Annotated in this window: 40 protein-coding genes (1 of these 40 cut by a window edge); 23 read left to right on the forward strand and 17 right to left on the reverse strand. The window is 44.6% G+C overall.

What is annotated here, in order from left to right:
* From Xsze_RS22745 to rtxA, 9 genes are all read left to right on the forward strand, one after another.
* Positions 1-569 (forward strand): transposase (locus Xsze_RS22745; protein WP_244590059.1); only part of this gene is annotated, 569 nt, incomplete at its 5' end.
* Positions 570-840: 271 nt separating this feature from the next.
* Positions 841-1,296, forward strand: a complete 456-nt coding sequence (gene tnpA, locus Xsze_RS11560; RefSeq protein WP_038237419.1) for an IS200/IS605 family transposase — start codon at positions 841-843, stop codon at positions 1,294-1,296.
* Between the two features lie 256 nt (positions 1,297-1,552).
* A complete protein-coding gene (locus tag Xsze_RS11565; RefSeq protein WP_038237417.1) occupies positions 1,553-2,068 on the forward strand; it encodes a DUF6622 family protein in 516 nt (171 codons plus the stop codon).
* Positions 2,069-3,307: 1,239 nt separating this feature from the next.
* Positions 3,308-4,477 carry an FMNH2-dependent alkanesulfonate monooxygenase gene (ssuD, locus tag Xsze_RS11575; protein ID WP_038237412.1) on the forward strand — a complete coding sequence of 390 codons (1,170 nt, stop codon included), beginning with the start codon at positions 3,308-3,310 and terminating at the stop codon, positions 4,475-4,477.
* 60 nt (positions 4,478-4,537) lie between these two features.
* Entirely contained in the window at positions 4,538-5,617 is a 1,080-nt protein-coding gene (sfnG, locus tag Xsze_RS11580) for a dimethylsulfone monooxygenase SfnG (protein WP_407078853.1), read from the forward strand.
* Positions 5,618-5,648: 31 nt separating this feature from the next.
* Positions 5,649-5,954 (forward strand): DUF3304 domain-containing protein, encoded by a 306-nt coding sequence (locus tag Xsze_RS11585; RefSeq protein ID WP_051462368.1) that lies wholly within the window; start codon positions 5,649-5,651, stop codon positions 5,952-5,954.
* Between the two features lie 252 nt (positions 5,955-6,206).
* Positions 6,207-6,674 carry a DUF2235 domain-containing protein gene (locus tag Xsze_RS22750; RefSeq protein ID WP_244590074.1) on the forward strand — a complete coding sequence of 156 codons (468 nt, stop codon included), beginning with the start codon at positions 6,207-6,209 and terminating at the stop codon, positions 6,672-6,674.
* Between the two features lie 86 nt (positions 6,675-6,760).
* Positions 6,761-8,419 (forward strand): T6SS phospholipase effector Tle1-like catalytic domain-containing protein, encoded by a 1,659-nt coding sequence (locus tag Xsze_RS11590; RefSeq protein WP_244431784.1) that lies wholly within the window; start codon positions 6,761-6,763, stop codon positions 8,417-8,419.
* 445 nt (positions 8,420-8,864) lie between these two features.
* Positions 8,865-22,328, forward strand: a complete 13,464-nt coding sequence (gene rtxA, locus Xsze_RS11595) for an MARTX multifunctional-autoprocessing repeats-in-toxin holotoxin RtxA (protein ID WP_038237407.1) — start codon at positions 8,865-8,867, stop codon at positions 22,326-22,328.
* Positions 22,329-22,532: 204 nt separating this feature from the next.
* Here the strand turns inward: rtxA and Xsze_RS11600 are convergent, their stop codons facing one another.
* Positions 22,533-22,865 carry a hypothetical protein gene (locus tag Xsze_RS11600; RefSeq protein WP_038237406.1) on the reverse strand — a complete coding sequence of 111 codons (333 nt, stop codon included), beginning with the start codon at positions 22,863-22,865 and terminating at the stop codon, positions 22,533-22,535.
* Positions 22,866-23,324: 459 nt separating this feature from the next.
* Here Xsze_RS11600 and Xsze_RS11605 point away from each other — a divergent pair, with 459 nt between their 5' ends.
* Positions 23,325-24,110 (forward strand): inositol monophosphatase family protein, encoded by a 786-nt coding sequence (locus tag Xsze_RS11605; RefSeq protein ID WP_244431783.1) that lies wholly within the window; start codon positions 23,325-23,327, stop codon positions 24,108-24,110.
* 489 nt (positions 24,111-24,599) lie between these two features.
* On the forward strand, positions 24,600-25,733 hold the full coding sequence (locus Xsze_RS11610) for an alpha/beta fold hydrolase (protein WP_038237404.1): 1,134 nt from the start codon (positions 24,600-24,602) through the stop codon (positions 25,731-25,733).
* Between the two features lie 278 nt (positions 25,734-26,011).
* On the opposite strand, the gene Xsze_RS11615 is transcribed toward Xsze_RS11610, so the two are convergent.
* The 4 genes from Xsze_RS11615 to ybfF all read right to left on the reverse strand — a co-directional run bounded on the left by Xsze_RS11615 (position 26,012) and on the right by ybfF (position 29,838).
* On the reverse strand, positions 26,012-26,452 hold the full coding sequence (locus tag Xsze_RS11615; protein WP_038237399.1) for a VapA/VapB family virulence-associated protein: 441 nt from the start codon (positions 26,450-26,452) through the stop codon (positions 26,012-26,014).
* 509 nt (positions 26,453-26,961) lie between these two features.
* Entirely contained in the window at positions 26,962-27,894 is a 933-nt protein-coding gene (locus tag Xsze_RS11620; RefSeq protein WP_038237397.1) for an AraC family transcriptional regulator, read from the reverse strand.
* 248 nt (positions 27,895-28,142) lie between these two features.
* On the reverse strand, positions 28,143-28,880 hold the full coding sequence (locus tag Xsze_RS11630) for a class I SAM-dependent DNA methyltransferase (protein ID WP_038237392.1): 738 nt from the start codon (positions 28,878-28,880) through the stop codon (positions 28,143-28,145).
* Between the two features lie 175 nt (positions 28,881-29,055).
* The gene (ybfF, locus tag Xsze_RS11635; protein WP_038237390.1) at positions 29,056-29,838 is read right to left on the reverse strand and encodes an esterase; all 783 of its coding nucleotides are present in this window, start codon (positions 29,836-29,838) and stop codon (positions 29,056-29,058) included.
* 259 nt (positions 29,839-30,097) lie between these two features.
* Between ybfF and seqA the strand changes: the two genes are divergently transcribed.
* Together seqA and pgm are read left to right on the forward strand one after the other, a co-directional pair.
* Positions 30,098-30,631: a replication initiation negative regulator SeqA gene (gene seqA, locus Xsze_RS11640; protein ID WP_038237387.1), complete on the forward strand. Its 534-nt coding sequence runs from the start codon at positions 30,098-30,100 to the stop codon at positions 30,629-30,631.
* A gap of 104 nt (positions 30,632-30,735) precedes the next feature.
* On the forward strand, positions 30,736-32,376 hold the full coding sequence (pgm, locus tag Xsze_RS11645; RefSeq protein WP_038237385.1) for a phosphoglucomutase (alpha-D-glucose-1,6-bisphosphate-dependent): 1,641 nt from the start codon (positions 30,736-30,738) through the stop codon (positions 32,374-32,376).
* Positions 32,377-32,440: 64 nt separating this feature from the next.
* Here pgm and Xsze_RS11650 read toward each other — a convergent pair whose 3' ends face one another.
* Both Xsze_RS11650 and Xsze_RS11655 read right to left on the reverse strand, forming a co-directional pair.
* Entirely contained in the window at positions 32,441-32,779 is a 339-nt protein-coding gene (locus Xsze_RS11650) for a hypothetical protein (RefSeq protein ID WP_038237383.1), read from the reverse strand.
* Positions 32,780-32,825: 46 nt separating this feature from the next.
* The gene (locus tag Xsze_RS11655; protein WP_038237381.1) at positions 32,826-33,176 is read right to left on the reverse strand and encodes a hypothetical protein; all 351 of its coding nucleotides are present in this window, start codon (positions 33,174-33,176) and stop codon (positions 32,826-32,828) included.
* Between the two features lie 464 nt (positions 33,177-33,640).
* Here Xsze_RS11655 and pulA point away from each other — a divergent pair, with 464 nt between their 5' ends.
* Entirely contained in the window at positions 33,641-36,481 is a 2,841-nt protein-coding gene (gene pulA, locus Xsze_RS11660) for a pullulanase-type alpha-1,6-glucosidase (RefSeq protein ID WP_038237379.1), read from the forward strand.
* 212 nt (positions 36,482-36,693) lie between these two features.
* Here the strand turns inward: pulA and kdpE are convergent, their stop codons facing one another.
* Genes kdpE through Xsze_RS11690 form a run of 6 tightly spaced genes read right to left on the reverse strand, consistent with a single transcriptional unit; the run spans position 36,694 to position 44,600 of the window.
* Positions 36,694-37,404, reverse strand: a complete 711-nt coding sequence (gene kdpE / locus Xsze_RS11665; RefSeq protein ID WP_051462367.1) for a two-component system response regulator KdpE — start codon at positions 37,402-37,404, stop codon at positions 36,694-36,696.
* On the reverse strand, positions 37,401-40,124 hold the full coding sequence (gene kdpD / locus Xsze_RS11670) for a two-component system sensor histidine kinase KdpD (protein WP_038237376.1): 2,724 nt from the start codon (positions 40,122-40,124) through the stop codon (positions 37,401-37,403). Before kdpD ends, kdpE begins: the two co-directional genes overlap by 4 nt.
* 6 nt (positions 40,125-40,130) lie before the next feature.
* The gene (kdpC, locus tag Xsze_RS11675; RefSeq protein WP_038237372.1) at positions 40,131-40,709 is read right to left on the reverse strand and encodes a potassium-transporting ATPase subunit KdpC; all 579 of its coding nucleotides are present in this window, start codon (positions 40,707-40,709) and stop codon (positions 40,131-40,133) included.
* Positions 40,710-40,729: 20 nt separating this feature from the next.
* A complete protein-coding gene (gene kdpB / locus Xsze_RS11680) occupies positions 40,730-42,796 on the reverse strand; it encodes a potassium-transporting ATPase subunit KdpB (protein ID WP_038237370.1) in 2,067 nt (688 codons plus the stop codon).
* Positions 42,797-42,812: 16 nt separating this feature from the next.
* The gene (kdpA, locus tag Xsze_RS11685) at positions 42,813-44,510 is read right to left on the reverse strand and encodes a potassium-transporting ATPase subunit KdpA (protein ID WP_038237368.1); all 1,698 of its coding nucleotides are present in this window, start codon (positions 44,508-44,510) and stop codon (positions 42,813-42,815) included.
* Positions 44,511-44,600, reverse strand: a complete 90-nt coding sequence (locus Xsze_RS11690; RefSeq protein ID WP_071991774.1) for a potassium-transporting ATPase subunit F — start codon at positions 44,598-44,600, stop codon at positions 44,511-44,513. It abuts the gene before it with no gap.
* Between the two features lie 353 nt (positions 44,601-44,953).
* Here Xsze_RS11690 and Xsze_RS11695 point away from each other — a divergent pair, with 353 nt between their 5' ends.
* Both Xsze_RS11695 and Xsze_RS11700 read left to right on the forward strand, forming a co-directional pair.
* Positions 44,954-45,163 (forward strand): YbfA family protein, encoded by a 210-nt coding sequence (locus tag Xsze_RS11695; protein WP_038237366.1) that lies wholly within the window; start codon positions 44,954-44,956, stop codon positions 45,161-45,163.
* Between the two features lie 103 nt (positions 45,164-45,266).
* A complete protein-coding gene (locus Xsze_RS11700) occupies positions 45,267-46,010 on the forward strand; it encodes a type 2 GTP cyclohydrolase I (RefSeq protein ID WP_038237363.1) in 744 nt (247 codons plus the stop codon).
* Positions 46,011-46,230: 220 nt separating this feature from the next.
* Here the strand turns inward: Xsze_RS11700 and Xsze_RS11705 are convergent, their stop codons facing one another.
* Positions 46,231-47,367 carry a Bcr/CflA family efflux MFS transporter gene (locus Xsze_RS11705; protein ID WP_038237361.1) on the reverse strand — a complete coding sequence of 379 codons (1,137 nt, stop codon included), beginning with the start codon at positions 47,365-47,367 and terminating at the stop codon, positions 46,231-46,233.
* A 117-nt stretch (positions 47,368-47,484) separates the two neighbouring features.
* Here Xsze_RS11705 and Xsze_RS11710 point away from each other — a divergent pair, with 117 nt between their 5' ends.
* Positions 47,485-48,249 carry an AraC family transcriptional regulator gene (locus Xsze_RS11710; protein ID WP_038237358.1) on the forward strand — a complete coding sequence of 255 codons (765 nt, stop codon included), beginning with the start codon at positions 47,485-47,487 and terminating at the stop codon, positions 48,247-48,249.
* A 190-nt stretch (positions 48,250-48,439) separates the two neighbouring features.
* Here Xsze_RS11710 and Xsze_RS11715 read toward each other — a convergent pair whose 3' ends face one another.
* The 3 genes from Xsze_RS11715 to Xsze_RS11720 form a co-directional block, all read right to left on the reverse strand.
* A complete protein-coding gene (locus Xsze_RS11715) occupies positions 48,440-48,784 on the reverse strand; it encodes a hypothetical protein (RefSeq protein ID WP_038237355.1) in 345 nt (114 codons plus the stop codon).
* Positions 48,769-49,011 (reverse strand): hypothetical protein, encoded by a 243-nt coding sequence (locus Xsze_RS23220; protein WP_038237353.1) that lies wholly within the window; start codon positions 49,009-49,011, stop codon positions 48,769-48,771. Before Xsze_RS23220 ends, Xsze_RS11715 begins: the two co-directional genes overlap by 16 nt.
* Positions 49,012-49,105: 94 nt before the next feature.
* Entirely contained in the window at positions 49,106-50,389 is a 1,284-nt protein-coding gene (locus Xsze_RS11720) for a citrate synthase (protein WP_038237351.1), read from the reverse strand.
* Between the two features lie 622 nt (positions 50,390-51,011).
* On the opposite strand from Xsze_RS11720, the gene sdhC reads away from it, so the two are divergent.
* The 6 genes from sdhC to odhB form a co-directional block, all read left to right on the forward strand.
* Positions 51,012-51,401 (forward strand): succinate dehydrogenase cytochrome b556 subunit, encoded by a 390-nt coding sequence (sdhC, locus tag Xsze_RS11725; RefSeq protein ID WP_038237426.1) that lies wholly within the window; start codon positions 51,012-51,014, stop codon positions 51,399-51,401.
* Positions 51,395-51,742, forward strand: coding sequence for a succinate dehydrogenase membrane anchor subunit (gene sdhD, locus Xsze_RS11730; RefSeq protein ID WP_038237349.1), 348 nt, complete (start codon positions 51,395-51,397; stop codon positions 51,740-51,742). Before sdhC ends, sdhD begins: the two co-directional genes overlap by 7 nt.
* The gene (sdhA, locus tag Xsze_RS11735; protein WP_038237347.1) at positions 51,743-53,509 is read left to right on the forward strand and encodes a succinate dehydrogenase flavoprotein subunit; all 1,767 of its coding nucleotides are present in this window, start codon (positions 51,743-51,745) and stop codon (positions 53,507-53,509) included. It begins immediately after the preceding gene.
* Between the two features lie 27 nt (positions 53,510-53,536).
* A complete protein-coding gene (locus tag Xsze_RS11740; RefSeq protein ID WP_038237345.1) occupies positions 53,537-54,253 on the forward strand; it encodes a succinate dehydrogenase iron-sulfur subunit in 717 nt (238 codons plus the stop codon).
* A 334-nt stretch (positions 54,254-54,587) separates the two neighbouring features.
* Complete coding sequence (gene sucA, locus Xsze_RS11745; RefSeq protein WP_038237343.1) at positions 54,588-57,395, forward strand: 2-oxoglutarate dehydrogenase E1 component; 2,808 nt, start codon at positions 54,588-54,590, stop codon at positions 57,393-57,395.
* A gap of 14 nt (positions 57,396-57,409) precedes the next feature.
* Positions 57,410-57,671 carry the 5' portion of a 2-oxoglutarate dehydrogenase complex dihydrolipoyllysine-residue succinyltransferase gene (odhB, locus tag Xsze_RS11750; protein WP_038237341.1) on the forward strand. Its footprint extends 956 nt past the window's final position, so the window shows 262 of its 1,218 coding nt (coding positions 1-262); the start codon lies at positions 57,410-57,412; its stop codon lies off the right edge, out of view.

Genomic DNA, 57,671 nt, shown 5'->3' on the forward strand with positions numbered 1-57,671 from the left:
TTTGCCACCTGACCCTGCAACTGGGGCTCACCCCGGTCATCAGCTATCGTCGCCCAAACAAAGGCCCTAATACGTTCCAAAAGAAACAGTTTATTTATGACTCGCAACACGATTGCTATACCTGCCCGCAGGGCGAAAAGCTGATTTATACCACCACCGACCGCCAGGGATACCGCCATTACCAAACAGCCGCCGGCATTTGCCAGAACTGTCCACAGCGGTCGGCTTGTACACGGGCTAAAAAGGGAAAAACCATCACGCGGCACCTCTGGGAAACGAGCAAAGAAAAGGCTCAATACATTCGGTTAACGCCGTGGGGCAAAAAAATGCATAAGCGACGAAAAGAAACGATAGAGCGCAGTTTTGCGGATGCCAAACAGCATCACGGGCATCGTTACGCCCATTTTCGCGGGTTGCTGAAAGTGCAGATACAGTGCCTATTGGCGGCCACCGCGCAAAATATCAAGAAGATAGCGTTACTGGTGGCCACGCTTTGTTGGTTTTATCTGGGGTTCAGCCGTGAATGTAGTCGATCAACCATCCCATCACGTTCTGGAAAAGGGGAATAACGGGCATGAATCAGAAAAAAAACGAAGAGGAGGGTTGATAATGGAGACGGCAATGGTATGGTTTCAACGCGGTTTGTCAGCAGTCTGAGTGGCCCGCAATAGCGGGCCATTTTTATTTATGGCTTTAGCCAGTTTAAGTAGCGTTAGCTTCTTAAACATAAAACCACCCGCTATGCGGGTGGAGACCAAGGGTTATACCAAGAAAAACACCTTTCCGTTACGATATAGATGTTCAAGCTAATATACGTAACTCAAATAAGGAAAGGTGTTTATGGGAATTAAAGCACAAAACTCAGCCCATACAAAGTGGCTATGCAAATACCATATTGTTTTTTCGCCGAAATACAGACGAAAAATCATTTTTGCCCGTTTACGTTCAAGTATCGGTGAGATATTACGAAACCTTTGTAAATACAAAGGAGTGGAAATAATCGAAGGGCATCTCATGCCGGAGCATGTGCACATGCTGGTGAGTATTCCCCCAAAAATCAGTGTTTCAAGCTTTATGGGATACTTAAAAGGTAAAAGCTCGTTAATGCTCTTCGATAAACATGCCAATTTAAAATACAAATTTGGCAACAGGAAGTTTTGGTCGGAAGGATATTATGTCAGTACAGTGGGGCTGAATGAAGCCACAATCCGTAAATATATCAGAGAGCAAGAAAAGTCAGACCTCATTCAGGATAAATTAAGTACACGAGAGTCAGACGACCCCTTCAAGGGGTAAGCCAAAGAAGCAAAGACACTTAGCTTGAACGAAGAGAAAGCCGCGTCATTTAGGCGCAGTCGGTAACATGCCCTTATAGGGCTAGAGCAAACCACCCGCTATGCGGGTGGTTCTGATTTATGGATGATTATCTGCCCAATCGCAAAAACAGACTATTATTTAAAGAGGCATTAAATCCAATGGATTTCAGAATACGGCTAATAAAGCGGTAAATTGAAAGACGACAGATACATGAAGATGATGTCTGGAGAGAAATATGTCACCGGCTTCAATGATAAAAGATACTCCTGTCTGGGTATGGATTCTGCTTGTATTTCTTATCAATAGAGGAATTAAGGCGTTATCCGATCGTGAAATGCGTGTAGAGCGTCTTTTTTTATTGCCTCTTTTGTTTTTAGTCTGGGGAGTGCACAATGTACTCTATGAAACTCATTTTTCCGATTTATCATTAATGATGATGGGATTAGGTCTTATTGTCGGTGTTGCATTTGGCTGGATACTTTGGAAATCCCAACCCAGATTAAAAGAAAAAGAAGGCAGTACCTTAATTATCTGGCCTGGTACACCATTGACTCTATTGCTGATTGTGGTTACTTTCGTGATCAAGTTTATTCTGGCTGCCACGTTGAGCATTCACCCGACACTGCGGGATTCATTAAATTACAACCTGTTGTTTGGCTCAGTCACTGGTATTCTGGATGGCATTTTCTGGGGTGGAACATTGAATGTTTTTATGTCGTGGTACACAAAAAGAAATAAAAAGGTGCCGTGAAAAATCAATGCATTGTATTTGGGGCCTGATCCGTCAATTAATTTATATTTTGAAATAAAAGTAGTTTATTATTGTGACTATTCCGATTTTGATTTTTATATGGAGTAAATATAGAATTTCCGAGCGTTTTATTCCTGTTATCCATGATGACGGTGATAACAATATCTTTAAACAGGAAACAGGAAACAGGAAACAGGAAACAGGAAACAGGAAATGAAAGGCAGCTATATATGAATATGCCGGAAGAAAGCCCTGAATATAAATCAGTAATATATAAAAAATAATAATAATGATCACCAATGGGTTTCAAGGAGCCGCCAGTAAAGCGGCAACTTGAAAGATAACAGTGATGCGCCATAAAAAATATATTTCACATAGACAGCTTCCCGCCAGAAAGCCATTTTATTAAAACTATAGGAATAATCGTTGTTTTATTTATAACAAATGGAGCTTAGTAATTACTTTTAATTCCTTGTTTAAAGTTTGTGCTTATTTATAGTGGCATGACTTTATTGAAATAATAAATTTCTCTTATGTTGGTGGTTATTTTTATACAGAGATTTTTTATAAGAATGGTACATTAACGGGCGACAGACAATCTGAGGCGTTATTAAAATATCGATATATACCCTATGTATTTCAAGATGCGTCGCGGTGGAAAAGGAATGACAAATTCGTCGGGAACGAATTTGAACGGCCAAAGGTCGAGAGGCAGGAGCCTCTCATCATCTCTGGGAGCATATATAACCGTGTGTTTATAAAAACGGTGACCGGAGTGAATGAACGCAGCCAACAAAGAGGCAACTTGAAAGACGACGGGGATAAAGATTTAAGGAAAAACATTGATGTAACATGTTCTTTTATAAAATACGCTTACCTCAAGGATTAATGTTTAATATGAAATAGTCATCAATGTAAACAATAAATAATGGTGGTATTGATTTTTGATAAATTCCTTATCATTACGCCTTTTATAATATACCTTATTCTGTCATTCTAAAAATAATTATTGATTTACTCTCCGTTATCTATTTTAAAAAAATAATGCCATTTCTTGTGGGGGAAATTACTGCCCGGATTCATTTATTCTTCAGATGAAAATGAAATGATAAAAAACAATATCAAATTTATTGTGTTCAATAATATTTTTCTTTCAATGAAGTTTATTTTTTATTTAGCTAAAAATAAATGTGATTTTTTGTTTAATTTACCGTAAATTTGATGAATGTGGTGAGGGCTATGGAAAAATATAACGATATTAAGTTCTTTTGGTTTATTCCTTCTCATGGCGACGGCCGCTATCTTGGGACTTCTTTCGGAGGAAGAGCCATTGATTTGCCTTATTTGCAGCAGATAGCCATGGCGACAGATAATTTGGGATATTATGGCGTTTTGTTGCCGACAGGCAAAAGTTGTGAAGATGCCTGGGTCGTTGCCTCTTCCTTGGTTTCTGTGACTAAAAACCTGCGTTTTCTGGTGGCACTGAGACCCGGATTACAACCTCCCACACTGGCTGCCCGCATGACGGCGACATTAGACAGGCTTTCCGGCGGGCGGTTATTGATTAATATCGTGACAGGCGGTGATCCTGTAGAAAACAAAGGAGATGGTATTTTCCTGAGCCACAATGATCGCTACAAGGTCACCGAGGAGTTTTTGCAGGTTTATTTGCCGTTGATAAAGGGTGAAAAAGTCACTTACAAAGGGGAGTTTATTCAGGTAGAAGATGCCGAAATTCTCTTTCCTTTGACTGAACCCAATCACCTTAAATTGTTTTTTGGGGGTTCTTCTGAGGCCGCCCATAAAATTACGGCTAAATACATTGATACCTATTTAAGTTGGGGAGAGCCTCTCTCACTGGTACAGGAAAAACTGGATGTTATTTCTGACCTGTCGGCACAGTCTGCGCGGCAACTGGATTATGGCATTCGCTTCCATGTCATTGTCAGGGAAACGGAAAAAGAAGCATGGGCCGCCGCAGATAAATTGCTCTCCCGCCTTGATGATGAAACGATTTCCGCTGCACAGAATACGCTTTCTCGGCTGGATTCTGTGGGGCAGGCAAGAATGCGTTCGCTGCATAATGGTTCTCGTGAATCATTGCGCATTGCCCCCAATTTGTGGGCGGGAGTCGGATTAGTTCGCAGCGGAGCCGGTACGGCTTTGGTCGGAAACCCTCAGCAAATTGCTGATCGGATAAGAGAATACCGCGCATTGGGGTTCACGAAATTTATTCTGTCCGGCTATCCCCATCTGGAGGAAGCTCACCGCTTTGCCGAACTGGTGATGCCACTTTTTGCCAATGATCAGATTGCCAGTGAGCAGGCGGACGAATTCGGGCGGCAAAACAGATTCATCCATACCGGGCCGGTTGGGGAGATTATCGGAGGCCATAAGATCCCTGACTGATTATTTTTTGATAAGAGCAGTCTTAACTCAAATAATAAATTAAACAGAGGTGTTATGACGATGTCCAATTCTTCCCCTATCCAGTTTGCTTATTGGGTTCCCAATGTTTCAGGGGGGCTGGTTATCAGCAGCATTAATCAGCGCACTCATTGGGATCATCACTACAATCGCCAATTAGCTCAAACGGCAGAAAATGTCGGTTTTGATTATGCATTAACTCAGATTCGCTTTATGGCGGGATATGGTGCTGAAAACCAACATGAATCGGTCACTTTTTCTCAGGATTTATTGTCAGTGACAAAGCAGCTTAAAGTGATAGCCGCGCTTTTGCCCGGTCCCTGGAATCCGGCATTGGCGGCCAAACAAATAGCAACCATTAGTACACTTTATGGTGCGCGTATTGCGGTCAATATCGTGAGTGGCTGGTTTCGTGGCGAATTTAAAGCCATTGGGGAAAGTTGGCTGGATCATGAAGAACGTTATTTACGTTCGGAAGAGTTTATCCGTTGTTTGCAAGGGGTCTGGACACAGCCCGTCTTCAATTTTGCGGGTGACTTTTATCGTTTCCGTGACTATGCCTTAAATCCCAAGCCCCTTGAGCCACTGCCGGAAATTTTTCAGGGAGGGAGTTCCAGGGCGGCCAGAGATATGGCGGCACGGGTTTCTGATTGGTATTTTACGAATGGTGGCAGTGTCGAATATATACAACAACAGATTGATGATATTCGGGCTAAGGCGCAGTTGAATCATCATCAAGTTAAAATTGGGGTTAATGGTTTTGCGATTGCCCGTGATAGTGAACAGGAAGCCAGAGCGGTATTGCAGGATATTTTACGGCATAGCAATGTGAATGCGGTGAAAAGCTTTCAGGCGGAAGTACAAAACGCGGGAAATGCATCCCCTGAAAAAGAGGGGAACTGGGCAAAATCAACATTAGAAGATCTTGTGCAATATAATGATGGTTTTAAAACCAATCTTATTGGTACACCATTGCAAATTGCTCAAAGGATCATTGAGTACAAAAAAGCGGGAGTCAATTTGATGTTGCTTGGCTTTCTGCATGTTCAGGAAGAGTTGGAATACTTTGGTAAAAAAGTGATCCCGCTTGTCCGCCAACTTGAACATGAATCAGCTTTATGATCCAATCGCCTGACAACTCACGCTAGTTTTGGTGAGTTTATTTTTTGAACTGACCAACAGCGTTATTTATCAAAAAGATGCTGACATTATTCTTTTATCTGTAAAAAAGGATATGGGCATCATCATGTTTTCCAAACATATGCAAATAAAATATCAATATCAACACTACAGTACGATAGTTGATGTGCCGGAATATCAAGACCCTTGCGCTTTGCAAGTGCATTTTTTGGCCTGCCAACAAGTCAAAGTGACAGCAACTTGTCATGGAATAAGTCATCCTGAACATCCCTTTAAATCCTTATTCGATCAAAAGGAGCCTGATGTATGCCCGCAATAACCGGAAAGAATAGAATAGAATCTGGAGAACCGTGTTGGGTGCCGCCAATATTTCCCAAACAGGGGCGATTGGTGCTGACACCTGAGCAAGTTGAGGCCAATATAAAAAAAAATACTGGCTGAAGAAGGTCAATACCAGCAAAAAATGTCGCAAAAGCACGGCATTCGTATGCCAATGCTATGTTGTAAGAGTCTACATGTCAGCCTATTTTTTGACGACACGAATAATAACGAACTGAATGACACTTCCGTAATGCCGCCTCATCCTTCAAATATTGCCAGACTCTATCATGCTTGTTCACCTCAAAATGAAAGAGCAAATGATCGTGGTTTTCATTCTTACTATATTCCTGGTGTTGGTACCCCTTTTCCTGAAATTAACACAATGGATTATTATTCAAGCGGACTGACTTTTGCCGTAGGGGGAGAAGATAGGATTAATTGGGGGCTAATCCAAATTTGTGATGCGCTTAATTATTCTATAACAGGAGATCACCTGCAAAATACGGTAATGCGCAAAGCAGTTGAAGCGATGAATACATCAAATTCATCAAGAAAACTTGAGGGTACTGCGGGTATATTTGGTGCAATCAACTCAATACCAGCAAATCAACAAGCTACTCGCAAAAAATACCTTGAAGCGATAAATAATCAAGAGCCCCGAACCACTGAAATGGTGAGGTTACATGAAATTGAAAAGCTATTGAAACCGTTAAAATAAAAAGTGGAGTATATCAAACCCAAATTATTACCTATTAAATTGTTTGTTTATGGTTTTTCACGGGGGCGGCAGAAGCGAGGGCTTTTGTGGGGTGGTTAGACAAAATCCTGTCATCAACCACAATCTTTCCCAAAAGAACGTTACTGGGGCTGCCTGTTTCAATTGAATTTCTGGGGATTTTCGATACTGTCCCCGCTGTAGGGATTGCCAATGTTGTTCCGGCGGCAACGGGGCATAATGGTTGGGCCGGTGGGATGCAAATACTTCCCGACAATGGCTTCATTAAACAGTGTTGCCATTTTGTTGCGGCCCATGAACAACGGCAATCTTTTTCTCTGGATTCCATTCGTTATCCTGAAGGGAGATATCCGGCGAATTCAGTGGAAGTCGTTTATCCCGGAATGCATTCTGATGTCGGGGGAGGATATCCGCAAAATGATCAAGGCAAATCCCGTGCAGCGGCAGGTGAGCTATTATCTCAAATTACCCTTCATGATATGTATGCTGCTGCAATTGAGGCGGGAGCACCATTAGCGACTCACCCAGATTTCCTGAAACCCCATTGGAAAAACCGTTACCCTTTCAGGGTAATGGATGCAAAAACAATAAAGGAATTCGATTTTACCGAAGAAATTGTTACACGCTTTAACGCATGGTTAAGCACCACATTAACCGACAACCAAACTGAAATGGCTTTATCGGAAATGCCTATTTATCTCCCCTGTCGTTTCGATTCTGGTTCATTGGAAGATGTGCTCGATAACCAATTAAGCTGGATGACGGCTTGGCGTATTGCACGTTATGCTTCTGATCAACAGTCTGCAATGAATTTATCACATCAGCCTTTTTTTATTAACGCCCCTCAGCACGCGGATATAAATGTGCAACCTTGGGATAATAATTTCAGAAAACAAGCAGAAATAGCATTAACAAGCGAATGGAATTTGAACCAGAAAAGAGCGTCTGAAATAAAAAAACAAAGGAAAAAAGAACAATTAAAGAATCAGGATGATAAAAATTGGCTACCAGGCTCTCATCTTATAGGTCCACCTCTTTTCGATGCAACCAATGCAAAAGGGCAATTATGGGAAGCTGCACTGGAATTCAAGGCGGATTATCAGAGAAAGCGACGGCCTGAACCTTTATTTATTCCTCAGTTTGATATAGGCGGAGCATTGCAGGCGGGTCTACTTCAATTGCTCGATCCATTACTTTTGAATTCTGCTTATTTATATACATTTCAAGATGAATCTCTTGAATATTTTAAATTTAAAAAATCGGGTGAATACTACTTCGACAGAAAATTAAAACCACAATTAATGCAAAGATCAAATGATCCGGCGATAAAAAATATTATCGCATTGTTTGATGACCATATTCATGATTCCAGAGCATGGTTTCTGCACTCAGAAAGTGGAGCAAGAGAACCCTTTGGTGGCTATTTTCTTTCCCGCATGATTTATTTTGGCGATAAATGGAATAAAGCCGTTCAACTTGTTTCAAATCGCGAGAATATTTATGGTTTCACCGGTCAGGCTCAGCAATATGCGTTTATTCATCAACCCACAATAGGCATTAAATTTATTCATAAGCAAATAGGGGAAGTGTATCCGATTAATGAGAATGAGAGGCCAACCCCAACAAATAACCTTATTGATCAATTAAAGCCCTTTGTACAGCATCATCAACAGGAAACACTCCTTGCTCAAAAAGAGGAATTAAAGAAACTTTTAGGTAAGGTATAAATACATTGGCCCATTTTTATAAATACCGGAAAGATTCATATCCTGATTTTTCGAGAGACGATAAGTCAGGGTGTGGATCTGAACGTTGTCATTGATATCATGAAGTTTTATTTATATTATGGCTGGAATTAAAATTTACCTCCTTGAATTCAATGTATCAAACCGGATATGAAAGGACTTGATGAAAAAATCAAAATTTACAGGATTTAAGTGTGATTATTGAGACGAGATGCGGTGGTAAAAAGGACTTTATTTATTTTACTTGTTGATTTTAAAAATCAATTCAATATACCCTATTTTTTTTGTTCTATTTCTATGCCGTGATCATTAAACCCTATTTTAATGGGATCTGATTTTTATTTTTTTAGAAATTAATATCAACGCCCAATTGCTTTTATAATTGGGCTTTTTGTCTGATTGTTTTTATTTTTTTAGAGATTTATTTATGGGAAAACCATTTTGGAGAAGTGTCGAGTATTTCTTGACGGGGAATTATTCTGCGGATGACGGAGATAATAACATTGTTGCCATTGGGTTTGGGGGGGGAATCCACGCGTATGGCGGTAATGATCATATTACACTCGGCTCTATCGGGGCATCGGTTTATACCGGAACAGGGAATGATACAGTCGTGGGTGGGGCGGCTTACCTGAAAGTCAATGATACCAGTGGCGATCTCACCGTAAAAGGGGCGGCGGGCTACGCTGAAATATATAAAGAGGGGTATGGTGACATTGCTTTTGCCGGCGCCGCGGGGGGGGCTGTTATTCAGCATGATGGCAATACCGGCAACTTAAGTTACTCGGGAGCGACTGCCTATAACAACCTGAGTCGTCGTGGAAATCTTGGGGATATTACTTTCAAGGGAGCGGGGGGTTATAACAATCTCTATTCCGATGTTGCCCACGGCAATATCTATTTTGCCGGAGCCGGCGGTTATAACCAAATTACCCGCATGGGGGGCAGCGATGATTTTTCTGGTGAAGGCATTGGTTATGCAAATGCGGAAGAAATGGTATTGGCTAAGGCCACCATGCGCGGAAGTTGGATCCAGAATTCCCAAAAAGTGGTTGGTGTTAAATCCACGCGGGAAGCAAATACCTATTTATTTGCTTTTGCTGATGAAAAATACACGAAGGTAAACAAAGTCCGTCTCCATAATGATCCCGAGACAGGTAAGCTGAAATATTACACAACGTCCTGGTATAAGCCGGGAAATCAGCTTGATAAGCTGGCAGAACTGGATGTTTCCGATTACGGTGGTTTTCAGGTCGTTGATGTTGATGGTGCATATACATTGTCAGATCTGGAAGTTGAACAACATCAGGTTGTCACAATTCATGCAATAGAAAAAGAATTGCCGGAAGATCAGTGGGTCACTTACGCGGGGGGTGTGCCGATTGCGGCGGAAAATATCGTTTTGTCAGATGCCAGAATGGGGGGATATGCCGTTGCACGGGATGGCTCAACCGTTCATGTAAAGCCAGTGAAATCCCTGCGCATGAAGAATACCTACCTGTACGCCAAGGTGTTGGATGGCTACACCACGGTGGTTATGGTGCAGTTAAAAAATGATCCTGAAACGGGGGCACTGAAATATATTGCCCAGCCTTGGTACAAAGAGGGGGATCTTACCGCAGAAGTGGCAAACCAATTTGTTGGTCCGAATTATGGTTATAAGGCTCTGTGGAAAGGCAGTTATACGTTGAGTGATGTGAACTACAGCGTTAAAATCGTGCGCGTTTCTTTAGGCCGTGTTACTGAAATGCACGAATTCACCGAGCAGGAATTATTTAAATCAGCAGATGATCATCATGCTTATGACAGTAATAAAAGTTCGGGAGATGTGAGTTATGAGGGCGCAGGAGGTGGCAATGTCATCAAATCCAATGTCCATCATGGCAATGTTATTTTCAAGGGAGCAGGCATTGCCAATGTTATCCTGCACAACTCAGAAAACGGTAATACGGAATTTGACGGTGCGGGAGCCGCCAATGTCATTTTCAAAAAAGGTAAAAAAGGCAACCTGGCTTTCAATGGTGCGGGAATTGCCAACGTCATTACGCATATCAGCAGTGTTCAACCGAAAGCGCTTTCATCCCAAACCTCCCGGAATGCCAATGATGGTCTGACCAAAGTCATGGCATTGGGGGGCGCCAATATTCTGACCAGAAAAGGTTCAGGGAATGTTTTCGCGGCCATGGGAGGCGGAAGCAATGTTCTGACCCACATCGGGGACGGTTATACCACGGGCATTATGTTGGGTGGTGCCAACATCCTGACCAAAATGGGGAATGGTGATACGACGGGGATTATGTTCGGGCTTGGCAATGTGCTGACTCACATCGGGAACGGGCAGACTTTGGCGGTTATGGGCGCTGCTGGCAACATCCTGACCAAAGTAGGGGATGGTGAAGCCATTGCTGCTATGTTGGGACTGGGCAATCTCTTTACCCATGTCGGGCAGGGTGAGGCTTACGCCATCATGGCCGGGGGAGCCAATGTCTTTACCAAAGTGGGGGATGGCAAGGCACTGGCATTGATGGCGGCATTGGGAAATGTGTTCACGCATGCCGGGGAAGGGCTGACTGTTGCCCTGATGCTGGCTAAAGGCAATATCGCAACAAAATTGGGTGATGGCGAAATGCTGGCGGCTATGGTCGGTGAAGCCAATGTGATGACCCATATAGGGCATGGCTCGACTTTTGCCGCTATGCTGGGGGGCGCAAATGTCATGACCAAAGTGGGGGATGGCCTGACAATCGGCCTGATGATTGGCAAGGCTAATATTTATACCCATATCGGGCAGGGCATCAATATCGGCCTGCTGGTGGGTAATGCCAATATCATGACCAAGGTAGGAAATGAAACAACGCTTGCCGCCATGTTTGGTCAGGCAAATATCATGACGCATGCCGGTAATGGCTTAACGGGTGTTCTGGCGCTGGGTAAGGCCAATATCGTGACAAAGGTCGGGCAGGGTTTCATGGGCGTTGTTGCCTCAGCTGAAGCGAATATTGTTACCCATGTTGGCGACGGAACGACGGCCGGGCTATTGCACGGCAAAGGCAACATCCTGACCAAAGTGGGTGATGGCACAACCGTCGGATTATTGGTATCCCAAATCGGTAATGTCATGACGCATATCGGGAATGGCAATATGGCGGGATTTGCCAGAGGAAAAGCCAATATCGTGACCAAAATCGGTGATGGAACAGCGGTTCATGGGGCATGGGGTGAAGCCAATGTCATGACCCATCAGGGGAAAGGTGATCACTTTAGCTTTGCCCAAGGGGCAGCCAATATTGTGACGAAAGTCGGGGACGGACACACTGCCACTGTCGTCAATGGGCAAGCTAACATTGTGACTCATGTGGGCAAGGGGAATGATTATACCGGCGCATGGGGCAAAGCTAACATTATTACCAAAGTGGGTGATGGGCGTAATGTGACTCTGGCTAAGGGCGATGCCAACATTGTGACCCAAATCGGGGGAGGGGACAGCTTCAATGCCCTGTGGAGTCAGCACAATATTGTGACGAAAGTCGGTCACGGTACTCAGGTCACTGTTGGCAAAGGCAAAAGCAATATCACGACAACCGTCGGCGATGGCTTGAGTGTGACCGCAACGCACGGGGAGTTGAATGTAAACACGAAATGGGGGGACGGTGTTTCTGTCAATGCGGTCTGGGGTAAATTCAACATCAATACCAAAGTCGGCAATGGATTGAATGTCTCGGTCATGAAAGGCTCGGGGAATGCCAATATTCATGTTGGTGATGGCATTAACATTCATGCTTCTTACGCGCGCCATAATCTGGCTGTTCAAGTGGGGAACGGCGATTTTTACAGCTTTGCGGTTGCGTCAAGCAACAGCCAGAGTAACAAACTGGAAGCTTTGTTCAGCAATGTCAAGCAAACGGTATTGGGCGTAGCGGGCAGTCAGGGAATCAACTACCTGATCCACGGTGATGAAGCCAGTACATCGGGAAGTTATCGCGGGCGGGGGGCAATTAATCTGCCGGAAGTCACTCATCTGGATGGTTTCAAAATGACAGAAATTGATGAGGTTACATCAGATTTGAAATCGGATTTAAAGGGTGAGGTAACACAAATCAGCAGCCCGGATACCCGTAAAATCCAACAAATAATGGATGATGAGGCCGCCCCTCAAAAACGGCAACCTAACAAACTACAGCCTAACTTAATCCTCAATGGTGATTTTGAGCAGGGAAGTATTGGCTGGCAATCGATTCAGGGTACAGAAACAGAACATTCGGCAGCGTCTTATGGTCTTGACAATGATGACCACGGTTCTCATGTCAGTGAACTTGATGCGAATGCCAATACCACCCTCTCTCAGGATATTCATGATCTCACTGAAGGTGAGCTGATCACCCTTGACTTTGATTTTGCAAGGCGTGCGGGAAGTAGTGACGATAACGGCATGGAAGTGTTGTGGAATGGCGAACGGGTCTTCTCTACTTCTGCGGATAAAATTAAGTGGCAGCACAAACAGTTGGAGCTTTCGGCCCGGACAGGCCGCAACCACTTGGAATTCAAAGGAACCGGCATCAGTGATGGTAAGGGATACCTGCTGGATAATGTCATGGTTTATTCAGAGCGTACCGATCCTGCCCGTGCAAAATATGCGGTGAAAGATCCGATTTCTGCTGACGCCTTGAATGACAAGGTGAGTGCAGAGGCTGATCAGCAGCGCCTGATGCAGGAAAGAGAAAAACAACTGGCGGCAATTGCCAAGACACAGCATCAACTGGAGTCTACGGATATTAATGCGCTGGATGGTAACGGATTGTCTCAACGGAATGCCATCAAGGATGAAGAACAAGCTGTTACTGAGGATTTGATTGCGAGAGCGGATTTGCTCGCCGGTTTGAATAATGGGGTCAATGCGGGTTACCAAGGCGAATCGGGTGAACAGTGGCGCAATGCATTTGCGGGTGATTTGTTGGACGGGCTTCAGGGCCAGTTAGAACAGACAAAAGCGACGGCGGGGCAACAATTGGATAATGCTGTATCCAATTTGCGCCAGCAACAGAAAAAGATCGCCACGGCGGTGGGACAATCAGAAGCCGGGGCGGCAAAAGGGGAACAAAATCGCCTGAGTGCACAGCAGGATGTTGATGAGGCCCGAGCAAAAGCAGAATTCCGTGAACAAGAAGCGCGGGCACAACAGAAACGGGCACAGCAAGCTGAGCGTGATGGATATAACATCCTTATACAAGCAGAAGTGGAGGCCTCTCAGATTGCCAGAGAGAGCCATCATAAATCACATCAAAATGAAAACGCAGGTAGCGGATTATCTGGCAAAGCGTATGAGTCTTCCGGGGCAGGCGACATTGGCAGCCACATCAAGACGGCGTATTCCGGGCAAAGTGATGGTCGCTTCAGTCAGGAACACCCTGAATTGAATGAAGATTTTTCTGAACTTGTTGATGCCGGACAGGCAATTCAGCGTTTGCAGATCAATGCGGGTGTGCGTGGCAAAAATACAACTTCATTATTGACGAAGATCCCGCTGCTTTCTGAAATTCGCTTACCTGAACCACAGCAATCAGAAACACAAGTCGCAGAGCCGCAACTGAGCGCATCTTCGGCTATTTCTGGTCTGGATCTTTCGGGTTTAGATCTGGGCGGATTGGAAGCGCTGGGCAATGCGGATGCGTCAAAAAATCGGGCATCACAGCGGAGTACCAGTAGCACGGGCTCATCCGGCTTCTCTTTTATTAACACAAAAGTACAAAAGGTCGCGGATATTTACCGTTGGCTGAACAGTGACAATTATCGATTGGCGGATTTGCCGCAAGACCAAAACAATGAAACACCTGTACCGGGCATTCAACGCATTGAGGTGGAAATTCATGACAATATTCGCCACCGGATGATCGATTTCATTGAAAACCAGCTCGACAATATGCTGAGCAGTGAGCCTAAAAAGCGGATTGCATCATTGGCAAAATTGTTTGTTGATTCCACACTCGATTATGATTGGGATAAACGCGTCCAGTTCCTGACCAGGCTGGAAAGTCTCGGTTATAGTTTTGCTCCCGCCGAAGGTGACAAAAGCGTTATCACATTCTGGTCAGGCAAAAATTTCACGCAATACCGGCATATTTTGAATGCAGCGCAACCTGACGATAAAAAAGTTGTTTATGACATTGACATAAAAGGCAATGTATTTGCGCTTGAGCTGAATAACCAGTTGATGAATTGGGGAAATATCTCGCTTGACCCCGATGATCCGCAACAGAAAACGCTGCACTCCGCCATTGATGCGGCGGTGAGAAGCAATATCAGCTTCTGGAGTTCGGTGTTTGCTACCAATGCGCGTGGTGATGTGTATGTGATTGCAGAAAATGGCTTGCGTCTGGGGAATTTCTTCTGGAACGTAGAATTGCCGGTGTTGCGCCAATTGCAGCGGGAAGGGATGATCAATGAAATTCGCTTGCTGGATAAACCTGCCCATGAGTATCGGAATATGCCACTGGAGCTGATGGGGCACCGTCTGACAGATACCGGTGTCAAAGTCAAAATTCGCTTTGATGCGTTGAGTCTGGCGGAGCAAAAAAAATACCTTGCGATAGACCCCCAGGGTTATCAGCCCGGCACATTGATTGACCTGAATATCAAACTGAGCGCCATTGACGGTATGTTGAATAAAGCCATTCCATTTTACCGCTTGCGTTCAGAACGCGATATTTTGGTACAAAAAGGCAACAATGGCTTTGAAGTCCACCCATGGCCGGAAAACCGCAATTATCGTTTCAAAACCATAAAAATGGCAGATCAGCAAGATCCGGCACAGATTAAGGTGATAGAGCATTTTATCTTTGCGAATTACGGAAGTTATGACGAATTACCCCAAGAATTACACTTGGTGGATAATCACATTGTTTCCCATGAGAAAGGCCGTACCCGTATTTTGGCGGAAAAAAACGAGGGTCGCTGGCGCTATCGGCCCAATGTTGAACTGATGTCAATCAATGAGTTACATCATCATGCGTCTGTACAGGGCAAGCGTGTGGGAGAAAGCTATCAGAATATTATTCGTGCGATGCGTGGTTATGAACAAGCCTTGTCGGGAGATAGAGACTATTCGCTGGATACCATTGAAAAGCTGGCCTATTTGCAGCAGCAGGTCGAGGGGTATTTATTGGGGCACCCGGAATCTGGGCGTGTGCCTGCGATGAAAATATTGCTGTCCCAAATTAATGTGCGCCTTGACGAGTCAATGACCCTTGCAGAGCCGACACTGAAAAGTTCGGGTAAAGGAGGATTCAGTGAGCTGTACAGCAAATTGGATAATGCCAACCTCAAAGATTCCAAGCACTTGTATATTGATGCTGACGGGGATTTTGTCACCCGTGGCAAATTCAGTGTGCAAATCGCTAAAGATACTGCCGGAATTGGACTCGAGCAGGTTATGGCGGCGATGAGGCGTGAATATGGGCAAGAAGTGACAAACGCAGTCTTTTCACAATTGACACCTTATGATCTGGCAACTGATGGGAAAGGTATTGATGTGGGGGGACTGAAAAAAATTCACCGGACCATTGAACGGCATTTATCCCCTGTCAGTGCAACCCTTTATATCTGGCAACCCAGTGAAACCAGCAGTATGGGACATGCAGCCCTGCAAATTGGTCAGGGTCGTGTATTGCTTGGCAGGAATGATATCGCTGATTTCAATGACATAAACTACGTGAGCTGGTGGCCTGTGGGCGGAAAATCCATCGAGATGCGCAACATCTTTGATATTGCGACCGATAATTATCCGGATTTGCGGGTACGCTGGCGTGATTTCAGCCAGCCGGCTCGCCAAAATCCGGCATTGCGATTCGATGTGGCCGCAGAAGAAGACGATGATTTCGGCTTGTCTGATGGTTCCTATAAATTAAATGAATTCCTCGAAAAACTGAAAATGGCAAAAGGCGTGGATGCAACCTTCAAGGATGTCAGTGAAGGTTTTGCCATTGCCGCACTGTCCGACCCGACCCTATTGGAAACGGCGGGAATACCTGAATATATCTACCGCCCGTTCTTGGCCCAGTGGGCTGATCCTCATGTGGATATGAATGAAGTCGGGCAGCGTTTTGCCGAAGTTTTACGCATGGCTGCGGAAATGCAGACGCCGAAGCGCGTAGAAAAGCTGATTGAACATGTCATGAGGCAATTTGCTGAACGTGAATTGTCAGATATCAACGATTTTAAAAGCAGTAAAATCGAGCAGGGCCGGGTATACCGCATCAATCTGGAAGGGCTGGATGTCGGGGCCATGCAGGCGGAATGGCATAAAATCAGCAGCGATCCGGATGCCCGCTATCAACTTTTGACCAAAAACTGTTCCAGTATCGTTGCCCGGGTGCTGAAAGCGGGTGGGGCTGATAAAGTGCTTGGCAGTAAATGGCGGCCTTTCTTTGGAGTATGGACACCGGCTGAGCTATTTAATTTTGGTGAAGCACTCCAGAAAGCGGCACAGATCAAGAGAAACGATGAAAAATGGCATCGCCTCAACGGGGAAGGATCTGACGCTATCCTGAGTCATGCTTATGAAAGACATGAAGAGATGTTGGAAAAAGTTGCCATTCCCAATGACGATGCACCACCGCATGAATCCGCTTCCCTTGATCCGCTGACCCGCTTTATGAATAGCGAGCTTTATGGCGTTAAAGAAGATCGCCGCAGGGTCAGCAAATATGTTCAGATAGAACTCGGTCGGGCCATGGATCGCCATGTGACAGAAAAAGTCACTCTACAGGGCGAATCCGGGCGTCTGGAAGGCTATTACCATCGCGGCAACAGCAAATTGCGCAATCATGTTGCGAATGAATCTGCCAGCGAATCTGCGAACAAAAAAGTTGTACTGTTTATTCATGGTGCTGGCTCTTCTGCTGAAGAACAGGCCTTTAAAATCAAAGATCACTACCAGTCCCAAGGCATTGACGTACTGGCGGTGAATATGCGTGGTTACGGCAACAGTGACGGACGCCCAAGCGAGCCTGGCTTGTATCAGGATGCGCGTACTATGTTCCGTTATCTGGTTAATGATCGTGGCATCAGTCCTGATGATATTGTTATTCACGGTTATTCAATGGGGGCACCCATCGCTGCGGATCTGGCCCGTTATGCTGAGCGCAGGGGGCAGGCAATTGCGGGTTTGTTGCTTGACAGGCCAATGCCAAGCATGGCTAAGGCGATTACCGCTCACGGTATTCCTAATCCGACCGGTTTTACCGGTGCTTTGGCAAAAGCCGTAAATGGCAAATTCTCCACCGAGAAAAATTTGCAGGGCCTTTCGATACAAACCTCCATCATGCTGCTGACAGACAATGAAGGTTTGGGGGCAGAAGGTGAAAAGTTACGTATCAAGCTGCTTAATGCGGGCTATGACATTTCCGGTGAGCATACTTATCACGGGCATGATGCCAGCAACCCATTGATGGAACAGTACGCCAAAAAGATAGTTTCCAATTTATTTGAAGTCAATTTCCGGACACGGCATAGCGTTGTGCTAAAAGGCATCAAAAGTGATCTGAGGCGTTATGCCATGGCCTTACAGCCAACGGTGGATGACTTGGGCAGGCAGCAGGATATCCGTACAACAAAAGCGTTTTTGTCAGGTTATAAATATGGTCACGCCGAGCGCATTATTGAGGGTTTCCACGCAGACATGAACATCAAGCAGTTGGTGGATATGTTGGTGAAAAGGAATTGGGCTGCCGAGCAAAAGGGCGCATTGGCATGGGAAATTGAAAACCGGGCATTAAAGATCACACTGCAACCAAAAACTGAGAATTACAATCGCCTTTTCCGGGATGTAACCTCCGCTGGGATGGCAGATCCTAAGGCCAGTGAACACCTTGCACCACAGCTGTTGCTGTTGAACCTTTCCAATGATGGTTTTGGCGGACGTTGCGTTCCCTTGTCAAAATTAGTGCTGGTGGCAAAACAGTTGGAAAGTGAGGGGCGGGAAGGTGTTGCCAGAGAGTTGCTGAATAAACTTTACTCTGCCGCTTCAGTATTGAGCCACCCTGAACTGTATTCTGAAACCGAACAGGGGAATGCCAGTAAGTTACTGGGAACACTATCTGCACTCTATGCCAGAAACCCAAAATTCGACAGTAGCGTCAAGGTGTGGAAGGAAAAACTGGCGGGAGAGCAAGCCTTGACGGTGAAAGGTGTGATTGAGAGGGTCACCGCCACCAATGTGGAAGGAAAACCAATACTGCTGGAGTTGAACACGTTGGGCCATGCGATGGCAGTCTGGTCAAAAGGCAGTGGTGAAAACCGCATGTATGGTTTCTACGATCCCAATGTGGGTATCGTCGAGTTTTCTTCAGCGGAAAAGTTTGGCAACTATATGACCCGTTTCTTTGGTCGCTCGGGTTTGAATATGGCAATCAATTACAGAATGGCCAAAAATAGTGATCGGGAACGAATTTTCGATCGCGTGATTGTACTGGATGGACAGGCAATGGCGTTATATCGTCCTGTTTTGGGGGACAGAACGACCATGAAAGACATTCTTGACATGGATATCTTTGACAGCACGCCAATGAAAAATGCATTGGGAGCTGAATGTCCCCTGCATAACCAAAATGTCAGTGAATGGGAGCGTGTTGCTATAACGGCACAATCTTCCGGAGGGGAGAGTCGTTTTGATGGTCAGGTCATTATCCAGACTGAAAATGATCCTGTTGTTGCCCGTGCCGCAGCAAATCTGGCAGGTAAGCATCCGGATTCCAGTGTCATTGTCCAGCTTGATGCCAATGGTCAGTATCAGGTGGTGTACGGAGAACCGGCCAAATTGTCAGGCAAGATGCGCTGGCAGGTTGTCGGTCATGGCCGTGACACAATAGAACATAGCCATACTCACGGCCATACGCGCATGAGTGGTTACAGCGCAGCCGAACTTGCCATGAGATTAAAACAATTCAGCAATAGTTTCCCATATGCCGGCAAACCTGAGCATATCAGTTTGGTGGGTTGTTCCCTGATAAGTCACGATAAGCGTGATGGTTTTGCCCGTCATTTGATTTCCGCGCTTGATGGACTGGGAGTCCATGCCACGGTATCTGCGCGAAGCAGCGATGTGGCGGTAGATAACAATGGCCGCAAATATACCCGTGGCGCACAAGAGCAATGGGTGCATAAATTGACGGACAATAAAATTGTCCTGAACTGGAATAATCGTGGTGAGCTGGAAAGCCATTCAGAGCGTTTGCGGAATGGCATTCCGGAAAGCGACATTATCCTGTCCCATATTGGCAACAAAGGAATGGCGGTGATTGCGGAAGGCGCAATTGCGGACAATGCGGAAACATTCCGTGCGCCAAGGGTACATAAGGACTTAAGCAATGACGGGAAGCCGGTTTCTGCGGACAATCAGCTGAGTTATACCGGCAATGTGCAGGTACAGGCGGGAGAGGGGGAATTTACCGCGATTAATTGGGGAACGACTAACGTAGGCATTAAAGTGGGAACCGGGGGCGTCAAGTCCCTTGCCTTTGGTGACAACAATATTATGGTTCACTTTGGTGATGGTGAGAGTCAGCACAGTGTCAATATTGCGGGTTATCAGGCCTTGGAAGGTGCACAGTTATTCATTGGTAACCGGAACGTCAGTTTTAACCAAGGGCGCAGCAATGATCTGATTGTCATGATGGATAAATCCATTCCGACCCCGCCTGTGCTCAATCCGTTTGATGGTGTATCCCGTGTTTCCGGGGCATTGCAGCAAATAGCCGGAGCATTTTCTTCGCCAAACTGGCTTACCGCACAGGAAACACAATGGACAGTGGCAGGCGTGAAGAAATATCTCAGCGATATGTCCGGTTTGGATATGACCAGTAATGTGAATTATCATTCGCTGACAGATCTGGATTCACAATTTGACCGCAGTAGCCGGGGCCTGAAGAGTGATCTCGAAAGTGCATTGAATAAGAAATATAACCAATGGCTGAGTGGCAATGCGCCGAAACCGGGCAATCTCAGCCGTGCAGACAGATTCCGTCAGGAAAATGAAAAGCTGGCCTTTAACTTTGCGGTTGGCGGGCAGGGCGCGGATATTCAGGTCACGGCCGGCAACTGGAATTTCATGTTCGGTGACAATATTCAGTCGATTTTGGATATTAACCTGGGTTCGCTGTTTGGTTTGATGACTCAGCAATATACCTCTACAGGGCTGGCGAAAACCACATTGACTTTCAGCCCGACGGATTTGCCCCGCCAGATCAAAAACAAACTGTTAGGCAATCTTGCCAGTGTGAGTGCAGACACAACCCTTGCTGATATCTTTGGTGTGGATTATACCCCGCAGGGCGGGATTATTTCTCGTTTCAATCAGCCTGTGGACGGTGTTGCCATTTTGGACGAGATGCTGCAAATCATCAGCGAATTCAGTGGCAAACAGTTGCAGTCGTTCATTGATCCGCAAGCCTTGCTGGATGGTTTGAAGGCTAACCTCGCCATAAGCTCTGATGGTTTGCATTCTTTTCTTGAAAACCACGGCTTGAAGGAGAAAATGCAACCGGAAGAAACCGTTTTGAATGAAAATAATCGTCCATCAATACCCGTAGAAAGTGAACAGCCGGAGCGTACATTTGGGTTTAATTCTCTTAATTTGCCTAACGTGTTTGCGACATTATTCAGTCAGAACAAGCAGAATGAAATGCAGCAACTGGCTTCTGATCTGAAACGGAATCTGACAGATGATTTGCTGCACATGCAGGACAAAACCTTCGATTTCCTGCGTAATAGCGGGCATCTGCAAGGTAACGGCGATATTCACGTTTCCCTTGGTAACTACAACTTCAACTGGGGTGGGGATGGAAAAGATTTAGGTGCCTATCTGGGAGATAACAACAACTTCTGGGGGGGCCGTGGTGATGACGTCTTTTACTCGATGGGAACTTCAAATATTTTCACTGGTGGTGAAGGTAATGACACGGGCGTTATGCTGGGGCGTGAGAACATGATGTTTGGCGGAAAGGGCAATGATGTTGCCGTGGTCGCCGGACGCATTAACTATGCCTATATGGGGGATGGCGATGATCAGGTTTTTGCTTTTGGTGAAGGCGGTGTGATTGACGGGGGAAACGGGCGTGATTATATCGTGGCTTCCGGTAACTTTAACCGCATTGAGGCCGGAAATGATCAGGATTATGTTGTCACCATCGGTAATAACAATCAGGTTGATTTGGGAGAAGGCAACGACTTTGCCACCGTATTCGGCAATGATAACCGGATAGATGGCAATGCGGGCAATAACGCTATCAAGTTGATGGGTTACCATGCACTCATTAATGGCGGCACAGGCAATGACCATCTGATTGCCGATGCGGTTTCAAAATTCAGTCAGTTGAACGGTGGTGACGGTGATGATCTGCTGGTGTTGGGAGGCTACCAAAACCGCTTTAGCGGTGGCGCTGGCATCAATAGCTATGTGGTCAGTGGTGATGTCATTGATAACGTCGTGGAAGACATCAAACAAGGTGACAGAATTATTTTCAATAATCTTAACTGGAAAGAGTTGTGGTTCCAGCGCAGTGGCTACGATCTGGTATTATTGGCTGCCCGCAACGTGAATGCGGATTCCGGGCAAGGCCAGTTTGAAGCAATAGGATCGGTGACTTTCAATGACTACTTCAATGGCAACCGTGCAGATATTGTGACTCAGACGGGAGACAAGAATGCACAAGGGGGGCGTGGAGTTACCGCGTTGTCAGCCAATGCGGTGGATTCTCTGGTACAGGCCATGAGTGGTTTTGCGCCTGCCTTGGGTGGCAGTGGTTTTATTGATTCACTGGATAGTAAAACTCAATCATCTATCATGATGGCTTGGACGGATACAATAATGACCCCACCTGAGAAATCCAAATTGATTTAATCATCCATTTGATGGGGTAAATTTAATGATTGAAAATGGCTCGCATCAGTGAGCCATTTTTTTAGAGATTTATCTTATTATCACCGTATTATTGACGACAAAGAATCCACAAAATTTGGTGTAAATACCATTATCTGAACTTCTGACATCATGCAATCCGTATCCTTTTTCACTGACACCTAAAACATGTTCGTGATAATCATTTTATATTATAGCTGAATGATTATTCTGTATTGGGCTAGAATCTTCATTCAATTTATCTTGATGCATGTTTTTCATTTCTTTTATTACCTCTGCCCTTAAATCAGGGTCTTGAATAAAATCATTCAGTAAATATAAAGCAACTTCTTTGTTTTTTTCCAGATCGACAGCTCCCGATGTATCGGAACATAGATAGAAGTGATCGGGTATATTCAGTTGATCACCCAAGTATTTTTCTTCGCTACTGAGTTGGACTCCAAGACCGGAAAAACCAAGCTTACCGTAAGGGGATTTATGACTTAAACCAGCAGAACATGTCCGAAATAGTTTTAACATATTACTTATCCTGAAATATTCGTGTGGGTAACTCCATTCATAATTAGGCATCCCTGAAAAGCAGAGTAATGTTACTTTTATCATAATAACCTCGTGGGTATTTTTATTCTTAGGAATGTTAATGAGATCATTAAAATAATGGGTGGAGGAAGTAAATGTAATTGATTTCTATATGTAATTAACTAGCGGTGTTGATGTGAGTTATGCAACGAGAAATTGTCTAACTATTTAAGGCAAAAATGGCTAAAAGAAGACATAAAGGAGTTGAGGTAATTTTAATTTTAAGTTGGCATAACCAGAGTGTGTTAATTTTTATTTGTTTGTTTATAATTGTATTTTTGTTCTTTTGGATAATAACATTTTTATTTTTGAGTGTGTGCCGATACATAGAAGAACACTTCTGATTGGATTTTTTTTGTGTACCCGTCTAGATATTCTATATGAAAGGAACGTAATCAAATGTTGGAAATAGCCCTTGAAGCGGTAAATAGCATCAGAAAAAAAACGCAGGATGCTTTTCATGAAGCGGAGAAATTTGATTATAAACCTGACCGCTCCATTATCACTCAGACTGATCTCATGCTGGAAACCGAAATTCGCAATATATTTGAAAAACGCAGTCCGGGAGTCCCCATTTGGGGAGAAGAATACGGGTTAAATGGCGCAGAAAAATTTGAATCGGGCTGGGTTATTGACCCTATTGATGGGACCAGAGCGTTTCTATATGGCATTCCCTTGTTCAGTACTTTGATTGCTTTTGTTGATCAGGGAGAGCCTGTTGTTGGGGTTATGAGTTTTCCTGCCATTTCAACGACTTTTTATGCGGCGAAAGGTAAAGGGTGTTGGAAGAGTATGGAAGGCAAGCCACTGAAACAGCTGAAAATGGCAAAGAACTCACCGGAAAAGGTGGAGCAGGCCGTGATCACCGCCTCAGGAATACACAGTACAACGTATCACCTTGCTGATGGTGCGATCGCTTATGACATGGATTCATTGGTGAAAACGGCGCGGGATCTTATGTTTGTCAATGATGCTTATCAGCACGCGATGGTGGCTGCGGGTCGTTTGCATTGTGCTATCGATACCATCATGAAACCGTGGGATAGTGTTGCAATTTTACCTTGTATCAGAGAAGCGGGGGAGATTTCTGTTCGTTGGATGGTTGCAGGGAAAAAGTCATGTTTGGCGGCAGCTTGTTATCAGCATGTACACCAAAATTGCTTGATAGTGTGGTGGAACTCATGAAGCCATCTCCGTCAGATGAAGCGTTTTCAATTTAATCAAATAAACAAAATATCCTGAATTCAATAGATCCCTGTATAGGTTATCTCCGGCACTGTTCGTTTTGTGTAAGCGCCCTATTTTGAGTAATCACTTCATATTGTAGAAAAATTGTGTAGCAGATCACGCTGCACAACAGATTATCCAACAGTTCTTTGATAGCTTCTGAATTTTACACTGATTTTTAGTGCGAATAATCATCATTATTTCTTGATATTACCAATTAATTATAAATTTTTAGAATATTATATCGTTAACAAAATATATACATTTATCTTGTTGATTGTAATTGGTTATTGCTTTCTTGAATTATTCTTTTAGTAAAGGATATGATGTACCCACTTTGAGGTATTGGTGTGGTTTAAAAGTAATCATATCTGGTACATACAAGTTGCAGTCAGTGATGCTGCAAACTTGGGCGATACAGGGTATCAATGAAGATAGGAGAGTGATATGACAGTATCATCAGAAGAAAATTGCAAACTAAGTAGCACGGAAACTGAAGTATTGAGAATATGCCAGGAAGTACTGCGAGTAGAATCTATGAACATCTCAGATGATTTCTTCAGTCTTGGTGCAGATTCCATCTCCTTAGTTGAAATACAAATTTTCATAGAGCAAGATTTAGGCAAGAAAATTGACTGGAGTGATGTCCTCAGGTTTCGGAGTGTAGAATCTCTTGCTGCTTTTATTGATTCAACGCATCGGCTTCCCCCACAGGACAAAAGAGATATCGAATGGCGTGGCGTTAAATATGCATTTCGTGTAATTGGTGATATCAATGCTTCAACAGCAGTGCCGAAGTTGATCATTGCGGGTGGTTTTCAGGATATGTACTCCTTGCCACATCTTGAATATCTTCTCAAAGATGATGCCCCGCTGATTATGGTTGATCTGCCGGGGACAGGGGCTTCGGATGATGTTCCCCAAAATGAGAGCTTCGGGTTTCTTGCTGAGTGTGTCCTGCATATTTTAGATGTTCTTTCTTTGCAGAAGATAAATCTCATTGGTATTTCTTACGGTGGTTCTACTGCGCTGGAATTTTCCTATCGTTGGCCTGAAAGAATTAATAAATCAGTATTAATTGGTGCAGCGTTGACTCAGCCACTTCATATTCAAGAGCGTTTCGATGAGGCATTCAAGTTACTTCATGAAGAAAAATATGAAGAATCCATCGAACAAATAATTTCTTGTATTCTCTGCCTTGAACCGGGTGTGGATATATTGGGAAGAGATACAACATATAAACTGCTGAAAACGACATTGCAGGAAACAATTCGTCATTTGGGGGATAGGCATGAGGGGCTTCAAAGACGCCTTCTGACCCAAAAGAAATACGAGAAATTTGAAAATTTCAACAAGCCCATTTTATTTGTCACAGGTGAACATGACATCATTACCCCGCCTGAAAATGTTAAATATTGCGCTGCCATTTTCTCAGGCTCTATTTTTACAACTATCAAGAAATCAGATCATCTCGTGATGGTAGAACGCCCAGATGTTTTGGCCGATCTGCTTATTCGTTTTTTCAATGATAAAGATTTTTCGAATACAAATTATTTGAATACGATAGAAACGATGAATTAATAGTTTGTCTTAAAAAAATTAAGATTCAAACTCGGCAGTATAACATACTGATCGGGCACACCCCCTTTTTGCCAATTTCTGTGTGATTGGCTGTGTTTATATATTCCAGCCACAGAGTGATTCAGCTTTGTGGCTGGGGTTTTGAATTAGACTAATAAGTGTAATTTCTGAGAAAAAGAGTCCAGTGACTGGTTTAAGATAAGAATTAACCGGAGTCAAAAATAAAAATGATCTACTGGGTAACTTCAATACATCATGTTAGTAACAAATAAAAATAATTAACTCCATTCACCCCTGCCTGTACCACCACCTATTACAAGGGAAAGGCTTGCACCTTGGAACTGTCCGAGCCAAGAACCATCGTCATTGTAAAAATACATTCCTAAGTAACTCATATTTCCAACAAACCAAAAAGATCGAGTATCAGAAACAAGTTTATCTAAATTGTCTGTAAAGACAAGGCCAGCTGAACTACCAAAACCGGGAGTAGAAAGTCCCGTTGTAGACCCTTCAAAATGCACAGGATAACCTGTAAGGCCGACTTTAAAGAACTGGTGAATAATTGTACTCTCTATAGTTGCTAGAGCAGTGTAATTTTGGGTTTCCAAAGAAGTGACTTTTTTTACTGTTTTATCGATAAGTTCAGGCGGCCATTTATTGGCTATGTTTTTTTTAAAGTCTTCAAGTATTTTTAGATTTATTTTTTCATCTTTACACATTGTATCACCTATATATTGCATGGAATTAAGATAATATTCTCAAATGAGAATAATACTATTAAATTTTATTAGTGTTGTTTTTTATAATAAAAATTGATGGAGAATTAACCCATCAAAATGAAATATATTTTATTAAAATTAACAAGCCCACTTGATAAAAAGAAATTTAAATAAGTTACAATAAAAGTATGGTCAATTATATATAATGTACTAAATATCACTTTATTATATGGACGTTATTTTAATGCGTAATTGATTATAAATAGCATTAAGTTGATTGAATTTAAAAAATAATTCCTTGGGGCTGCCCTGAATAACCTCTATATCTGTCTTCTTTAAAGTTGCAGCGCTGTTGACTACGTTCACTTGCTTTGATCACAAGGCCATCTCCGTTATCAGGGTGCTGTTTCCTTATCGTCGCGCTGCATCCCGAAATCCAATGGTTATACAGGAATATATTAAAGCTCATTTTTATTTGAAATGTGTCGACTGATGGTTAATTTTTGCATTCATGACTTCGATGCAACCCGGAATTTCTTGATATCACGGCAAGGGGGGGCACCGAAAAGGCGGCTATATTCACGGTTAAATTGTGAAATACTTTCATAACCAACCTGAAATGCCGTGGTTGACATATTATTGTTTTGTGTCAGCAATATGCGCCTTGCTTCATGTAAACGCAACCACTTCTGGTACTGTAGCGGGCTCATTGAAGTGACCGCTTTAAAATGGTGGTGAAAAGAAGAAAGGCTCATTTTGGCGATTTCAGCCAATTGCTCAATTTTAACTGATTCGGAAAAATGTTCTTTCAGCCAATTAATTGTGCGGTTGATTTGGTGCCCCGGGCTTTCTTGGGAAGCCATATGTTGCAAATGAGCACCTGATTCACTGGTCAGTAAACGATAAATTATCTCCTTGTGAATCAAAGGGGAGAGGACAGGAATATCTTCAGGCGTATCCAACAAATCCAGCAAACGATTAAAGCAATCCAGGAGTGGGGCTGTTGTTGGCGTTAAAGCCAGTGCACATTTATCCGGTGCATGAGACTTTATCATCACCTTATCTTCCACAATTAAGTTTGATGCTTCCTGAATATTGAGTTGTAGCATCAGAGCAAAAAATGGCATGTCCTTGGATGCGGTAGAGACTTGGGTAATGGTGGGAATATTGGTCGAGGTTACTAAAATTTGCCGGGGATCACAGTAGTAAGAACGATCACCGATTGTGACTCGTTTTGCTCCTTGAAGGATCACCATCATACTCGGCTCATATAACCAACTTATCGGCTCAGTCGGTTGTTCCAGGTGACAGAGCGTTAATTGTGGAATGGCTGTTTTTACGGAATGAGTATCCGGGGAGGCTAATTTAGCGATTTTACCTGCCAATTTCTGAAGCTGAATTTCAATTTCTATTGCATCGGATGATGAATGCAATGTATTCATTTTTAACTCCTTTATTATTTTATTTTTTAGACAGAATACCGTTGGAAGGAAAAAATGAATATCGCAAATTGTGGCAAATTGGAGGATTAGGCAATAATTGCGGAGGATATATACCCAATGGATTTCAAGTTGCTTCGTGGCGGCAAGAGAGTGACGAATTCGTCGGGAACGAATTTGAACAGCCAAAGGTCGAGAGGCAGGAGCCTCTCATCATCCCCCATAAATAATGGGGGATATTAACCAGCATCTTAAAATTGGCAGACGAGGGCGGTATCAAAACAGTTTTGTTGAAAGTTGTCCCAATAGCCCGGAGGCTGACTGACAATATCACTTTCCAGCAACATGGGTTTATGCCATTCAAAATGTTTTAATCCTGCCTTATTGATGGCATCCTCATACTGTTCACGGCTCCAGAGATATGCTGTGAAAGGGCTGCGGGGAGTTGTCATAAATTCTGCTTTCAAAAGGGTGGTATCTTCCGCCGGCTCTTCGCTGAGTATTTTGATGGAATAATTCATGTAATTCCCGTTTTCCAATCGGAAATCGGGTTCACAGGTATAAGCGACGAGCTTACCGGAAGGTTTGAGGTGGTCGGCAATGACACGGAACATGGTTTGAAGATCTTCAAGGGATTCTGCATGGCAGAATAACCAAGCGGCGACGATGAGATCAAATTTACCCAATTGCTCCATTTTACAGACATCGCTGATATGGAATTCAATGCCATCGTTATATTGCCGTGATTTATCTCTGGCAATTTCGATCATTTTATCGGATATATCGACACCAATAACTTTTGATGCCCCCAGTTCTTTAAATTTACGACTAAACAGACCATATCCGCACGCTAAATCTAACACTGATTTTCCTTGCACATCTCCGGCCAGATTGAGCATAGTGCGAATTTCTACATCAATATGCGGGGTTGAATCTGAAAAACTTTCGTAAAGATGTGCAATAGGATTATATAAAATATTATCTTTCATTACTTTGCATCCTTAATTAAAGTTAAAATTTTGATGGAATATATGATTTAATGTTGACGTGATTTTTGTTTATATATTAATGGATTGAAAATAGGGCAGGTATAATTATTTTTATCTTGGTTCTACTTTTTACATCCCACATTTTTTACAACCCACATTGCGTGGGTTGATATATCTATTCTTCAGTTCCTAAAAAGCGATGAATGGCTCTGAGTACCGCTTCAGGTTTTTCTGCATGAACCCAATGCCCACAACCCGCGACAACCCATGCAGTTGCTTTCGGAAATTGGTTGATAATATCTTCCCGATATTCTTCAGTCACGTAATCAGAATTCCCGCCCCGAATAAACAAAGCCGGTTTGTGCCATGCAGGAATAGTTTCCCAACCAATAATTTTTTCATATTCTTTTTGCAAAATGGATAAGTTGAATTTCCATTCTCCCTGGCGGAAAGATTTCAGCAAGAACTGAATCACGCCTTCTTCTTGAATATCCTGACGCATAATTTCTGTTGCGATTTGACGGGTTGTCGCACTGGCTGCCGTCACTTTGTTCAGTGCTGCAAAAATGCTGTCATGGCGGCGAACAGGATAAGCGACGGGGGCCATATCAATGACCACAATTTTTTCAATGCGCTCGGGTGCAATGGCGGTCATGGTCATGGCAATTTTTCCGCCCATGGAATGCCCGATGATCGTTGCTTCTGGCACATTGAGCTCGTCAAGGAGAGCCAAAACATCCTGTGCCATATTGCGATAACCCATGTCATCAACATGCGGTGAAATACCATGATTACGGACATCGATTTGAAGTACCGGATAGTGCTGCTGTAAATCGCGCCCCAATATTCCGAGATTGTTTAAATCCCCGAAAAGCCCATGAATCAAAACAATGGGGGTGGGTGATTGCGGATTTTCCGGTGTGTGAAAATGATAATTTAATTGACTATTTGACTTCATGGTTTGCCTGAGTTTAATGCTATTTATGCAATGTTTAATATTGGGATGCTTAATATCATGATACGCAGACAGTGACAAACCCAATGGGGTGAAATAACTGTAACTGATTGATTTATTTTAAAGGAAAAGTTGCTTCTTTAAAAATTGCTAATTTTGGAAAGAGTCACTTTAAGTTATTGAAAGTTTAATTGTTTTGTTTTTTTGTATTATATCTTATAATCCCAACATAATTTTTCATTAAGAACAGTACTGGATAGAAATGAAAACGATAGAAGTTGATGAAGACCTTTACCGCTTTATTGCAAGCCAAACCCTGCATATCGGTGAAAGTGCATCTGATATTTTACGGCGCATACTGAAATTGGACGCCGGGCAGCCAGTACAAATTACACCGCCTGCCAACGATCCTGCACCTGCTGTCAAAACTCCCGTATCCCGTTCCCGCGACACTGTCCGCATTGTCCGTGAGCTGCTGCTTTCCGATGAGTATGCAGAAAAGAAAAAATCTGTTGAACGCTTTATGCTGATTCTGTCTACGCTGTATAGCCTGAACAGTGAGAGTTTTTCCAAAACGACAGAAGCTATGCACGGACGTACCCGCACCTATTTTGCGGGTGATGAGCACACTCTGTTGGCCAGTGGTAAACAAACCAAGCCACGCCATATTCCGGGAACCCCTTTTTGGGTGATTACCAATACCAATACTGATCGCAAACGCAGTATGATCGAACATATCATGCAGGATATGAAGTTTCCGGCGAATTTAATTGAAAAAGTGTGTGGCACTATTTAATTTCTTAGTTTCAATGAGTTAATTTGGTGGTTAACGCTGAACCGGATTAACCTATTTATACTGCATTGGCGGGTAAGCCAGTGCAGTCTCTCAGGAGAAATCAAGTGGCAATTCATCCAAGAGCGGGACAGCTTGCCCAGCAGCATGATTTGATTAATGTTGCTCAGCTCACATCACAGTATTACACCTTACAACCACATCCTGAAAATCCGGCACACAAGGTTAAGTTTGGTACTTCTGGCCATCGTGGTAGTTCCGGACGCAACAGTTTTAACGAAGCGCATATCCTGGCCATTTCTCAGGCAATAGTGAACGTTCGCTCTCAGCAGGGGATCACCGGGCCATGCTATGTGGGTAAAGACACCCATGCACTTTCAGAAGCGGCCTTTATTTCCGTGTTGGAAGTTTTGACGGAGAACGGTATAGATGTGATTGTGCAGGAAAATAACGGTTTTACGCCAACACCTGCCATCTCTCATGCCATTTTGTGTTACAACCGTCAGGGGAAAAATCTGGCTGATGGTATTGTCATTACGCCATCCCACAACCCTCCGGAAGATGGGGGAATTAAATATAATCCTCCCAATGGCGGGCCTGCGGATACGGATCTGACTGCCATTATTGAGCAGTGTGCCAATGAATTACTGGCAAATTCTCTTAATGGAATTAAACGGCTGCCATATGAACAAGCACTGAAAAGTGAATACCTGCATCAACGGGATTTGGTTGATGCTTATGTCACTGCTCTGGGTGAAGTTGTGGATATGGCCGCTATCCAGAATGCAGGGCTGAAAATTGGCATTGATCCGTTGGGAGGCTCAGGTATTGCTTATTGGCAGCGGATTGGTGAGTATTACAACCTCGATCTGACATTGGTTAATGATAAAGTTGATCAGACATTCCGCTTCATGACTTTGGATCATGACGGTATTATCCGCATGGATTGCTCATCCCGCTGGGCAATGGCGGGTTTGCTGGAATTGCGTGAGAAATTTGATTTGGCCTTTGCCAATGACCCTGATTACGATCGCCACGGGATTATTACGCCTGCTGGTTTAATGAACCCGAATCATTATCTGGCGACTGCTGTGGACTATCTCTTCCGCCACCGCCCTCAATGGCCTGACAATGTTGCTGTTGGCAAGACATTGGTTTCCAGTGCCATGATCGACCGTGTTGTTGCTGACTTAGGGCGTGAATTAGTGGAAGTGCCTGTGGGTTTCAAATGGTTTGTTGATGGGCTGTATAAAGGCGAACTGGGCTTTGGCGGGGAAGAGAGCGCTGGCGCGTCCTTTTTGCGTTTTGATGGTACTCCATGGTCAACGGATAAAGACGGCATTATTCTTTGCCTGTTGGCGGCTGAAATGACCGCAATCACGGGAGAAAATCCACAGCAGCGCTATGACACGCTGGCCTCTCGGTTTGGCACGCCAAGTTACAGCCGTATTCAGGCTCCGGCGACTCATCAGCAAAAGGCATTGCTGTCCAAACTGTCACCCGAAATGGTTAAGGCTGAAATGTTGGCAGGAGATCCCATTACTGCCCGTTTGACGACGGCATCTGGTAACGGTGCTTCCATTGGTGGTTTGAAGGTGATGAGTGATAACGGTTGGTTTGCTGCTCGTCCATCCGGTACAGAAGAAGCCTACAAAATCTATTGCGAAAGTTTTCTTGGTGCTGAACATCGTGAAAGAATTGAGCAAGAGGCTCAGGAAATCGTTAATCAAGTGTTTGCTGCGGGTTAATTGATGTTTGAATCTGCCAAGCCGCAGTAATTGCAGCGGCCTGGCAGATGTGTCATAGGCATTCTTAGCTGCTGCTTGCTGCTAAAGAAAAACTGCTAAATCTCATTTCAAAATAAATCAAGATTGATTTGTGAACCTCAACATTGAAGAAATAATCCAACCCCACCCCTGCTTTATGAGTTGAATATAAAGAAGTATAGATATCATTGCCAGTATCTAGTTTTATATACAATTTTTTCATATGATTAAAATCATGAATATTATCTGAAAGATAGAAATCAAACTTTATTATTTCATTTGGCAATAGTGAATCATCCAGTAGGGTGGCTTCTTGTGTGTCTTTTATATTGACATATATTCTATAGTCTGTTTTATTTTTTACATATCGGTATACCTTAGGCATATTAATTTCCTTTTTCCTGATGTATCAATTGCGGAAATAAAATATTTCAGCCCTCTTTATCAACTGAAACTAACAAAATTCCATAACTGAAAACATCAAAATATATTTCAAATTCGTGAGAAGAATAGAAAATTTCTTCTAAATAAGAAAGAGAGGATGTTGAAGTGAATGTTTGGTCAATGAGATATTTATCAATGCTCATAAATATATTGCAATATTCGAGATGATATTCATTCCTTTGAGTCTCAAACAGAACAGATGATTGAGGATAAATATCTTTTTTATAAGTTTCAGTATGGTTTTTTTCTTTTAGAGTGACGGTTATTTTTATATTGCTGGTATTAGTAAATTTTATAGTTCTCATCATAACCTCTAACAATTTATTTATTGTTTTCATTTAAAGTATAGTTCTTTTGTTTTTAATTAGCGGTTTTATTTTGTTTGTTGATGATTGGTTTAATTAATAAGGTCGTTGTTGTTTTTTTAATTTATTAAAATTTTTTAGTTTAATTTTTTTTATGAAATCGAGGTGGGTTTTTATGATGAATGTCTCAATATTAGCTCCTCCATTATTCTACTCCCTGTATTTTTTCATAAAGGAGGATGCTGTTTTCTGAATTACTGCTTTAATTACACTGTTTTTTTATTGTGGATGGCTATCTTTCTATGCTCGATGGGTTTCGGATTGCGATCAATACAGGAATAACTTGAAAGACTCAAAAACATTAGAAAGGATGGTATATGAACCCCAACTTCTGGAGAAAAGTTTACCTTACTTTATCAAGCGGCATATTTATTCTATTACTCACAAATGGCTGCTCAAATAAATATGATTTACTCAGAAAGCAAGGGGAGTTGGTGATGGCACAGAACTTAGGTCAGATATCAAGTTTACATCAAGTATCAAGCGGGAAAATTCATCTGAGCCATGTAGAGGGTTCAGACTTTGGCGCTGAGATATCTCAAGCTTCAGCACATTGGCTTGATAAACAGACATTAGTATGGCCGGGTGGTGCAGAGCAGCCGATTGTTCGCTTGTATTACAATCTAAATAACAAGATAGAAGCTGATGACCAAGGTTATTTTCCCGATAATTATTTAACTCTCATTCCTGCGGCGTTGAGTCAGGCAACGGCTAAAAAATTTCCTCATTTGGCCAATTGGGCGGCATTCCGTTTACCAGAGGAAACGGATATCGATCTTCTTCTGACCGGGGATTTGGTGGCTTTGGCTGCTAATGAACAGGGCACAATCGTGTCCTCAACTCAAGTTCAAACGGCCGGGGTATTGGATGATCGCTTCGCTGATACTGCTGAAACATTGGAATATGGGGCTAAACTAAACAGTAAAGGCGTGCTTTTCCGCCTTTGGGCACCGACTGCGCAAGAAGTGTCTCTGATTATCTACAATCAGGATAAGCAGGAGGTTGCCAGGCATGCAATGGAACGCGACGGAAGGAGCGGTTCCTGGTCATGGCAGGGGAATGCTGCTTTAGTCGGCGCTTATTATCGTTATGCTTTGGTGGTATATCACCCATACAGCCGCAATGTGGAACGCTATGAAGTCACCGATCCTTATTCCCATAGCTTGTCCACGAATTCGGAACACAGTCAGGTCATCAATCTGGATGATCAGGCATTGAAGCCCCAAAATTGGGATAACCTGCTGGCCCCCCATCCGCAAAATACCCCCTCAAATATCGCCCGCATGGCGATTTATGAAGCACATATCCGCGATCTGTCCGTTGCAGATAGCACAATCCCCGAAACGTGGCGTGGTAAGTATCTGGCACTGACCGCCAATAACAGTGATATGTTCAGGCATCTCAAGACACTGAGTCAGGCGGGGATGACCCATATGGAGCTGCTGCCTGTGTTTGATATCGCTTCAGTTAATGAATTCAGTCATCAGGTTGCCAATCTTGAAAACCCGTTCAGTCGCTTGTGTCAAATTAACCCAACGGTGAGAAACAGCCGATTTGCTGAGTATTGCCATAGTTCATTGACTTTGCGGCAGGTCTTGCAGCAATTGAAACGTGAAGACAGTATCCATGACCCACAAGTGCAGGAACTTAATGCAATGGTGGCAGGAACGGATTCGTATAACTGGGGATATGATCCGTTTCATTATTCTGTACCGGAAGGCTCCTATGCGGTTGATTCGGAAGGTTCCGGCCGTATAAAAGAATTTCGCGCCATGATACAGGCCATCAAGCAGCAATTGGGCATGAATGTGATCATGGATGTGGTTTATAACCATACTGATGCTGCCGGCCCGACATCTCGAACGTCGGTCTTGGATAAGATAGTGCCTTGGTATTATCACCGTCTGGATGAGGTAACGGGTCAAGTTGAAAATCATACTTGTTGCTCTGATACCGCGCCGGAACACCGTATGTTTGCCAAATTGGTGGAAGATTCATTGGTGACTTGGGTTAAAGATTACAAAATAGATGCATTCAGGTTTGACTTAATGGGCTATCACCCTAAAACGCAAATCTTGTCTGCGTTGGCAAAAGTCCGTGAAGTTAATCCATCAGTCTATTTTTTTGGTGAAGGGTGGAATTCAGGTCAGGATGATCGGTTTGAAAGCGCTTCACAAGTGAATCTCAGCGGAACGGGTATCGGCACTTTTTCTGACAGATTGCGGGATGCAGTGCGTGGCGGCGGGCCATTTGATGTTGCTGATGACATTCGCATCAATCAGGGTATTGGAAATGGCGCAGGAACATTGCCCAATGAGATGGTTCGCTTAAATGCCGATGAAGTGCGCCATTTGCTGGATCTTGTGCGCCTTGGCATGGCTGGCAATTTAGCTGACTTTGTCATGGTTAATAAAGAGGGTGTCATAAAAACAGGTCAGCAGATTGATTATAAGGGCGTGGCAGCAGGCTATGCTGCAAATCCTACAGAAGTATTGAATTATGTATCCAAACACGATAACCAAACATTGTGGGACATTATCAGCTATAAGGCTGCATTTCAGGCAAATCTGGGAGCCAGGCTCCGTATGCAGGCTATTTCTCTTGCCCCAGTCTTCCTTGGGCAAGGTCTGGCTTTTGATCAACAAGGCTCGGAACTACTGCGCTCAAAATCATTTACCCGTGACTCTTACAATGCTGGTGATTGGTTTAATCGTGTTAGTTATGACTACCGAGATAATAATTATGATGTGGGACTGCCAGAATATGGCAATGATGGTGTGAATTATTCATTGATTGGCCGTGTGAAAAATCAGGTAAAAAAACCGGGTCGCAATGAGTTATTACAAATGATGGCCTTTTATCAGGAACTATTGCAGTTACGCCAATTCTCTCCGTTAATGTCTCTTGGGGATGGTGCGGCGGTTAAACAGCGCGTGGATTTTGTGAATGTCGGTCCGCATCAGCAAATCGGGTTACTGGTAATGACCATTGATGATGGCAGTACAACGTCTGATGATCGTGATTGGCGATTTGATGGCTTGGTGGTGGCCATTAACGCGGCACCGAAGCCGGTTTCTGTCAAAGATCTTAATGTGCAGGGATTGATGTTGAATGACATCCAGCGTGCATTGGGTGACTCTTCTTTGGCTGCTGGGGTACGCATAATGGAAAATGGTGAAGTTATAATGCCAGCCTGGTCGGCAGCCGTATTAGTCTTGCCACAGGAAGGCGCCAGGGGAAGAGGGCTGCCTGTACGTTATCGCCATCAATGCCAATAAAAGTATAATTGCTATAATAATGGACAATAGTGCATCCGATGAGAATAAATAATGCCAGACAGACACGGGGTGTTGTTGTTCCAGATACCTGTATTTGTTCAAGTGGCGTGTTTATTGGTTGGATTGTCTGAGTAAATGTGTTTCCGATGGCTTTTCCATAATCTTGCCACTGTGCTGTCACTTAAAATCTATTGAGAAAAACAACTAAGCGGTTATGAAGGCATAAACCGATAACCAACTCCTGTTTCGGTCAGAAGATATCTGGGACGGGCAGGATCAGCTTCCAGCTTCTGCCGCAGGTGCCCCATATAAATTCTCAGATAGTGGTTGTGTTCAACGTAATTCGGCCCCCAAACATGATTGAGTAAATAACGCTGCGTGAGTACCTTGCCGCTGTTGGTCAGCAATTCAGTCAATAAACGGTATTCAATGGGTGTCAGGTGAAGTTCGGTTTGCCCTTTTAAAACCCGACGGTTAATTAAATCGACCTGAATATCTGAAAAATGAATGATGGGAGCAGGTTGATTGATTTTAGAGGAGCGGCGTAGGGCAACTCGCACTCTTGCCAGCAATTCATTAATGCCAAAAGGTTTGCTCAGGTAATCGTCAGCACCGGAATCCAGTGCCATGACTTTATCTTGTTCACTGTCACGGGCAGAAAGCACAATAATCGGGATATTACTCCATTGGCGTACATCCTGAATGAGTTCGATACCATTTCCATCAGGTAGCCCTAAATCAAGGATCAGTAAATCCGGCCTGCGAGTGGCAGCTTCAATTAAACCTCGTTTTAGTGTTTCACATTCAAACACCCGCCAGTTTTCACTTTCCAATGCCAACCGCACAAAACGCCGGATCTCTTTTTCATCTTCAATGATTAAAATAGTATTGTTTTTGATCGTGCCGTTTTGAGTTGTATTCACATATCCCCGGAAACATTTTCAATTTTTGGAGGTTCTTCCAACGGTAAAACAAAGTGAAAGCTAGCTCCACCTTTTTTATTGTTGGTTGCCCATATTTTGCCGCCGTGAATATCAATAATGGCCCGGCAAATGGCTAAACCCAACCCGACACCGGGGATAGCAGACTCTTTGCTGGCACGTGAGAATTTGTCAAAAATGAGTTGTTCCTGTCCCTGTGGTATTCCGTTTCCCGCATCCCAGATTTCAATGTGTATTTGTTTTTGATCCGCGTCATGCTCAATGTTGGCTTGTATGCCCAGTGGCGTTTGTTCATGGGTATATTTGATGGCATTTTCCAGCAGATTAATGAAAACACGTTCCAGCAAAGCCCCATCGCAATGCAGGAACAAATTGGCAGGCAAGGAAAGTTCTATGTCGTAACGGCTGAGGGTATATTCCAGTGAACGCAAGGCACTGCCAACTATTTCGTCCAATGAATGCCATTCAATATTGAGTTGAATTCCGCCCGATTGAATGCGTGCCATATCCAGCAAATTGTTGACTAAGCGGGATGTGCTGAGGATTTGCTGGCGAATTTGGTTAACCTGCTTAGTGTGGGGCGAGTTTTCGGCAGACAAATCCAGCATCAGTATTTCTGCCTGCCCGAACAGTACGGTCAATGGGGTTCGCAAGTCGTGGGATAGTGCTGCCAATAACGAGTTGCGCAGTTGTTCCCGTTCCGCCTCCAGTTTGGCGGATTCTGCGCTGCGGGCAAGATGTAAGCGCTCGAGTGCGTTGGCAATCAGTCCGGTGAAGGTTTGCAGTAATCGCTGTTGCTCCGGCACCAGCAATTGGCGCAGGTTAGAGGATTCTATCGCCAGAACGGCAAAGGTTTGAGAAGGTGTAGCGATGGGCTGCAATTGGTAAGGAACTCCCGGTAATGTGTCGGTACCGGCTCCGGCAGGCTGTTTTTTATCGAAGCACCATTTGGCGATCGCTTCATCAATTTGCATTTGCCCACCGTTATCGGATTTTACCTGATATAAGTGGTGTTCACGATTTAACAGCAGTAATCCCGTTTTGGCCTGAAAGCAATTGGACAGAAAGTGATAGCTGATACGGGCAACATCTTCTTCATCCAGGGCTTTGCTCAATTCGCGGGTAATTTCATATAAATGCCGTGTCCGTTGTTCTCGATAACGGGCGATTCTGGCTTGATAGCGTATTCCTGCGGTCAGGTTGCCCACGACAACACCCACAAACAGCATCACGGTAAAGGTGAGCAGGTATTGCATATCGGTGACCGCAAGTGACCAGTGCGGTTGGACAAAAAAGATGTCAAAACTGATGACATTGATAAGGGCGGCAAAAACGGAGGGCCATCGCCCATAAAACAGGGCGATGACAACCCCTCCCAGCAGATAGAGTGTGACTAAATTGGCTTTATCAAGGGTGAGTAAAAATGTGCGGGAAAATAAGGTGGTCAGGGTACAAAGCACGATCGCCATAATGAATCCCTGAACTTGGAACCGCCATTTTTCATTGAATGGTCGATGATCTTTCAGTTCCTTATTTCCGCTGCTTCCGCGTTTTTTATCTTCCAGTGCAACAATGACCAAATCCAGATCAGGGCCGAGTTTTCCCAGACGTTCAGAGAAATCAGGACGCCATTTATAGTTAAAGAAGGTTGAGTGTGAACCGTAATAACGGCCAATGAGGATTTTACCCAGATTATGTTCCCTTGCGTAACGCAAGATGGCCTTTTCTTCACGGGAGTCGGACAGGGTTGCGGTTTCCGCTCCCAGATCTCGCGCCAGTTTCAGTGTTTTCAGGATGGTGCGCCGTTTGCTTTCCGGCAGTCGGTGCAACTTGGGTGTTTCAACGTAAACGGCATGCCAGATACAATCCAGTTTTGCCGCAAGGCGGGCCGCTGTCCGAACCAGTTTTTCGTTGCCCGCATTATCGCCGATGCATAAAAGTAAATTATCCCGCGTATGCCATACAGGCTCTTTGCCTCTGGTATCTCGAAAGGCACGCATTTGATCATCCACACGGTCAGCCGTGCGGCGTAAGGCGAGTTCGCGCAAAGCTATCAGGTTGCCTTTACGGAAAAAATGCTCGATGGCACGCTCAGCCTGACCTGAGATATAAACCTTGCCATCATTAAGCCGCTGACGAAGATCATCCGGCGGGAGATCAACCAGAACAACATCATCAGCCTGATCAAATATGTGATCAGGAATGGTTTCCCGGACACGCACCCCCGTGATTGCTCCCACGACATCGTTCAGGCTTTCCAGATGCTGTACGTTGATGGTGCTCAGGACATCAATGCCCGCTTCCAGTAATTCTTCCACATCTTGCCAGCGTTTGGGGTGGCGGGAGCCTTGTGGATTGCTGAATGCCAGTTCGTCCATCAGAATGATGGCCGGATGGCGGGCGATAGCCGCATCAATGTCAAATGCGGCTACCCTGCGTTTGTGGTAACGAAGATGTTTTGGCGGCAATTGGGGCAAGCCTTTGAGCAAGGCCGCGGTTTCTTGCCTTTCGTGGGTTTCAACCACGCCGGCGATGACATCCAGCCCTTGAGCCAGCAAGCGCTGGGCTTCTTGTAGCATGGCATAGGTTTTACCCACTCCCGCACAGGCACCGAAAAATATTTTGAGCTTGCCGCGGGGATTTTCGTTCGCCAGTGCCAGTAAGTCATCCGGATCGGGGCGTTGTGGTTCAAGTTGATCCATGTTTTATCAGCCTCGTGGGTTCAGATTATCCAGAGCAAGATTAAGTTCCAATACATTTACCACGGGTTCCCCCATATATTCCAGTAAGGGATATTCAATGTGTTTCTGAATTAATTCATGGACCGTTTCCAGCGGGAGATGGCGGGTGGCAGCCACGCGTTGTGCCTGAAATTCCGCAGCCTCCGGTGATATGTGGGGATCGAGCCCACTGCCTGATGCCGTGATGAGATCAATGGGGATCGGGCGGTTTTCTGGATAATTAAAAAGATGTTCCCGGACAATGTTTTTGTGCAGTTTGCTGAGCAATGCAGGATTGGTTGTTGCGAGATTGCTGCCCCCGGATGATAGGGCGTTATACGGGGTTTCTGCCGTCATGGAAGGGCGGCCATGAAAGTAGCTGTTCTTGGTAAAATTTTGACCGATTAATTCAGAGCCAACTTTTTGGCCGTTTTGTTCGATTAACGATCCTTGCGCCTGATGGGGAAATAGAGCTTTTGATATCCCTGTCACCAACAGCGGATAGGCAATACCTGTGATGAGCGTAAGAAATATCAACAGGATAATGGAAGAACGTAACCAGATCATTTTCATCACCTTATCTGAAATTATTTGAGAAACAAGGCAGTCAGTAATATGTCAATGAGCTTGATGCCGATAAAGGGCACGAGCAAACCTCCCAGGCCATATATCCATAAGTTCCGGCGCAAGAGCGACAATGCGTTCATCGGGCGATAGCTGACACCTTTCAGAGCCAGTGGAAGCAGGAAAATAATGATGATTGCATTGAAAATAACCGCAGACAGTACAGCAGACTCCGGAGAATGAAGGTGCATAATGTTCAGGGCATTGAGTTGGGGATAGGTAATGGCAAAGGCGGCAGGAATGATGGCGAAATATTTGGCTATGTCATTGGCAATGCTGAATGTGGTCAGGGAGCCACGGGTCATTAACATCTGCTTCCCGATATGCACAACTTCAATCAGTTTAGTGGGATTGGAATCGAGATCCACCATATTTCCTGCTTCTTTTGCCGCCTGTGTACCTGAATTCATGGCAACCGCAACATCAGCCTGTGCCAGTGCAGGGGCGTCGTTTGTCCCGTCTCCCGTCATGGCAACCAGCCGGCCTTCAGATTGGTATTGGCGTATCAAGGCCAGTTTGGCTTCGGGTGTGGCTTCCGCCAGAAAATCATCCACTCCCGCTTCAGCCGCAATTGCTGCCGCAGTCAGGTGGTTATCTCCGGTGATCATGACGGTTTTTATTCCCATTCTGCGCATCTCGCTGAAACGTTCTTTAATCCCACCTTTGACGATATCTTTCAGGGCAACGACGCCCAAGACCCGCTGGTTTTCCGCAACGACCAACGGTGTTCCTCCTTTGTGCGCCACTTGTTGCACCAAGAGGTCAATGGCTTCAGGGAATTTGCTGTGATTGGCTTCAATATGACGGCGAATGGCATCAACGGCGCCCTTACGGATAGTCCGGTTATCTATGTTGACCCCGCTCATGCGCGTAATCGCTGAGAAGGGAACAAATTTAGCGTTCAATGCCAACAGATCGCGTTCTCGCATATTGAAACGCTGCTTTGCCAAAATCACGATACTGCGCCCTTCAGGGGTTTCATCAGCAAGGGAGGAGAGCTGTGCGGCATCGGCCAATTGCTTCTCGGTAACGCCGGGAGCCGGCAAAAACTGAGATGCCTGACGATTGCCCAAGGTGATGGTTCCGGTTTTATCCAGCAGCAGGACATCCACATCTCCCGCGGCTTCAATGGCGCGCCCGCTTGTTGCTATCACATTGGCCCCTAACATGCGGCTCATGCCCGCGACACCAATGGCTGAAAGCAATCCGCCAATGGTGGTGGGAATGAGGCAAACCAGCAGCGCCACGATCACGGTAAGGGTTATGGGGCTGCCGGTTTGGCTGATCTCTGTGCTGAATAGAGAAAAAGGCAGCAGGCTTACGCAGACAAGCAGGAAAATGATGGTCAGTGCAGTGAGCAAAATCGTGAGGGCAATTTCGTTGGGGGTTTTCCGGCGTTTGGCACCTTCAACCATGGAGATCATCCGGTCCAGAAAGGTTTCTCCCGGATTGACGGTGCATTCAATGATCAGCCAATCTGATAAAACCCGTGTACCGCCAGTCACGGAAGAAAAATCTCCCCCGGATTCCCGAATGACGGGAGCTGATTCTCCTGTAATGGCACTTTCATCAACGGAAGCCCCCCCTTCAATCACCTCACCATCGCAGGGGATAATGTCACCGGCTTCTACCAGCACGATGTCACCTTTGCGCAAAGTGTCAGACGTTACTTTTTCCTTTGCTGCTTCACGGTTGGATGAGGCCAGTTTGATTGCCCAACTGGTTTTCTTTACGCCCTTGAGACTGGATGCCTGAGCTTTGCTGCGTCCTTCCGCCAGTGCTTCTGCAAAATTGGCAAACAGGACGGTAAACCATAGCCAGAGGGCAATAGAGCCCGTAAACAGGGCATTGCCAGTAAATTGACCTGTCAATATTCCGCACCATAAAGCGGTAGTCAGGCAACTGCCCAGATAGACGACAAACATGACAGGATTGCGCCATTGATGAGCCGGATGGCATTTTTTAAATGAATCGATAAGAGCATGGCGAATCAGCGTCGGTTCAAATAATATTTGCTGTTTATTTTTCATGATTTACCTTTCACTCTCATTGCCAAAGTTGTAAGTGTTCTGCGATGGGGCCAAGCGCCAGAGCAGGAATAAAAGTGAGTGCTCCAATCAGCAAAACAACCAGGATTAATAATCCGATAAAGGAAAAGCCGTAAGTGGGCAAAGTGCCGCTACTGATGGGCTGGCGTTTTTTGTTGCTCATGGAACCCGCAATGGCAAGAACTGGCAGGATCATGCCAAAACGCCCAAGAAACATGGCAGCTCCCAATAGTAAATTGTAAAAGGTATTGTTGGCATTCAGGCCTGCGAAGGCACTGCCGTTGTTATTGGCGGCCGATGAAAGCGCATAAAGTATTTCAGTGAAACCGTGTGCGCCGGGATTGGTAATGGCATTGCGCCCGGCATCGGTTGAAATGGCTAATGCGGTGCCCAACAAGACAAGTGAAGGGGTAACCAAAATGGCCAGTGCGACCATTTTCATATCATAGACATCGATTTTTTTGCCCAAGTATTCAGGTGCCCGGCCAATCATTAAACCGGCAATGAATACAGCCAGCAGAACAAGCAGTAACATGCCACAAAGCCCGGAGCCGGTTCCGCCAAACACCACTTCGCCGATTTGTATTAACCAGAGTGGGATCATTCCTCCCAAAGGGGTGAAGGAGTCATGCATTGAATTGACTGCACCACAGGATGCGGCTGTGGTCACGGTGCTATACAGGGAAGATGCCAGAATGCCAAAACGGGATTCTTTTCCTTCCATATTAAAATGCCCGTTGATGTTCGTGGCATTGAAATGGGGACTGCCTGCTATTTCGGCGTACATTACAACGGCTGTTGCGATGATAAAAATAATGCTCATCGCCCAGAGTAAAGCGTATCCCTGACGATTATCGCCGACGACCACTCCGAAGGCGAAACACAATGCGCTGGGGATCAGAAAAATAGCCAGAACTTGTACAAAATTACTCAGCGGGGTTGGATTTTCAAAAGGGTGGGCTGAGTTTGCACCAAAAAATCCCCCGCCATTGGTTCCCAGTAATTTTATGGCTTCCTGAGAGGCGACCGGTCCCATGGGAAGCAATTGCTGTTGGCCTTCAAGGGTATGGATGGAAACATAAGGGGAAAAGTTTTGGATAACACCTTGACTGACAAAAAATAACGCAATAATGATGGCAAGCGGCAGCAGCAAATACAAAGTGATGCGGGTAATATCAACCCATGCATTTCCCAATGTGTTCACGCCCTGACGGGAAAAGGCTCTTATCAGAGCAAAAGCCACGGCAATACCTGTTGCCGCGGACAGAAAATTCTGCACCGTCAATCCGGCCATTTGGCTTAGGTAACTGAGGGTATTTTCTCCGCTGTAAGCCTGCCAGTTTGTGTTGGTGATAAAACTTATTGCGGTATTGAGTGCCAGATCCCATTTCATATCTGCAAAATGTTGTGGATTCAGGGGTAAATGGGCCTGATTCATTAACAGAATAAATAGCAACAGTAATCCTGCGACATTGAATATCAGGATAGAAAGGGAATATTGCCGCCAGTTCATTTCTTTGATATTGCTGCCGGGTGTTTGCAACCCACAACAGCGCCACAGGCTCGATTCTGTTTTTGTCAGCCAGCGGGGCAATTCTCCTTCAATCAAATTGGCTATCAGATTACCAAGCGGCTTGCTCAATAAAAACAGAACCAACAGGAAGCTGGCAATCAGTAAAAAAGCGGATGCCATCATTTAGAAATCCTCCGCATTTAATAACGCATAAATCAGATAGAGAAGTAATAGCACCACCAGAAAAAGACCAAGGAAGAGGAATATATTCATGGTGTATCTCCTTGCTTATTGTTTTTAAAAATAATCAGTTACAGCATAAGAATGACAATGCAAAGAAGTTGTTAAAAGAGAGTTTAAACGCGTAAAAAAAGTATAAAAGATAACATGACCTAACTAATTGGGTGTTTTATTAAAGCAAGTGTAGCAAACCTCATCAGGTTAATTTTTTGTTTTTAAATTGTTTGTTTTGTTTCTGTTTAGGTATCAATTTTGTAATTAAATTACGAGAGAGGAAAAAAAGAGTGATTTACAGAGCAAAAAAGTGGTCGGATGAGTAGTAAATTTTCATTTTATCGGGTAAAATTTTATACATCTTACATATTTAACCCGTGAGGAGGTTACCAATGTCTACATACCGTTCATATTCTTGGTATGAGGTTCTCTTGCGGCGTGTTGGCGCTATCGCTTTGGGCGTCATTGCGCTTCCTGTTATGCTGTTTCGTCACGATCGTGCTCGTTTTTACAGCTACCTGCATAAAGTATGGTTAAAAACCAGTGAGAAGCCGGTGTGGTTAGAAAGCTCAGAAATGGCTGCCGGTATTCGAAATCGCTAAGATTGGCTCTATTGAATATGGTATTTTTACACCTTGCCAGTTTATTCTGGCAAGGTGTTTTATTTTATATTTCATTGAAAAAACGAATAATAGGGGGAATGATATGAACAATGTTGAATTGGAGCATGTGCTCAATACGGAATTGAATATCCGTGAATTTCAAGATTATGCCCCCAATGGATTACAGGTAGAAGGTCGTCCTCATGTACAGCGGGTAGTGACTGGTGTGACAGCTTGTCAGGCACTATTGGATGAAGCGGTGCGCCTTGAGGCGGATGCGATCATCGTTCATCATGGCTATTTTTGGAAAAATGAATCACCTGTTATCCGGGGCATGAAACGTCGTCGCCTGCAAACACTGCTTTGCAATGATATTAATCTATATGGTTATCATCTCCCGTTGGATGCTCACCCTTTGCTGGGGAACAATGTTCAACTCGCTCGGCAGATGGGTGTGAAGGTGATTGGCAATATTGATTCTCTGCTTCCTCATGGCGCCTTTGATCAGCCCATCACACCCGCAGAATTGGCTGAGCGTCTGGAAAAAAGGTTAGAACGCGAAGTGCTGCATTGCGGAGATAATGCACCAGAAGAAATTCGCACTCTGGCATGGTGTACAGGCGGAGGCCAGAGCTTTATTGAGCAGGCAGCTGAGTTTGGCGTTGACGCTTTTGTGACCGGAGAAGTATCAGAGAAAACGGTTCACGTTGCCCGTGAGATGGGGCTGCATTTCTTTTCAGCAGGCCATCATGCAACAGAACGTTATGGTATCAAAGCCCTCGGTGAATGGCTGGCGAATAATCATGGGTTGGATGTGACTTTTATCGATATTCCTAATCCGGCTTGATTTTCTGACTAGTGTTTTTTTTAACTGTTGGTTTTTCTAGCTGTTGTTTTTCTTATTAATTAGATGGCTCCCAATTTTGTTATTGGTTAACAAATTTGGGAGCTGTTGTTACTCCATGTATAAGAAGGCAGAAAATAAAAATGCTCAAAAATAAGCTTCATGCGTGCTCAGGAATGGAAAAAAACGCTGTTTTTCTGAAAATACTTAACATTGCCGGGTCTTAAGCCAAGTTTGTTTGTGATGGTTTTCTGGTTAAAAAAAACACGGCCATACCACAGCAAATCAAGATACCGCCTAATGCCTGACTCCAACCGGCCAATGCCAAGCCAATCCCCAGCAACAAATAGTAAAATAGCCCCAGTAAAGCGCCCGCAGTACCTAACCGATCCCCATAATGGCTCAATGCGGAAGCCAGAATGTTGGGAATGGCAAGCCCGTAAGCCGTCACTATCCCCAGCATGGGAAAAATAAATAGCCAGCTATTTTCAAGCAGATAGACACAAAGGCCACTCAGTAAAGTTACAACAGCGGCCAGAGCCACTAATTCGGGGGATCTCCACTGTTTCTTTAAGAGGTATTTGTTTAATAGCGATCCGAAACCCACACCCAGAGTGAGTAACAGGCCAGTATAACCAAATATTGCCTGTGACAATCCAAAGTGTTCGAAACGGAATGGTGCCAATTGATAATAACTAAACAGGCAAATATTGAAAAACGCGATCAGAAACGCATTTCGCCAAATCGAAATATCTTTCAGCATCATGCGTGCTGTACTCAATAGCGCCACTTTTTTTACATTAGCCGGGCGGGTTTCCGGTAGCCGCATCACAGACCAGCAGGTTAGGAGTACGGCTAAAATCGCCAATCCGGTAAATACCGCTTTATAACCGGCAAAATAATTCAATGTTGAACCGCTGGCCATGCCGAGCGCGGGACTGATTGCCAATGCAATTCCCATCACAGAAAAAATACGGGCCAGTTCATCTCCCTGATAGCTGTCACGCATGATGGTTTGTGTGCCGACAGAGCCAACAGCGGCGCCAAAAGCCGATAACATTCTGGCAATGAGCAATAGCCAGAATTGCTGAGTCAGCAATGCCAGAAGGGAAGAGAGGCCGTAAAGCAATAGGCCGGCAATGATAGTCGGGCGTCGGCCAATGACATCACACATGCGTCCCCACACCACAACACCGAGGGCAAAGGCAAAAAAATAGAGTGATAAGGTTTGGGCTGCCTGTTCTGAACTGACGGAAAAACCAGCGGCGATATTGGTTAATGCAGGGCTATAGATAGTTTCAACTATTTGGGGAAACATCATTAATGCGACTGAGAGCCAAAGTGAGGGTTTTGTTTTCATCGTTTTTTCAGGGGGTAAGTGAGTGATGGCTCAAAGGTTAGCATTCTGATTGCTGTCTATTTATGATAATAAGTACTAATTATTTACATAATCAGACTTCTCATCGGTGGAATTAACATGGCGTGGTTACGGCAAAGTGATTATTTCGATCCAGACAGTTTGGATGTGCCTGTGGTGGGTATCGCCGCAGAAATGGGGCAACATGATTCTGGTATCCATCAGCATGACATGGGGCAATTGTTGTTTACCCAGCGAGGCTGCATCAAGATCACACTGGCAGATCAAATTTCAATTTTGCCACCAACCAGAGTGGCCTGGATACCTCCCAAAACATGGCATCGGGCAGAAATGCGCGGTTCGGTAGGGTATCGTTCTATTTATCTGAATGTGTTGGAAACCGAACTGATTGCTGAAAGAAGTGAAGTACTGGAAGCCACGCCATTATTACAGGCACTTTTAGAACGCATTGCGATATCTTCTTTCGATTTGGATTGGTATCAGGGAAAGGGAGCACACTTGCTGGCGGTGTTTTTTGATGAGATCCGTGAAGCCCGCAGAGAACAAACCCTATTACCACTGCCTTTTGATCGGCGTTTGGCCGGTTTATCGTTTGAGCAATTACCACCACCATTACACACATTGGCGACTTATATTGGAGCCAGTGAAAAAACGATTACCCGCATATTTCATCGTGAAACCGGAATGAATTACCAGCAATGGCGACAACAGTGGCGGTTGGTAAAGGCGATAGAGTTACTCGCTCAGAATAAAACTTTGTCTTATGTTGCACAAGAACTCGGTTTTGTCAGTGATAGTGCATTTGTCACATTTTTCCGTAAATTCACAGGAAAACCGCCAAGGGCATATATGGCGGGATCATAATCCTAGTTCACTGGCAATGATGTTACGTTGAATATCTGTGACTTCTCATCGACATAACATGCGATCCCGCGAATGGTAGTAAAATGTACTCTCGGGTTACTGACTCCGACAATAATGTTGAATCCGTCTTTTATAAATGAAACTAAGCGCATAATTGCCAGAGATGAGAGGACTCCTGACTTCCCCAGATTTAAATCGTCAGAAACTTCCGGGTTATATCCTTTATGTTGAATGCACCTCCACCTGTACCCAGTGCTTGTGCAATATATCCAGCATTACCTGAGCCGATATGATCAGGAAACTTTGATACTGAGATCAGGCAATCCACTTCATCTGGTGGAACACCAGCCGCATCGAATACATGACGCGCTGCTTCATTTCCGAGTGCTAAGTTTCCTTCACCTTGAGGTACAACCCGGCGTTCGATGCTACCGAAAAAGGGATCTGCCAGATAGCGTTCCATGGCGGCATCATAAGGATTCATTTTCCGGCGGTTTAACGAACCACTTGATGTTGTTGCTATGGTCGATGACATGACTTCATCCCAACAGGCACTGGGCGAACACTATCAGGTAAATGTACAGCTATTGCTTGAATTCCTACAATTATGCTGCCAGAACGATAAAAGTCACTTTTTCCTGTCAGTATTCCTGCTTTTGTTTTATATCCTTTGTTTTGTAGGTAATTGATGCCTCTGGCAGTGCGGGTGGGAGCAAAAGCAGTTGCGGGTGATGAGGAAGAAAAAAATCCAATAGTTTCCATAAAAAACTACACCTCCGATTTCAGAGTAAAACTGAGATAAGAGGTGTAGAAATAAACTATTCAAAATGTGAATAGCATAGTTTTATTGGTTAAATTATTTTTTTAACCGGCTCTGGAAGTCACGCTTGTCATGGCCGGTGTAAAGCTGGCGTGGGCGAGCAATCCTCAAACCTTCATCGTGCATTTCATTCCAGTGGGCAATCCAGCCAATAGTACGGGCGATGGCGAAAATCACAGTAAACATGGACGATGGGATACCCATGGCTTTCAGGATAATGCCAGAATAGAAATCGACATTCGGATACAGTTTCTTCTCGATAAAGTACGGGTCATTCAGGGCAATACGCTCCAACTCCATCGCCACTTCCAGCAGGCTGTCATTCAGGCCAAGTTCATTTAACACTTCGTGGCAGGTTTCACGCATAACAGTTGCGCGAGGATCGTAGTTTTTGTAAACGCGATGACCAAATCCCATCAGGCGGAAAGAGTCATTTTTATCTTTGGCACGGGCGATGAATTCAGGAATGTGCTCAACAGTCTGGATTTCTTCCAGCATACGCAGACAGGCTTCGTTTGCCCCACCGTGGGCAGGCCCCCACAAGGATGCAATACCTGCGGCAATACAGGCAAATGGGTTGGCGCCGGAAGAGCCGGCAGTACGCACCGTGGAGGTTGAAGCATTCTGCTCATGATCCGCATGCAGAATGAAGATGCGGTCCATGGCGCGTTCCAGCACAGGATTGACTTTATACTCTTCACAAGGTGTTGAGAACATCATGTACAGGAAGTTAGCCGCGTAAGAGAGATCGTTACGAGGGTAAACGAAAGGCTGGCCCAGAGAATACTTGTAACACATTGCCGCCACGGTTGGCATTTTGGACAATAAGCGGTAAGCGGTAATTTCACGGTGGCGAGGGTTATGAACATCCAGTGCATCGTGATAGAAAGCAGCCAGTGCACCTGTAACACCACAAAGTACAGCCATTGGGTGTGAATCGCGGCGGAAACCGTGGAACAGGCGGGTGATCTGTTCGTGGATCATGGTATGGCGGGTCACCGTAGTTTTGAATTTTTTATATTCTTCAGGTGTTGGTGGTTCGCCGTACAGCAGAATATAGCAGACTTCCAGGTAAGTCGATTCCGTTGCGAGCTGATCGATGGGAAAACCACGGTGCAACAAAATGCCTTCATCGCCATCGATATAGGTAATTTTTGACTCACAAGAGGCGGTGGAAGTAAAGCCAGGATCATAGGTATAGAAGCCTTTTGAGCCGAGGGTACGAACGTCAATCACTTCAGAACCTAGGGTTGGCGTTAGTACGTCTAGTTCGATAGCAGCTGAACCATTTATGTTCAACGTAGCTTTTTTATCAGCCATTTACATCTCCTTAGCGCTTATATATTTATAACCCCTAACAACCAGATAGGCGCAATTTATACTGTGCCGAAGGCATTGTGCTACCGGAGAGAACTTAAAATCAGGCTGGTATCACATTTAACGCTGAAATTTCATTACGGACGACAATGGTTTTCAGGTTGTTAAAAAGTTTCTGTGAGCTATGTTTAAAGTATTCTTAACATTAAATGTTATCATTTTGTGCTTATACGATACTTTCACATAGCTACTGTTTTTCGTTAAGTATGCTTTTTCATCGTGAAACGATGCTAAACAATATATAACGACATATATGTAAGATAAATGTTTAATCATTGTCAAACAAGATAATGGATTTTATGAAAAATGTTTGAAGCGTGATCTTACTCACTGTTCACGCTAAATGTTAATAATCATATTGTGTGGGAATTGTAATAACAATGTGAAGTACTTATACTTCCGTCAGGTCTCCGGATTACCCTGATGTAGGAGCACCCAGCGTAATCAAATCACAACTTTTGATAAACAGTAAGGATTGTTAATTTAATTATGTTGTGTCTTTGTATCCCCTTAGCGCTGTCTGATTTCTGCCCAGGACCGGAGGATGGAAAATAAAAAAAGCTTTGTGGGCAAAATTGTGAAAAAACAAAGACCTGTCAACCTTGATCTGCGGACGATTAACCAACCCGTCTCCGCGATAGCATCGATCTTGCACCGTATCTCAGGCGTCATCACCTTTATCGCAGTCGGCATTCTTCTGTGGTTGTTGGGTATGTCACTGTCTTCGCAGGAGGGCTTCCTACAAGCATCTGAAATCATGACCGGCTTCTTCGCCAAATTTATCCTGTGGGGGATATTAACGGCGTTGGCTTACCATATCTGTGGAGGTATTCGCCATGTGTTGATGGATTTTGGATTCTTGGAAGAAAACCTCGCTACCGGTAGTGCTTCTGCCAAAGTAGCAATAGTGATCGCGGTTATTCTGTCTATTCTGGCTGGGGTATTATTATGGTAAGCAATGCATCCGCATTGGGTCGTACAGGTATTCAGGACTGGCTGTTGCTGCGCGCATCCGCAATTATTATTGTTTTGTACGTCCTTTACCTTGTTGGTTTTGTGGCAACAACATCTGATATGACTTATGAAATCTGGCGTGGTTTCTTCTCTTCATCCCTAACAAAAGTGTTCACCGTATTGACGCTCCTTTCCATTCTGGTTCATGCCTGGATTGGTATGTGGCAGGTGCTGACAGACTATGTCAAGCCACTCGCAATGCGTCTGGTGTTGCAGCTGGTGATTATTGTGGCACTGCTGTCTTATTTGATTTACGGAACAATTGTTGTGTGGGGTGCATAAATGAAACTGCCAGTAAGAGAGTTTGACGCTGTTGTTATCGGTGCTGGTGGTGCAGGTATGCGTGCTGCACTGCAAATTTCACAAATGGGTTTATCTTGTGCTTTGATTTCCAAAGTATTCCCAACTCGTTCTCATACAGTATCAGCACAGGGGGGTATCACTGTCGCTCTGGGTAATTCCCATGAAGATAACTGGGAATGGCACATGTATGACACGGTGAAAGGTTCCGATTATATCGGCGATCAGAACGCCATCGAATATATGTGTAAAACTGGCCCTGAAGCCATTCTGGAACTAGAACACATGGGTTTGCCATTCTCCCGTCTGGACGATGGCCGGATTTATCAGCGCCCGTTTGGCGGACAATCCAAAAACTTCGGTGGTGAACAGGCTGCCCGCACTGCTGCTGCTGCTGACCGTACCGGTCATGCTTTATTGCATACTTTGTATCAGCAGAACCTGAAAAACCACACAACGATTTTCTCCGAGTGGTATTCACTGGATTTGGTTAAAAATCAGGACGGTGCAATTGTTGGTTGTACTGCTATCTGTATTGAAACCGGTGAAGTCGTCTATTTCAAAGCTAAGGCAACGATCCTGGCAACAGGTGGTGCTGGCCGTATTTACCAATCCACAACGAATGCGCATATCAATACCGGTGATGGTGTGGGTATGGCATTGCGTGCAGGTGTTCCTGTTCAGGATATGGAAATGTGGCAATTCCATCCAACGGGTATTGCGGGCGCGGGTGTATTGGTTACAGAAGGCTGCCGTGGTGAAGGTGGTTACCTGCTGAATAAAGACGGTGAGCGCTTCATGGAGCGTTACGCACCAAATGCCAAAGACCTTGCGGGTCGTGATGTGGTTGCTCGTTCCATGATGATCGAAATCCGTGAAGGCCGTGGTTGCGATGGTCCTCTGGGTCCTCATGTGAAATTGAAACTGGATCATCTGGGCAAAGATGTACTGGAATCCCGTCTGCCGGGTATCCTCGAATTGTCCCGTACTTTCGCTCATGCCGATCCAGTAAAAGAACCGATTCCGGTTATTCCGACCTGTCACTATATGATGGGAGGCATCCCGACTAAGATCACGGGTCAGGCACTGACAATCAACGAAAAAGGCGAAGATGTCATCATTCCGGGCTTGTTTGCAGTGGGTGAAATTGCCTGTGTATCCGTTCACGGAGCAAACCGTCTGGGTGGTAACTCATTGCTTGATTTGGTGGTATTTGGTCGTTCTGCCGGTGTGCATTTGAAAGAGTGCCTGATGGAACAAGGAACCAGCCGTGATGCCAGCGAATCCGATGTTGAGGCCGGATTGGCGCGTTTAAACCGTTGGAACAATACCCGTTCAGGTGAAGATCCTGTTGAAATCCGTAAGGCTCTGCAATCCTGCATGCAGAATAACTTCTCGGTATTCCGCGAAGGGGATGCAATGGCAAAAGGGCTGGATGAGCTGAAAGTGATTCGTGAACGTCTGAAAAACGCACGCCTAGATGACACCTCATCAGAATTCAATACACAGCGCATTGAATGTCTGGAACTGGATAACTTGATGGAAACCGCTTATTCGACAGCCGTTTCTGCGAATTTCCGTACAGAAAGTCGTGGTGCTCACAGCCGTTTTGATTATCCGGAACGTGATGATGCCAACTGGTTATGCCATAGCCTGTACTTACCGCAAACTGAGAGCATGACTCGCCGTGAAGTGAATATGCAGCCAACGCTGCGTGAAGCTTTCCCGCCGAAAGTGCGTTCTTACTAATTGCGTCCAGTTGCGGAGAAATAGATTATGAAACTTGAATTCTCGATTTATCGCTACAATCCAGATGTCGATGATGTGCCCCGTATGCAGGATTATACTCTGGATGCAGAGGAAGGCCGGGATATGATGCTGCTGGATGCGCTTATCCAGCTAAAAGAGCAGGATCCTACTTTGTCATTCCGTCGTTCTTGTCGTGAGGGTGTTTGTGGTTCTGACGGCGTGAATATGAATGGCAAAAATGGTCTGGCATGTATAACGCCGGTATCCGCGTTGCAACGTGGTAATAAGAAAATTGTGATTCGTCCATTGCCGGGCTTACCAGTCGTTCGTGATTTGGTTGTTGATATGGGGCAATTCTACGCGCAATACGAAAAAATCCGTCCTTATGTGATTAATGATGGTAAAAATCCGCCTGCGCGTGAGCACCTGCAATCACCTGAACAACGTGAAAAGCTTGATGGTCTGTATGAATGTATTCTGTGTGCTTGCTGTTCGACGTCTTGTCCGTCGTTCTGGTGGAATCCGGATAAATTTATCGGTCCGGCAGGTCTTTTAGCTGCATATCGTTTCCTGATTGACAGCCGTGATACTGAAACATCGTCACGCTTGGATAATCTGAATGATGCTTTCAGTGTGTTCCGTTGTCATGGAATTATGAACTGCGTTAACGTATGTCCTAAAGGCTTGAATCCGACAAAAGCGATCGGCCATATTAAATCTATGCTGCTGAAACATAGCGCATAAATGAAATATCGTGCATAAATAACACATAAATAGTGTGTAAATAATGCATATAATGTTGCCCTCCACAATTTTGAAATAAAAATCAAACGAGTGGAGGGCATAAAGAATGAAAAATGATAAATTGCCTACTGCTAACGACGGCTCGTGTTTTTAAATAAAAGGAACCTTTAAAAACTGTTATTCAGTTTTTAAAGGTTCCTTGAGGGGTAGGAAAACCCGAATTAAAGAACATGCATTAAGCACGTCCAAATGAACCTTTTATCAACACCGCTAATTAAGCGGTATTTGTTAACCACGGCGAAAACTAAAGCTTTTTAAAGCTTAAGGGATCACAATGCAGAACGGCGCAATGAAGGACTGGCTGGACTCAAGCTTTTTGGCTGGTGCAAACCAGTCTTACATAGAGCAAATCTATGAAGACTATATAACCGATCCTAACTCTGTTGATGAAAGTTGGAGAGAAATTTTCCAACAGTTACCGGATTCAGGACTTAGCGGGGAACAACTTCACTCACAGACACGCGATTACTTCCGTCGTCTGGCAAAGGATGCCACGCGTTACCACACTTCAGTCAGCGATCCAGCAATGGATGCAAAACAAGTCAAAGTTTTGCAACTTATCAATGCATTCCGCTTCCGCGGACATCAACATGCAAACCTTGATCCATTGGGATTATGGAAACAGGAACCTGTCGCAGATCTCGATCCTGCTTTCCATAATTTAACAAAAGCGGATTTTGAAGAAACCTTTAACGTAGGCTCTTTTGCCATTGGCAAAGAGACAATGAAATTGGCCGATTTGTACGACTCCCTGAAGCGCATTTATTGCGGTTCAATTGGTGCGGAATACATGCATATCACCAATACAGAAGAAAAACGCTGGATTCAGCAACGTCTCGAGTCTGTGGCAGTCAATTCACAATTCAATGCAGAAGAAAAGCATCGTTTTCTGAAAGAATTAACGGCTGCGGAAGGCTTGGAACGTTATCTGGGAGCGAAATTCCCGGGGGCGAAACGTTTCTCTCTTGAAGGGGGTGACGCGCTTATCCTTATGCTGAAAGAGTTGATCCGTCACGCAGGTAAACAAGATACTCGTGAAGTTGTATTGGGAATGGCGCACCGTGGTCGTCTCAATGTACTCGTTAACCTTTTAGGTAAAAAACCAGCCGATTTATTCGATGAGTTTGCGGGAAAACACAAAGAACACCTTGGTACCGGTGACGTTAAATACCACCAAGGTTTCTCTTCTGATTTCGAAACAGAAGGTGGTCTGGTGCATTTAGCGCTGGCCTTTAACCCATCTCACCTTGAAATTGTCAGCCCAGTTGTTATCGGTTCAGTACGCGCCCGCCGTGATCGTCTTGATGAAGGTCGCAGCAACATGGTCCTGCCTGTTACTATCCACGGTGATGCCGCTGTTACAGGGCAAGGCGTTGTTCAGGAAACACTGAACATGTCTCAGGCTCGTGGTTACGAAGTGGGTGGTACAGTACGCATTGTGGTTAACAACCAAGTCGGTTTTACGACTTCCAATCCTAAAGATGCACGCTCAACGCAATATTGTACTGATATTGTGAAGATGGTTCAGGCGCCGATTTTCCACGTTAATGCCGATGATCCTGAAGCTGTTGCATTTGTTACCCGTTTGGCGCTTGATTTCCGTAATACCTTCAAACGTGACGTGATGATCGACTTGGTGTGCTATCGCCGCCATGGTCATAACGAAGCGGATGAACCAAGTGCAACTCAGCCGTTGATGTACCAGAAAATCAAAAAGCAGGCAACAGCGCGCAAAATTTATGGTGATAAGCTGATAGCAGAAGGTTTGCTGGCGGCTAATGATGTTACAGAGATGGTGAACCTGTACCGTGATGCGCTGGATCATGGTGAATGTGTTGTTGATGAATGGCGTCCAATGGGGCTGCACTCATTCACTTGGGAACCATACCTGAACCATGAATGGGATGAAGAATATCCGCATCAAGTGGATATGAAACGCCTGCAAGATCTCGGTAAGCGTATCAGTTCTATTCCTGTTGAAGTTGAAATGCACTCCCGTGTTGCAAAAATTTATGGTGACCGTGCTGAAATGGCAAACGGCAACAAGCTGTTTGACTGGGGCGGAGCGGAAAACCTGGCTTATGCAACGTTGGTTGATGAAGGTATTCCTGTGCGTCTTTCTGGTGAAGATGCGGGCCGTGGTACTTTCTTCCATCGTCATGCAGTGATTCACAACCAGACTAATGCTTCTGTTTATGTGCCGTTGGCAAATATTCACAATAGTCAGGGAGTGTTCAATGTATGGGACTCCGTGTTGTCAGAAGAAGCGGTGCTGGCATTTGAATACGGTTATGCAACCACAGAACCTCGTGTACTGACAATTTGGGAAGCGCAGTTTGGTGATTTTGCCAACGTAGCTCAGACAGTCATTGACCAGTTCATCAGCTCTGGCGAACAAAAATGGGGCCGTATGTGTGGTCTGGTGATGTTATTGCCACATGGCTATGAAGGTCAGGGGCCAGAGCACTCATCAGCACGTCTGGAGCGTTACCTGCAACTGTGCGCAGAACAAAATATGCAGGTGTGCGTACCTTCGACCCCGGCTCAGGTTTATCACATGCTGCGCCGTCAGGCACTGCGTGGTATGCGTCGTCCACTTATCGTTATGTCACCTAAATCGCTGCTTCGTCATCCGTTGGCTGTCTCTAGTCTGGAGGAGTTGGCTGAAGGCAAATTTGAGCCAGTGATTGGTGAAATTGACGCGTTGGCTCCGAAAGATGTTAAACGCGTTGTACTTTGTTCCGGTAAAGTTTATTACGATCTGCTGGAACAGCGTCGTAAGAATGAACAGACCAATGTTGCTATCGTGCGCATTGAACAGCTGTACCCATTCCCACGTCAGGATTTACAAGCTCAGCTTGAGCAATATGCCCATGTTCATGATTTTGTCTGGTGTCAGGAAGAACCATTGAACCAAGGGGCTTGGTATTGCAGCCAACACAATTTCCGTGAAGCGATCCCATTTGGGGCATCTTTACGTTATGCAGGTCGTCCAGCATCTGCTTCCCCGGCTGTGGGATATACGTCTGTTCACCAGAAGCAACAGCAAGCACTGGTTGATGACGCTCTGAACGTTGAATAAATTAAGGATAGAAAATGAGTAGCGTAGAAATTCTGGTTCCGGACCTTCCTGAATCTGTTGCAGATGCCACTGTTGCGACATGGCATAAAAAACCAGGTGACACCATTGAGCGTGACGAAGTGCTGGTTGAAATTGAAACTGACAAAGTTGTTTTGGAAGTACCAGCAAGCGAAGCGGGTGTTCTGGAAGCCATTCTGGAAGAAGAAGGGGCCACTGTACTGTCCAGACAACTGCTTGGTCGTATTCGCCTTGGTGACAGCACAGGTATACCTGCTG

Source organism: Xenorhabdus szentirmaii DSM 16338 (genome assembly GCF_002632585.1).
Lineage (GTDB): Bacteria > Pseudomonadota > Gammaproteobacteria > Enterobacterales > Enterobacteriaceae > Xenorhabdus > Xenorhabdus szentirmaii.

Bases quoted from the DNA above. Each gene is read 5' to 3' on its own strand.
- tnpA (WP_038237419.1), top strand. From the start codon at position 841: ATGGGAATTAAAGCACAAAACTCAGCCCATACAAAGTGGCTATGCAAA.
- Xsze_RS11565 (WP_038237417.1), top strand. From the start codon at position 1,553: ATGTCACCGGCTTCAATGATAAAAGATACTCCTGTCTGGGTATGGATT.
- ssuD (WP_038237412.1), top strand. From the start codon at position 3,308: ATGGAAAAATATAACGATATTAAGTTCTTTTGGTTTATTCCTTCTCAT.
- sfnG (WP_407078853.1), top strand. From the start codon at position 4,538: ATGTCCAATTCTTCCCCTATCCAGTTTGCTTATTGGGTTCCCAATGTT.
- Xsze_RS22750 (WP_244590074.1), top strand. From the start codon at position 6,207: ATGCCGCCTCATCCTTCAAATATTGCCAGACTCTATCATGCTTGTTCA.
- rtxA (WP_038237407.1), top strand. From the start codon at position 8,865: ATGGGAAAACCATTTTGGAGAAGTGTCGAGTATTTCTTGACGGGGAAT.
- Xsze_RS11600 (WP_038237406.1), bottom strand. From the start codon at position 22,865: ATGTTAAAACTATTTCGGACATGTTCTGCTGGTTTAAGTCATAAATCC.
- Xsze_RS11605 (WP_244431783.1), top strand. From the start codon at position 23,325: ATGTTGGAAATAGCCCTTGAAGCGGTAAATAGCATCAGAAAAAAAACG.
- Xsze_RS11610 (WP_038237404.1), top strand. From the start codon at position 24,600: ATGACAGTATCATCAGAAGAAAATTGCAAACTAAGTAGCACGGAAACT.
- Xsze_RS11615 (WP_038237399.1), bottom strand. From the start codon at position 26,452: ATGTGTAAAGATGAAAAAATAAATCTAAAAATACTTGAAGACTTTAAA.
- Xsze_RS11620 (WP_038237397.1), bottom strand. From the start codon at position 27,894: ATGAATACATTGCATTCATCATCCGATGCAATAGAAATTGAAATTCAG.
- Xsze_RS11630 (WP_038237392.1), bottom strand. From the start codon at position 28,880: ATGAAAGATAATATTTTATATAATCCTATTGCACATCTTTACGAAAGT.
- ybfF (WP_038237390.1), bottom strand. From the start codon at position 29,838: ATGAAGTCAAATAGTCAATTAAATTATCATTTTCACACACCGGAAAAT.
- seqA (WP_038237387.1), top strand. From the start codon at position 30,098: ATGAAAACGATAGAAGTTGATGAAGACCTTTACCGCTTTATTGCAAGC.
- Xsze_RS11650 (WP_038237383.1), bottom strand. From the start codon at position 32,779: ATGCCTAAGGTATACCGATATGTAAAAAATAAAACAGACTATAGAATA.
- Xsze_RS11655 (WP_038237381.1), bottom strand. From the start codon at position 33,176: ATGAAAACAATAAATAAATTGTTAGAGGTTATGATGAGAACTATAAAA.
- pulA (WP_038237379.1), top strand. From the start codon at position 33,641: ATGGCACAGAACTTAGGTCAGATATCAAGTTTACATCAAGTATCAAGC.
- kdpD (WP_038237376.1), bottom strand. From the start codon at position 40,124: ATGGATCAACTTGAACCACAACGCCCCGATCCGGATGACTTACTGGCA.
- kdpC (WP_038237372.1), bottom strand. From the start codon at position 40,709: ATGATCTGGTTACGTTCTTCCATTATCCTGTTGATATTTCTTACGCTC.
- kdpB (WP_038237370.1), bottom strand. From the start codon at position 42,796: ATGAAAAATAAACAGCAAATATTATTTGAACCGACGCTGATTCGCCAT.
- kdpA (WP_038237368.1), bottom strand. From the start codon at position 44,510: ATGATGGCATCCGCTTTTTTACTGATTGCCAGCTTCCTGTTGGTTCTG.
- Xsze_RS11690 (WP_071991774.1), bottom strand. From the start codon at position 44,600: ATGAATATATTCCTCTTCCTTGGTCTTTTTCTGGTGGTGCTATTACTT.
- Xsze_RS11695 (WP_038237366.1), top strand. From the start codon at position 44,954: ATGTCTACATACCGTTCATATTCTTGGTATGAGGTTCTCTTGCGGCGT.
- Xsze_RS11700 (WP_038237363.1), top strand. From the start codon at position 45,267: ATGAACAATGTTGAATTGGAGCATGTGCTCAATACGGAATTGAATATC.
- Xsze_RS11705 (WP_038237361.1), bottom strand. From the start codon at position 47,367: ATGAAAACAAAACCCTCACTTTGGCTCTCAGTCGCATTAATGATGTTT.
- Xsze_RS11710 (WP_038237358.1), top strand. From the start codon at position 47,485: ATGGCGTGGTTACGGCAAAGTGATTATTTCGATCCAGACAGTTTGGAT.
- Xsze_RS11715 (WP_038237355.1), bottom strand. From the start codon at position 48,784: ATGTCATCGACCATAGCAACAACATCAAGTGGTTCGTTAAACCGCCGG.
- Xsze_RS23220 (WP_038237353.1), bottom strand. From the start codon at position 49,011: ATGGAAACTATTGGATTTTTTTCTTCCTCATCACCCGCAACTGCTTTT.
- Xsze_RS11720 (WP_038237351.1), bottom strand. From the start codon at position 50,389: ATGGCTGATAAAAAAGCTACGTTGAACATAAATGGTTCAGCTGCTATC.
- sdhD (WP_038237349.1), top strand. From the start codon at position 51,395: ATGGTAAGCAATGCATCCGCATTGGGTCGTACAGGTATTCAGGACTGG.
- sdhA (WP_038237347.1), top strand. From the start codon at position 51,743: ATGAAACTGCCAGTAAGAGAGTTTGACGCTGTTGTTATCGGTGCTGGT.
- Xsze_RS11740 (WP_038237345.1), top strand. From the start codon at position 53,537: ATGAAACTTGAATTCTCGATTTATCGCTACAATCCAGATGTCGATGAT.
- sucA (WP_038237343.1), top strand. From the start codon at position 54,588: ATGCAGAACGGCGCAATGAAGGACTGGCTGGACTCAAGCTTTTTGGCT.